This window comes from Prevotella sp. P5-64 (assembly GCF_002251285.1).
Classification (GTDB): Bacteria; Bacteroidota; Bacteroidia; order Bacteroidales; family Bacteroidaceae; genus Prevotella.
Window position 1 is genome coordinate 1 of record NZ_NPJK01000003.1, and the last position, 50,294, is coordinate 50,294.

The 50,294-nt window shown below is 56.9% G+C and carries 45 protein-coding genes and 1 tRNA gene; 11 read left to right on the plus strand and 35 right to left on the minus strand.

Features of this window, described 5'->3' with window-relative positions:
* From CIK87_RS00225 to CIK87_RS00245, 5 genes are all read right to left on the minus strand, one after another.
* A partial coding sequence (locus tag CIK87_RS00225) for an N-acetylmuramoyl-L-alanine amidase (protein WP_144008044.1) occupies nt 1-1,039 on the minus strand: 1,039 nt, incomplete at its 3' end.
* Between the two features lie 118 nt (nt 1,040-1,157).
* The gene (locus tag CIK87_RS00230) at nt 1,158-2,117 is read right to left on the minus strand and encodes an SUMF1/EgtB/PvdO family nonheme iron enzyme (protein ID WP_094384460.1); all 960 of its coding nucleotides are present in this window, start codon (nt 2,115-2,117) and stop codon (nt 1,158-1,160) included.
* Nucleotides 2,118-2,361: 244 nt separating this feature from the next.
* Entirely contained in the window at nt 2,362-3,297 is a 936-nt protein-coding gene (locus tag CIK87_RS00235) for an SUMF1/EgtB/PvdO family nonheme iron enzyme (protein ID WP_094384463.1), read from the minus strand.
* Nucleotides 3,298-3,409: 112 nt separating this feature from the next.
* On the minus strand, nt 3,410-3,787 hold the full coding sequence (gene folB, locus CIK87_RS00240) for a dihydroneopterin aldolase (RefSeq protein WP_094384465.1): 378 nt from the start codon (nt 3,785-3,787) through the stop codon (nt 3,410-3,412).
* 52 nt (nt 3,788-3,839) lie between these two features.
* Nucleotides 3,840-6,407 carry an adenosylcobalamin-dependent ribonucleoside-diphosphate reductase gene (locus tag CIK87_RS00245; protein WP_094384467.1) on the minus strand — a complete coding sequence of 856 codons (2,568 nt, stop codon included), beginning with the start codon at nt 6,405-6,407 and terminating at the stop codon, nt 3,840-3,842.
* A gap of 162 nt (nt 6,408-6,569) precedes the next feature.
* Here CIK87_RS00245 and CIK87_RS00250 point away from each other — a divergent pair, with 162 nt between their 5' ends.
* A complete protein-coding gene (locus CIK87_RS00250; RefSeq protein ID WP_094384469.1) occupies nt 6,570-7,322 on the plus strand; it encodes a nitroreductase family protein in 753 nt (250 codons plus the stop codon).
* 552 nt (nt 7,323-7,874) lie between these two features.
* Here the strand turns inward: CIK87_RS00250 and CIK87_RS00255 are convergent.
* The 3 genes from CIK87_RS00255 to mutY form a co-directional block, all read right to left on the minus strand.
* Entirely contained in the window at nt 7,875-10,715 is a 2,841-nt protein-coding gene (locus tag CIK87_RS00255) for a bifunctional fucokinase/fucose-1-phosphate guanylyltransferase (RefSeq protein ID WP_094384471.1), read from the minus strand.
* Between the two features lie 13 nt (nt 10,716-10,728).
* Nucleotides 10,729-13,230 carry a YfhO family protein gene (locus CIK87_RS00260; protein WP_094384473.1) on the minus strand — a complete coding sequence of 834 codons (2,502 nt, stop codon included), beginning with the start codon at nt 13,228-13,230 and terminating at the stop codon, nt 10,729-10,731.
* A 197-nt stretch (nt 13,231-13,427) separates the two neighbouring features.
* Nucleotides 13,428-14,450, minus strand: coding sequence for an A/G-specific adenine glycosylase (gene mutY / locus CIK87_RS00265; protein WP_094384475.1), 1,023 nt, complete (start codon nt 14,448-14,450; stop codon nt 13,428-13,430).
* Nucleotides 14,451-14,547: 97 nt separating this feature from the next.
* Here mutY and CIK87_RS00270 point away from each other — a divergent pair, with 97 nt between their 5' ends.
* From CIK87_RS00270 to CIK87_RS00290, 5 genes are all read left to right on the plus strand, one after another.
* Nucleotides 14,548-15,165, plus strand: a complete 618-nt coding sequence (locus tag CIK87_RS00270; protein ID WP_094384477.1) for a hypothetical protein — start codon at nt 14,548-14,550, stop codon at nt 15,163-15,165.
* A gap of 15 nt (nt 15,166-15,180) precedes the next feature.
* Complete coding sequence (locus CIK87_RS13815) at nt 15,181-15,360, plus strand: hypothetical protein (protein ID WP_144007831.1); 180 nt, start codon at nt 15,181-15,183, stop codon at nt 15,358-15,360.
* A 471-nt stretch (nt 15,361-15,831) separates the two neighbouring features.
* A complete protein-coding gene (locus tag CIK87_RS00280; RefSeq protein WP_094384481.1) occupies nt 15,832-16,131 on the plus strand; it encodes a hypothetical protein in 300 nt (99 codons plus the stop codon).
* A gap of 66 nt (nt 16,132-16,197) precedes the next feature.
* On the plus strand, nt 16,198-16,890 hold the full coding sequence (locus CIK87_RS00285) for a 5'-methylthioadenosine/adenosylhomocysteine nucleosidase (RefSeq protein ID WP_022309792.1): 693 nt from the start codon (nt 16,198-16,200) through the stop codon (nt 16,888-16,890).
* A 17-nt stretch (nt 16,891-16,907) separates the two neighbouring features.
* Nucleotides 16,908-17,390, plus strand: coding sequence for an S-ribosylhomocysteine lyase (locus CIK87_RS00290; RefSeq protein WP_094384483.1), 483 nt, complete (start codon nt 16,908-16,910; stop codon nt 17,388-17,390).
* A 155-nt stretch (nt 17,391-17,545) separates the two neighbouring features.
* Here CIK87_RS00290 and CIK87_RS00295 read toward each other — a convergent pair whose 3' ends face one another.
* The 6 genes from CIK87_RS00295 to CIK87_RS00320 all read right to left on the minus strand — a co-directional run bounded on the left by CIK87_RS00295 (nt 17,546) and on the right by CIK87_RS00320 (nt 22,755).
* Complete coding sequence (locus CIK87_RS00295) at nt 17,546-18,301, minus strand: exodeoxyribonuclease III (RefSeq protein ID WP_094384529.1); 756 nt, start codon at nt 18,299-18,301, stop codon at nt 17,546-17,548.
* A 20-nt stretch (nt 18,302-18,321) separates the two neighbouring features.
* Nucleotides 18,322-18,915, minus strand: coding sequence for a GTP cyclohydrolase I FolE (gene folE, locus CIK87_RS00300; protein WP_022309795.1), 594 nt, complete (start codon nt 18,913-18,915; stop codon nt 18,322-18,324).
* Nucleotides 18,916-18,934: 19 nt separating this feature from the next.
* Complete coding sequence (locus tag CIK87_RS00305) at nt 18,935-19,567, minus strand: SPOR domain-containing protein (RefSeq protein ID WP_022309796.1); 633 nt, start codon at nt 19,565-19,567, stop codon at nt 18,935-18,937.
* Nucleotides 19,568-19,650: 83 nt separating this feature from the next.
* On the minus strand, nt 19,651-21,723 hold the full coding sequence (locus CIK87_RS00310) for a BT_3928 family protein (protein ID WP_094384485.1): 2,073 nt from the start codon (nt 21,721-21,723) through the stop codon (nt 19,651-19,653).
* Nucleotides 21,710-22,261, minus strand: coding sequence for a DUF1599 domain-containing protein (locus tag CIK87_RS00315; RefSeq protein WP_094384487.1), 552 nt, complete (start codon nt 22,259-22,261; stop codon nt 21,710-21,712). The genes CIK87_RS00310 and CIK87_RS00315 overlap by 14 nt, the downstream gene beginning before the upstream one ends.
* 80 nt (nt 22,262-22,341) lie before the next feature.
* Entirely contained in the window at nt 22,342-22,755 is a 414-nt protein-coding gene (locus CIK87_RS00320; protein ID WP_173823463.1) for a hypothetical protein, read from the minus strand.
* Between the two features lie 291 nt (nt 22,756-23,046).
* Here CIK87_RS00320 and CIK87_RS00325 point away from each other — a divergent pair, with 291 nt between their 5' ends.
* Nucleotides 23,047-24,471: a CCA tRNA nucleotidyltransferase gene (locus CIK87_RS00325; protein WP_022309800.1), complete on the plus strand. Its 1,425-nt coding sequence runs from the start codon at nt 23,047-23,049 to the stop codon at nt 24,469-24,471.
* Nucleotides 24,472-24,667: 196 nt separating this feature from the next.
* Here CIK87_RS00325 and CIK87_RS00330 read toward each other — a convergent pair whose 3' ends face one another.
* From CIK87_RS00330 to era, 3 genes are all read right to left on the minus strand, one after another.
* Nucleotides 24,668-25,063 (minus strand): hypothetical protein, encoded by a 396-nt coding sequence (locus CIK87_RS00330; RefSeq protein ID WP_094384533.1) that lies wholly within the window; start codon nt 25,061-25,063, stop codon nt 24,668-24,670.
* A gap of 54 nt (nt 25,064-25,117) precedes the next feature.
* Entirely contained in the window at nt 25,118-26,431 is a 1,314-nt protein-coding gene (gene der / locus CIK87_RS00335) for a ribosome biogenesis GTPase Der (RefSeq protein WP_094384490.1), read from the minus strand.
* Between the two features lie 98 nt (nt 26,432-26,529).
* Nucleotides 26,530-27,411: a GTPase Era gene (gene era, locus CIK87_RS00340; protein ID WP_022309803.1), complete on the minus strand. Its 882-nt coding sequence runs from the start codon at nt 27,409-27,411 to the stop codon at nt 26,530-26,532.
* 243 nt (nt 27,412-27,654) lie between these two features.
* Here era and CIK87_RS00345 point away from each other — a divergent pair, with 243 nt between their 5' ends.
* The 3 genes from CIK87_RS00345 to CIK87_RS00355 are packed head-to-tail and all read left to right on the plus strand — an operon-like array spanning nt 27,655 to nt 30,302.
* Nucleotides 27,655-28,779: a glycosyltransferase family 4 protein gene (locus CIK87_RS00345; protein WP_094384492.1), complete on the plus strand. Its 1,125-nt coding sequence runs from the start codon at nt 27,655-27,657 to the stop codon at nt 28,777-28,779.
* Nucleotides 28,770-29,894 carry a glycosyltransferase family 4 protein gene (locus CIK87_RS00350; protein WP_216822750.1) on the plus strand — a complete coding sequence of 375 codons (1,125 nt, stop codon included), beginning with the start codon at nt 28,770-28,772 and terminating at the stop codon, nt 29,892-29,894. Before CIK87_RS00345 ends, CIK87_RS00350 begins: the two co-directional genes overlap by 10 nt.
* Before the next feature lie 27 nt (nt 29,895-29,921).
* Nucleotides 29,922-30,302 carry an MmcQ/YjbR family DNA-binding protein gene (locus CIK87_RS00355; protein ID WP_094384496.1) on the plus strand — a complete coding sequence of 127 codons (381 nt, stop codon included), beginning with the start codon at nt 29,922-29,924 and terminating at the stop codon, nt 30,300-30,302.
* Between the two features lie 747 nt (nt 30,303-31,049).
* On the opposite strand, the gene CIK87_RS00360 is transcribed toward CIK87_RS00355, so the two are convergent.
* The 16 genes from CIK87_RS00360 to CIK87_RS00435 all read right to left on the minus strand — a co-directional run bounded on the left by CIK87_RS00360 (nt 31,050) and on the right by CIK87_RS00435 (nt 48,490).
* Nucleotides 31,050-32,066, minus strand: a complete 1,017-nt coding sequence (locus CIK87_RS00360; protein WP_094384498.1) for a beta-ketoacyl-ACP synthase III — start codon at nt 32,064-32,066, stop codon at nt 31,050-31,052.
* Nucleotides 32,066-32,251, minus strand: a complete 186-nt coding sequence (rpmF, locus tag CIK87_RS00365) for a 50S ribosomal protein L32 (RefSeq protein ID WP_022309808.1) — start codon at nt 32,249-32,251, stop codon at nt 32,066-32,068. The genes CIK87_RS00360 and rpmF overlap by 1 nt, the downstream gene beginning before the upstream one ends.
* Nucleotides 32,252-32,269: 18 nt before the next feature.
* Nucleotides 32,270-32,797 (minus strand): DUF177 domain-containing protein, encoded by a 528-nt coding sequence (locus CIK87_RS00370; protein WP_094384500.1) that lies wholly within the window; start codon nt 32,795-32,797, stop codon nt 32,270-32,272.
* 141 nt (nt 32,798-32,938) lie between these two features.
* On the minus strand, nt 32,939-34,351 hold the full coding sequence (locus CIK87_RS00375; protein WP_094384502.1) for a DUF6080 domain-containing protein: 1,413 nt from the start codon (nt 34,349-34,351) through the stop codon (nt 32,939-32,941).
* 2 nt (nt 34,352-34,353) lie between these two features.
* Nucleotides 34,354-35,760, minus strand: coding sequence for a DUF6080 domain-containing protein (locus tag CIK87_RS00380; RefSeq protein ID WP_094384504.1), 1,407 nt, complete (start codon nt 35,758-35,760; stop codon nt 34,354-34,356).
* A 25-nt stretch (nt 35,761-35,785) separates the two neighbouring features.
* A complete protein-coding gene (locus CIK87_RS00385) occupies nt 35,786-36,190 on the minus strand; it encodes a GtrA family protein (protein ID WP_094384506.1) in 405 nt (134 codons plus the stop codon).
* On the minus strand, nt 36,156-36,758 hold the full coding sequence (locus CIK87_RS00390; RefSeq protein WP_094384508.1) for an HAD family hydrolase: 603 nt from the start codon (nt 36,756-36,758) through the stop codon (nt 36,156-36,158). Before CIK87_RS00390 ends, CIK87_RS00385 begins: the two co-directional genes overlap by 35 nt.
* A gap of 3 nt (nt 36,759-36,761) precedes the next feature.
* Nucleotides 36,762-37,646, minus strand: coding sequence for a decaprenyl-phosphate phosphoribosyltransferase (locus CIK87_RS00395; protein ID WP_094384510.1), 885 nt, complete (start codon nt 37,644-37,646; stop codon nt 36,762-36,764).
* Nucleotides 37,643-38,644 (minus strand): acyltransferase, encoded by a 1,002-nt coding sequence (locus CIK87_RS00400; protein WP_094384512.1) that lies wholly within the window; start codon nt 38,642-38,644, stop codon nt 37,643-37,645. Before CIK87_RS00400 ends, CIK87_RS00395 begins: the two co-directional genes overlap by 4 nt.
* A gap of 3 nt (nt 38,645-38,647) precedes the next feature.
* Nucleotides 38,648-39,760, minus strand: a complete 1,113-nt coding sequence (locus CIK87_RS00405; protein WP_094384514.1) for an acyltransferase — start codon at nt 39,758-39,760, stop codon at nt 38,648-38,650.
* A 9-nt stretch (nt 39,761-39,769) separates the two neighbouring features.
* The gene (locus tag CIK87_RS00410; RefSeq protein ID WP_173823464.1) at nt 39,770-41,617 is read right to left on the minus strand and encodes a phosphoethanolamine transferase; all 1,848 of its coding nucleotides are present in this window, start codon (nt 41,615-41,617) and stop codon (nt 39,770-39,772) included.
* 95 nt (nt 41,618-41,712) lie between these two features.
* Nucleotides 41,713-42,621, minus strand: a complete 909-nt coding sequence (locus CIK87_RS00415; protein WP_094384516.1) for a glycosyltransferase — start codon at nt 42,619-42,621, stop codon at nt 41,713-41,715.
* The gene (locus CIK87_RS14590; protein WP_254046476.1) at nt 42,621-44,378 is read right to left on the minus strand and encodes a glycosyltransferase; all 1,758 of its coding nucleotides are present in this window, start codon (nt 44,376-44,378) and stop codon (nt 42,621-42,623) included. Before CIK87_RS14590 ends, CIK87_RS00415 begins: the two co-directional genes overlap by 1 nt.
* Entirely contained in the window at nt 44,375-45,364 is a 990-nt protein-coding gene (locus tag CIK87_RS00425) for a glycosyltransferase (RefSeq protein ID WP_094384518.1), read from the minus strand. Before CIK87_RS00425 ends, CIK87_RS14590 begins: the two co-directional genes overlap by 4 nt.
* A complete protein-coding gene (locus CIK87_RS00430) occupies nt 45,361-46,803 on the minus strand; it encodes a lipopolysaccharide biosynthesis protein (protein WP_094384520.1) in 1,443 nt (480 codons plus the stop codon). Before CIK87_RS00430 ends, CIK87_RS00425 begins: the two co-directional genes overlap by 4 nt.
* Nucleotides 46,804-46,834: 31 nt before the next feature.
* Nucleotides 46,835-48,490, minus strand: coding sequence for a S41 family peptidase (locus tag CIK87_RS00435; protein ID WP_094384522.1), 1,656 nt, complete (start codon nt 48,488-48,490; stop codon nt 46,835-46,837).
* A gap of 155 nt (nt 48,491-48,645) precedes the next feature.
* On the opposite strand from CIK87_RS00435, the gene CIK87_RS00440 reads away from it, so the two are divergent.
* Nucleotides 48,646-48,719, plus strand: a tRNA-Asn gene (locus tag CIK87_RS00440).
* 141 nt (nt 48,720-48,860) lie between these two features.
* Here the strand turns inward: CIK87_RS00440 and CIK87_RS00445 are convergent.
* The gene (locus CIK87_RS00445) at nt 48,861-49,364 is read right to left on the minus strand and encodes a hypothetical protein (RefSeq protein WP_144008045.1); all 504 of its coding nucleotides are present in this window, start codon (nt 49,362-49,364) and stop codon (nt 48,861-48,863) included.
* A 495-nt stretch (nt 49,365-49,859) separates the two neighbouring features.
* Nucleotides 49,860-50,081, minus strand: a complete 222-nt coding sequence (locus CIK87_RS00455; RefSeq protein WP_094384527.1) for a YbbC/YhhH family protein — start codon at nt 50,079-50,081, stop codon at nt 49,860-49,862.
* Nucleotides 50,082-50,294 lie beyond the last annotated feature (213 nt).

Sequence of the window (50,294 nt, forward strand, 5' to 3'; positions counted from 1 at the left end):
CTACAGGCGCGGGCGCTGTGGGAGCAGGGGCGGAAGTCTTGGCTTTGGCCTTCGGAGCGGGGGTAGTCTGGGCGGTGTCGGGGGTGGCTGCCTGGCGCTGGGCATCTACAGTGGCTGCCTGGCGCGTCACCGCTATCTGGGACTGCGAGGTGGCTGCGGGTGCCGGGGCAGCAGGCTGCTGCTTGCGATACTCGTCGGGTACTATCTGCGGCAACGCCCTCGGGGTGTTGTCGTCTGACTTGTAAGGTACGGTAATCTTGTCTGCAAATCGCATCTTGTACTGCAAGAAGGCGTTGAAGATGCCTTGGGTGTAGAGGGTGAGCGCTGCATCGGAGTTGAGGAAACGCTCCTCGTCGGGGGTGGATATGAAGCCGAGTTCCAGGAGGCAGCTGGGCATTGACGAGAGACGCAGCACGGCAAGGTTGTTCTGGTGGGCGCCGGCATTGATACGTCCGGTGGCGCGGCACACCTCTCGCTGCATGAGTTTGGCAAGCTCCACACTGCGCTCGCGGTTCTTGTCGGCGATAAACTCAAACATGATGTCGCTCTCGGCAGAGTTCTGGTCTATGCCTTTATACACCTGCTTGTAGTCTTTCTCCATCAAGATTACGGAGTTCTCTCGCTTGGCGACATCGAGGTTTTCCATGATGCCCTTGTTGCCGGTGCTGGCTCCACGGCCCAACGTCCAGGTCTGGAAACCACGTGCCGAGCGGCTGCCTTCGACGGCGTTGATATGGAATGACATGAAGAGGTCGGCCTTGTTGCGGTTGGCGATTTCGGCACGGTCTATCAACTTGATAAACACATCACGCTTACGGGTATAGATGACTCGCACATCGGGGCAACGCTCCTCGACCATTCGGCCGAAGGCGAGGGCATAACGCAGGGTAAGCGTCTTCTCATTGGTTACGGCTCCGGGTGCACCAAAGTCGTGACCGCCGTGGCCGGCGTCGATGACCAGGGTAAATCGGCGCCCGTCGGCCATCATCGGGATGGTAAGGAGCGCCAGCAAGAGAGCCAAGACTGTTCGCTTAATCATATCTACATGAATAACAGTGCAAAATTAACAAATATTCATCATAAAACCGCCAGCGGCTGTCAAGTTTTATCATTTATTAAGTGTCTTCGGCGCCGTTACCATAAACCCGACGGAGCCATTAGTTTACAGACATGGCCAAACGCAGCCCGAGATGGCCATATTTTTCCTCTGGGGGCATCCCACCACGAGGGCGATGATATACTTTCAACTCGTCATACTTATCATCATCCCAGACCGAGCCACCTCTCAGGCAACGGTTATCTTTGGATGTACTCCTATCCGGTCCTTGGGGATTAATGGCAGGACTATGGCGATAATAATCATCGCTATGCTTGTCATGGCACCATTCCCTCACATTTCCAGTCATGTCATAAAGGCCCAATTCATTGGGCTTTTTGGTTCCCACTTCTTTCTTGTCACCCAATGAACTCCAAGAATACCGCTTGGCATTACCTGCATGCCATCCTATTTCATCAAGAGCGTAGCTTCCGCTATATCTATAACCACGACTGCGCTTGCCGCCACGTGCAGCATACTCCCATTCGGCCTCTGTAGGCAGACGGAAGTGGCGTCCGGTCAATTCGCTTAGCTTCTCTACGAAGTTCTGGCAGTCATACCAGTTTACTTGTTCAACCGGATAGTTGTCTCCCAGTTTATGATATGACGGATTACTGCCCATCACAGCGGTCCAAAGCGCCTCGGTGACCTCATACTTGCAGATATAAAACGAGCTGAGGGTAACTTCATGTGGCACATCTTCAGCGTACTCGTCATTCCTATCCCTATCTGGATTACCCATCATATACGTACCGCCCTCTACCAGCACCATATCGGCCATGAGTTTCTTGAGGTGGATACGCAGAGGCTCTGCCAGCGAGTTGATGGGGTCTACCTTCTTCGGATGGGCAGGCTTGGGCCTTACGGCACTTCTGCCGCGACTCTGGGGTTTCCTTACTGTGGGCTTGGGTTTGGTTGCTGTTGGCTTGGGTTTAGTTGCTGCCGGTCTGCGGATAATTCCCTGCGCAGAGACTGTCACTGCGACCAGACACGACATGAGCATAATGATAATCGATTTCATAGATAAAAGTATTAGTTTGACTTACATGAGAGTGGAAATAACAGATGGCGTGGGCGCGCCGTGGCCCATGACCGCCCGGGGCATCCCCGCCGCAGAGGGTCTGCTCTCGGCGCTAAGCATGGTCATCACGCATGCAGACACAGATGACTCGCACATCGGGGCAACGCTCCTCGACCATTCGGCCGAAGGCGAGGGCATAACGCAGGGTAAGCGTCTTCTCGTTACCATAAACCCGACGGAGCCATTAGTTTACAGACATGGCCAAACGCAGCCCGAGATGGCCATATTTTTCCTCTGGGGGCATCCCAGTATTGCGTGTATATACTTTCAACTCGTCATACTTCTCCTCATCACAGAACGAGCCACCTCTAAAGCAACGGTTATCTTTGTATGTACTTCTATCCGGCCCCTGGGGATTAATGGATGGACTATGATGATAATATTCGATGTCTAATTTGTCCTGGCACCATTCACTCACATTTCCAGTCATGTCATAAAGGCCCAGTTCATTGGGCTTTTTGGTTCCTACTTCCCTCTTGTAGTAATGTGCATTACCTACATGCCATCCTATTTCATCAAGAGCGTAGCTTCCGCTATATCTATAACCACGACTGCGCTTGCCACCACGTGCAGCATACTCCCATTCGGCCTCTGTAGGCAGACGGAAGTGGCGTCCGGTCAATTCGCTTAGCTTCTCTACGAAGTCCTGACAGTCATACCAGTTTACTCGTTCAACCGGATAGTTGTCTCCCAACTTATCTCTTGACGGATTACTGCCCATCACAGCGGTCCAAAGCGCCTCGGTGACCTCATACTTGCAGATATAAAACGAGCTGAGGGTAACTTCATGTGGCACATCTTTAGCGTACTCGTCATTCCTATCCCTATCTGGATTACCCATCATATACGTACCGCCCTCTACCAGCACCATATCGGCCATGAGTTTCTTGAGGTGGGAGCGCAGAGGCTCTGCCAGCGAGTTGATGGGGTCTTCCTTCTTCGGATGGGCAGGCTTGGGCCTTACGGCACTACTGCCGCGACTCTGGGGTTTCCTTACTGTTGGCTTGGGTTTAGTTGCTGTTGGCTTGGGTTTAGTTGCTGCCGGTCTGCGGATAATTCCCTGCGCAGAGACTGTCACTGCGACCAGACACGACATGAGTATAATGACAATCGATTTCATAGATAAAAGTTTTAGTTTGACTTATATGAGAGTGGAAATGAAAGATGGCGTAGGCGCACCGTAGTCCATGACCGCTTGGGGCACCCCCGCCACAGAGGCTCTGCTCCCGGCGCTAAGCATGGTCATTGTCAAAGTGGAGTTCCACACCGGCGCCACCCATATTGGTACCCATAGGCGGGTTGAGCTTGGTGAGCCTGATGTCGAGGCTCTTGATAAAGGCGAAGCGACGGAAGATGCGGTCGGCAATGCGGTAAGCCACGCGCTCGAGCAGATTGCTGGGCACCTGCATCTCCTGTTCGAGCACACGGTAGACATCGGCATAGTTGACGGTGTCGAGCACATTGTCGCTGAGCATAGCTTGGTCGACAGGATATTGCAGGCGCACGTCCATCAGATAGTCGTTGCCCACAATACGCTCCTGCGCCTCCACACCGTGATAGGCGTGAAAGCGCAGGTCTTGCAGATAAATATAACTGGAGTTGAGTTTCATCTTAGTGATTGCTATTATTATATATAAGGTGTCAACGATTATATATAAGGCATCAACCGCAACGGCTGGCACCGCAGTTGGTGCAGATGAGGCAGCCCTCCTGGTAGACAAGGGTTTCCTGACCACAGGCAGGGCACATCTGTCCCTTGGCCTGAGTACCGTCGGCGATGTACTTCTTGAGTGCGCGCTCCACGCCGTTCTTCCAAGTGTTAATGCTTTCATCATTAAGCTGGAGCGAACCTACAAGTTTGATGACGTGGTCGATAGGCATACGGTAGCGCAGCACACCCGAGATGAGCTTGGCATAGTTCCAATACTCGGGGTTGAACTTCTGAGACAAGCCCTCGACAGTAGTCTTGTAGCCGCGCTTGTTTTCAAACTGGAAGTCATAGCGATGGCTGCCGTCCTCATTGGTCTGCTTGATTATCTTGCCACGAGTGACGGTCTTGGGCAGCACGATACCTTCCTCGTCGTCCTGCAGACCAGTGAAGATTTCATAGGGATAGCCGTCGAGCAGTCCTACAAAAGCCACCCACTTCTCGCGGTTGTTCTGGAAGCGCACCACATCGCACACGAGTTCCTTGGGACGGGTCTCGGTGACAGCCGGACGCTGGCAGGGCGAAGCCGCAGCCTCGGCCTGATGGTTCTTCTCCTTCTTCTTGTCCTTCTTGCTTACCGACATCATCACGCCCGAGCGGCTGCCGTCGCGATAGATGGTACAGCCCTTGCACCCGGAGCGCCAGGCTTCGACGTAGAGACGGTTGACGAGAGCCTCGTCGACCTCGTTGGGCAGATTGACGGTCACGGAGATAGAGTGGTCTACCCACTTCTGGATGGCGCCCTGCATCTTGACCTTCATGAGCCAGTCCACATCATTGGCAGTAGCCTTGTAGTAAGGCGAGCGAGCTACCAGCTGGTCTATCTCTTCCTGCGAGTAACGCTTGTGGATATCCATGCCGTTGACCTCCATCCAGGTGAGGAACTTGCGGTGGTAGACGATATACTCCTCGAAGCTGTCGCCTACCTCGTCTACATAGTCCACATGCACATCGGCGTCATTGGGGTTGACCTTGCGGCGACGCTTGTAGACGGGCATGAATACGGGCTCGATACCCGATGTGGTCTGCGTCATGAGCGACGTGGTGCCTGTCGGCGCGATGGTGAGACAGGCTATATTGCGACGGCCATACTTGACCATATCGGCATAGAGCTCGGGGTCGGCCTCACGGATGCGGCCGATGAAGGGGTTGGCTTCCTCGCGGTGAGCATCATAGATGGCAAAGGCGCCACGCTCGCGAGCCATATCGACCGAGGCACGATAGACGCCAAGGGCGAGGGTACGGTGTACCTCGACGCTGAAGTCGGTAGCCTCCTGGGTGCCGTAGCGCAGGCCCATGGCAGCGAGCATATCGCCCTCGGCGGTGATGCCCACACCGATGCGACGGCCCTGACCGCTCTTGTGGCGTATCTTCTCCCAGAGATGATACTCGGCCTCCTTGACCTCATCGCTCTGGGGATCGTGCTTAATCTTGTCCATTATCTGGTCTATCTTCTCCATCTCCAGGTCTACGATGTCGTCCATGATGCGTTGGGCAGCGCGGGCATGACGACGGAAGAGGTCGAAGTCGAAACGGGCTTCGGGGGTGAAGGGGTTGACCACGTAGCTGTAGAGGTTGACACACAGCAGTCGACAGCTGTCGTAGGGACAGAGAGGTATCTCGCCACAGGGATTGGTACTCACTGTGCGGAAGCCGAGGTCGGCATAGCAGTCGGGGATGCTCTCGCGGAGAATGGTATCCCAAAAGAGCACACCTGGCTCGGCGCTCTGCCATGCGTTGTGTACTATCTTCTCCCACAACTGGCGGGCATTGATGGTCTTTGTCATCATCGGCTGGTCGCTGTCGATGGGGAACTGCTGTACATAGTCGCTCCCGTCGACGGCTGCCTGCATGAAGGCGTCATCAAGTTTCACGCTCACATTGGCGCCAGTCACCTTGCCCTCGGTCATCTTGGCGTCGATAAACGCCTCAGAGTCCGGGTGCTTGATACTCACCGAGAGCATCAGCGCTCCACGGCGTCCATCCTGAGCCACCTCACGTGTAGAGTTGGAGAATCGCTCCATAAAGGGCACCAGTCCGGTAGAGGTGAGGGCAGAGTTGTTGACGGGCGAACCCTTGGGGCGCAGCTGGCTCAGATCGTGACCCACGCCGCCGCGGCGCTTCATGAGCTGCACCTGTTCCTCATCGATACGCATGATGGCGCCATAAGAGTCGGCGTCACCGTCGAGGCCTATCACAAAGCAGTTGCTCAGCGAGGCCACCTGATGGTTGTTGCCGATACCCGTCATGGGGCTTCCGGCAGGCACTATGTATCTGAAATGGTCAATCACATCGAACACCTCCTGGGCGCTCATCGGATTGTCATAGTTGTTCTCTATTCGCGCGATCTCATTGGCTATTCGCCAGTGCATATCTGTGGGCGTCTGCTCATAGATGTTGCCCGCGCTGTCTTTCATGGCATACTTGTTGACCCATACTCGGGCTGCCAGCTCATCGCCGTCAAAATAGGCGAGCGTGGCACGGTATGCTTCGTCGTAAGAATATGTTTTCAGTTCGCTCATAACAAGTTGGATAATTATTATAATATGTCGGACTACAAAGCTACTACATTTTTTCAACATGAGCGAGCGTTTTCATGGAATTTTTCATAAAAGAAATCGATTATTTGTTTTCCGTTTTGGAAAACTTTAGATAACTTTGTCGCAGAAAAATTTTCCAAAAAGATGACACAGTTTACTTCCAGGCGTTCCATACGCCGCTATACCCAGCAGCCCATTGACGAGGCGCTGCTCCATCGGCTGCTCAGCGATGCCGAACGTACCCAGACGATGGGCAACCTGCAACTATATTCGGTCGTAGTGACCCGCAGCGACGAGATGAAGGCGCGGCTCGCTCCCGCCCATTTCTCCCAGCCTATGGTGACCCAAGCCCCCGTGGTGCTCACCTTCTGTGCCGACTACAGGCGCACCACCCTGTGGGCAGAGCAGCGACAGGGCCATCCCGGATACGACAACCTGCTGAGTTTCATCAATGCCGCCACCGACGCACTGCTCTACTGCCAGACCTTCTGCAACATGGCAGAGGCCGAGGGGCTGGGGCTCTGCTTCCTGGGTACCACCGTCTACTGCCCCGAGGCCATCATCGACACCCTGCAGCTGCCCCCGCTGGTATTCCCCGTCGCCACCATCACTCTGGGTTGGCCCGACGAGCATCCGGCGCAGACCGACCGTCTGCCGTTGAGCGCCATCGTGCACGAGGAGACCTACGCCGACTATACGCCCGAACGCATCGACGCCGCCTATGCCGAGAAGGAAGCCACCGAGGAGAACCGCCACTTCGTGGAAATCAACAACGTGCAGACCCTCGCCCAGATATTCACCGACATCCGCTACACGCGCAAGGACAACGAAGCCATGTCGGCCACGCTCATCAAGGCGCTGCGCCGACAGGGATTTCTCGACGACAGCCAGCCATAACCCACACTCCGCACCCCACCCCACAAGACACGGGCAAGCCTCTATCCACAGAGACTTGCCCGTGTCTGCTGTTATAGGGAACAGCAGCAGGCGGCAAGGCTGCCAAGGCTGACGGCTATCCATGCATAGTCTTACGCCAAGCCATATCGGTCGAGCCCGAAGCCCATCGGCTCACGCCCGAAGCCCATTGACTCGCGCCCGAGAGCTCTTGGCTGGCTCGTATCAGAAGGCACGAGGCCACGTAACGAAAGGCACGGACTCACGTTTCAAACGACACGAGCCCTCGTTTCAATCGATACGAGCCGCCAGAGTTACCCTCCAGCTCAGCCGAGACAATCTCCAGACCGCCGGAGATAATCTCTGTACTCAAGTGATGACCTTGTGGAAGGAGGAGTATACTTACGGGAATGGCGGAAGCAAATCGGGGCCCTTCTGCCGAGGCCCTCCGCGCAGCCAGACATACGGGATAAAACGCAGAACGCAAATGCCGTGGGGGTGGGCATTTGCGTTCTGACTGTTATAGTAAGTTCTGATTCTACATATGTCGTGGCCTCAACTGCGGCTGATCTGAAGACCCTTGTCGCTGAGCGACATATCGACGAAGCGGGCATTGGCGTTGAGACGGTTCTCACGGAGAATCTGCTTGATGCGGGCTGCAGCCTCGGGGTCTTTAGCCACCATGTAGAGGTAACCACCTCCACCGGCTCCGGGCAGCTTGTAACCGAGGCAGAGGTCATCGATGAGCGAGGTAAGGCGAGCCACCTCGGCTGGGTTGGTACCGCTGTCGAGCAGCTGGTTCTGCTGCCAAGTCTTGCGGACCAGCCGGCCCATCTCGTCGAAGTTCTCGCGCTGGATGGCTTCAAACATATCGATGGTATGCTGCTTCATCTCGCGGAGCAACGCCAGTTCGTCGTGCTGGTTGAGGAACATGCGGCGCACAATCTCTGCCAGTATCTTCTTGGCGGTGCGGGTGATGCCCGTATAGTAGAGCAGATGACACGCGCGGTACTCGGGCTGGGTGTAGAGAGATGACGGCAACCAGCGCACTACTGGGTTCTGGTCAAAGCCCTTGCCCGTCTGCAGCAGCTTGATGCCCTGGAGCAGACCGCCAAACTGGTCTTGCCATCCGCCGCCGGTGGTAAGGAGCTGTTCGAGCACAAGGGTGCGACGGCCAATCTCGTTCTTGTCCCACATGAGACCACAGAAGTCGTTGATGGCGCCAAGTACGGTCGAAGCCAAGAGGCTGCTCGTGCCCAAGCCCGACCCTGCGGGAATAGCAGAGAGCAGCGTCACCTCGATACCACAGCCGAAGGCGGCAAGTTGCTGCGCCAACGACTGATACTGCTCAGCCGAATACTCGGGCAGGAAGCCCGCCAGCGCCAGTGCTGCTTTGGGTATGGAGAACGGACTGCCCACATGGTGGAAGTCGCGCAGCTCTTCAAAAGTGGTGATGACCTCAGAAGCGCCGAGGTCGATACTGCGCAGGATGATATGATGGTCGCGGCAGGGCTTGACATAAGTCTGCAGAGGCGGCTGACCATTGAGCTCGATGGCGAGGTTGATGACGTTGCCGCCCTCCATAAGGCAGAAGGGAGGGGTGTCGGTCCAGCCACCGGCGATGTCGATGCGGACAGGGCTGCGACCCCATACTATCTGGTCGGAGTAGACCGAGAGACGGGGATGCTGCTTCTGGGCGAGCACGGTCTGGGTGAGGCCTTCGCGCAGCAGACTGAAGGCGCGGCCCTCGCTCTCGGAGCCGTCCTTACCATTGAGTCGCTGCAACTCGGAGCGGAACATGGCATCGTGGATGCGGGTGAGCAGAGGCTCGTCGGCAGGCAGGGGTGTGGGCTCGGCTATGTGGTTGGCGGCAAACTCATGGGCGGCATCGTCGAGGTCTACCTGATAGAACACGCTGTGGGCGTAGTTGTGGGAGAGGAACGACCAGTTCTGCGCACGGTTTTCCCTGCGCTGCTCGACGAGACGACGCAGATTGGCCTGGGCCGAAATCTCGTCGGCGCTGAGACGCTGGGCCTCGTTCCATACCACGCGGCCACCCTGCTGATAAGGCTCGTTGAGCATCCATCTCAGTACAAGGCCGGCGTCGTTGATATTGTCGACCACGGGGAAGATGCGGGCCGACTGCAGGTCGTCCTTGCCCTCGATGGCGGCGGCATCGATGCCGCGCTCTTCGGTCCAACGGGTGAAAGGTTCACCCAAGTATTCGGTCACACCATCGGTGATGTCGCCGCGGAACTTGTCGTTGAAGCCATAGGGGCGTATGGCGTAGCTCTCGTCGCCGATGGGCACGATGTCGACACACTGGCCGGGACGGAGTTCTATCTTCCACTGATTGCGGGGCACACCAGTGATGATATTCTCATGGGCTATGGTCCACTGGGCGCTCACACAGCTGTTTTCAATCCAGAGGTTCTGGTTGTGTTCGGTAATCTTAATCTCCACTTCAGAGTTCTGGGTGAACATGGAGGGATGGGGCTTGAGCGAGTGGTGCATGATCTCGCGCTGGTCGTTGACGATATTCTGGATGTCGACCATAGACGAGACTATCTCGTGCGACGTACCGAAGTGATAGAACTCTCCGCCGGGCAGAGGCAGTATGGCCACCTTGAGGTCGTTGACCTCGGGGTCGTCGATGGTGGGGTCGGTGCCGAGACAGCAGCCAAAATCGCCGTACATGTCATAGTTGGTCACCTCGCCGTCGCGCATAGAGCGGCGCATGAGCACCTTGACGGCGCGGTCGGACAACAGCCACACGCCGATGTCGGTCAGATAGAAATGCTCTTTCTGCAGCTGACCCAGCGTCTGCATCGATGGCTTCTGAAGCATACACTTGAGCTGGGTGGGAGTCTGGTGGGAAGAGACAAAGACGCCGTGGTCCTTGGCTATTTCGGGTCCGAGCCACAGGCCATAGCACACCACGTCAGCATCGGGGATGGGCTGGAGCGCCTGGGTAGCGCGGATGTAGACATCGCCGCTGACAATCATCGTGCGCAGCCCCTCGGGCGCCTGGTTCATGATGCGCTGATAGAGGGGCACCTGCAGGGAGAGCAGGTCTTGAGACAGGCGCTGGCCGCGCTCCCATCTGAACACGGGAATGGGCGTGAGTATCTTGCCCGAAGGGGCGTATGAGGGCAGTCTTCGGCTCTGTCCGCCGGCATGGAGCAGCAGACGACGGTCGGCAGCGAGCCACTCGTCGAAGCTACGGCCATTGCCATGGGCTTCGTAGCACGCCTGGAGCAGCCAGGTGGTGCCGCCACCCGAGCCGAGCTTGCGGCCCACGGGGTCGTTGGTGCAGAACCATTCGGTATCAGACAGACCGGTTATGTCATGGAAACATCCCACCAGATTGGGGGGCAGGGAGAGCAGTTTCTTCATATCTTATAGAGTATTAATGTGTCGTTTGATTATTCTTCTTGCGGCGCCAGGTGTCGTAGAGTCCGCCCACGATGATGAGCAGCAGCACCACATAAGCCACATAGGCTATGGTCTCAGTGGTATCGACGCTCTTGGGGAAGAAGGCGAGCTTGACCTGATGCTTGCCGGCAGGCACGCGGAGCGCGCGCAGGATGTAGTTGACGCGGCCCAGCTCGGCAGGCTGTCCGTCGATGGTGGCGGTCCATCCGGGATAGTAGACCTCGGAGAAGACGAGCACGCCGCCCTTGTCAGAGCTTACCTCGTAGGTCAGCTGGTTGGGCTCATAGGCGAGGAGTTTGGCCACAGAGTTCTTGTCTTGCGCCACAGCCTCGCCCAGCACGTCGGCAAAGCGCTTGTCGGCCACAGCCTCGTGGCGCAGGTCAATCTGGCCTATGCGCTCTATCTCCTGGTTGGCGTTGTCGGCAAAGGTGAGCCGGTCTACAAACCATGCGTTGCCGTAGGCATAAGGATTGAGCAGAGGCACGGTCTGTCCGCCCTGCAGGGGGACGATGATATACTTGGTGTTGAGCATATTGAGCACGGGGAAGAGCGAGTCGCCGTTGACGCGGGTCATGTCGCCGTCGCTGTCGGCCACTGCCTTCATGATACGCGACATCTGGGGATTGATGTAAGCCTCTATCATCTCCTGGTAGCGGCGCAGCTTGGCGGCATGATAGCCTCCGATGCTCTTGTGGTAGTAAGAGGTCTCGTTCTCGTTGAAGGTATTGGTGGCGAGATTGAGCACACGATAGTCCAGACCCTTGTCCTTGAGGATGAGCTGGTCGGTGTGGCTCATGGGCTGGGGTGCCTCGCGCACGCTCTTCTCTACAAACATGCCGTCATTGAGGTAGCGCTTGTTGACCTGCCACATATCTACCAGGCAGAGCACGCCCACGCCGGCAATCATATAGGCAGCCTTGAGCTTGTTGATGCGGTAGAGCAGCAGCATCACCACGCCCACGGTAACAATCCAGAACGAGCGCCAGCAGTCGGCGGTCATCACGGCCTGACGCATCTCGGTGAGATTGGCCATAAGGGCGTGACGATACTCGTCGGGTACCTGGCCGAGCGCCACACGCTCGGACGAAGAGATGAAGTCGTTGAAGAAGAAGCCGGGCATGAGGGCGAAGAGCAGAGCCACGCCGGCGGTGAGGCCGAAGCTCACGTAGACCCAGCGCATATTGCGGGTGAGCACCTGCGGGTCTTCCACGATGCGGCGCAGCGCCATCATGGCAAGCAGAGGGATGGTAAACTCGGCTATCACAAGGATAGACGCCACGGTGCGGAACTTGGCGTAGAGGGGCACGTAGTCGAGGAAGAAATCGGTAAAGGGCATGAAGTTGCGACCCCACGAGAGGAGTACACTCAGCACGGTGGCTGCGAGCAGAGCCCACTTCATGGGCCCCTTGACGATGAAGAGACCGAGGACGAAGAGCATGAGCACAAAGGCACCCACGTAGACGGGGCCGCTGGTACCGGGCTGTTCGCCCCAGTACTGTCCTATCTGCTGGTAGATAGGGTAGAACTCAGGGTTGGCCTTCTCCATAGCGGTCTCATTGGCTGCGAGGGGCACAGAGGCGCCTCCCTTGACATTGGGGATGAGCAGCGTCCATGTCTCGTCGATGCCGTAGCTCCACTGGGTGATGTAGTCGCGGTCCAGTCCACTGCTGGTCTGGTTGGCGGCGTTCTTCTTGACCAGCTCGCTCTTTCCGCGCATGCTCTCCTGGCCATACTGCCAGGTGTGGTAAAGGTTGCTCAGATTGATGCAGATGCCCAGCGCGGCGCCCACGAAGCAGACGGCGGTGGCTTTGGCAAAGCGGTCGAGGCGGTGGCTGCGGATGGCCTCAACGAGGAAGGCTATCACCATGAAGAGGATGATGAACAGATAGTAGTAGGTCATCTGCACGTGGTTGGCCTTGACCTCAAAAGCGGTGAAGATGGCTGTGAGCAGCAAGCCGCTCAGGTAGCGACCGCGATAGGCCAGCACCACGCCGGCAATCATGGGCGGAAGATAGGCCAGCGCCATCACCTTCCAGATGTGGCCCGCGGCGATGATGATGAAGAAGTACGACGAGAACGCCCAGATGATGGATCCCAGCACAGCCAGCTCCTTGCGGAAGTCGAAGGCGCGCAGCAGGATGTAGAAGCCCAAGAGGTAGGCAAAGACGTACCACACATTCTCGGGAAGCCACAGATGGTAGGCGTCCATGACCTTCTGCAGACCGTTGGTACTCGAATACGACGGCGCAGTCTGATAGGTGGGCATGCCGCTGAATGTGGCGTTGGTCCAGCGCGACACTTCGCCGGTGCGGGCGTGATATTCCGACTGCTCCTGACCAGCTCCGCGACCCGCCGACGAGTCGTGGCGGTAGAGGATGCGGCCGTCAAGGTCGGCAGGCATGAAATAGACAAACGCTATCAGCGCAAACAAAACTACTGCGGCTGCATCGAGCCAGTATTTCTTCAGTATATTCATTGTTGTTGGTATTGTTTACTCCTCGCCCGTTAAGGGCTGTAAGTATTAATGTATTATAAATCGCTGCAAAGATAATGAAAATATGAGAATAAGCCAACATAATCGGCAATTAACGTGACTTTTGCCCTTCTGCCGGCGGCCTGGCGAGCATCCGCTGCCACCGTCGGCGTGGCGGCAGGGGCGACGGGCGGCGACGGCTACCTGTCGGCGAGCAGTTTGTCCATCAGCCGTGGCATGGCGTAGCCCTCGCGCTCGTCGGGGGTGGCCCAGCGATATTCCTTCAGCAGCTGCGCTATCGGCGGGAGGCCATAGGGCAGCGGCTCATGGTCTGTCAGACGGGTAGCGTCGATACGGATGAGCTGGGCATAGATGGTCTGGTGGGTGAGCACATGCTTGACCACGCGCCCGGCATCGTCGAGCGACGCGGCGTCGCCCTCTACGAGCACAGGTTCCCACAGCGATCGCCAGATGTCATCGGTGCCGCGGCGGTGGAAGAGCACCTCGTGCGCGCGCGTAATATAATAATAGGTGAAGTAGCGGTCGCGGTGCTTCACACGGCCCTCCTTGACGGGGAAGGAGGCCGTCTGCCCGAGGCGGCGAGCCTCACACATGTCGGCAAATGGGCAGCTGCCGCAACCGGGACCTTTGGGTTTGCACTGCAGGGCGCCAAAGTCCATCATGGCCTGGTTCCAGTAGCCTGCCTCGTCGGTCGGGCAGAGCGCGTCGGCCAACTGCTGAAACTCGTGCTTGCCCTGGGTAGAGTCGATGGGGGTAGAGATGGCGAAGATGCGGGCAAGGATGCGATAGACATTGCCGTCGACGGCGGCATGGGGCAGCCCGAAAGCCATCGAGGCGATGGCGGCAGCGGTGTAGTCGCCCACTCCCTTGAGGCGACGTATCTCCTGGTAGGTATCGGGGAAGGCTCCGCGCTCCACTATCTGCCGCGCTGCGGCGTGGAGATTGCGCGCCCGCGAGTAGTAACCCAGTCCTTGCCACAGCTTGAGCACCTCGTCTTCGCTGGCGGCCGCCAGGTCTGCCACGGTGGGATAGGCGTGCATGAACCGCAACCAGTACTTCGTGCCCTGGCTGATGCGTGTCTGCTGGAGGATAATCTCGGAAAGCCAGATGGCATAGGGGTCGCCGCATCCGCGCCAAGGGAGTTCGCGCCAGTGGCGATGAGCCCACTTGAAGAGAGCGGCCGAAAATGCTTTATTGTCCATAATCGTCACAAAATTACGCATTTTTTTCACCTTACTGGCGGCTTTCTCGCTTTTTCTGCCTATCTTCGCAGCAAATAATCAGAAAACCATCAAGCGTATGACCACCACCCTCTTCTCGCGCCCGCTATGGGCCATAACCCTCATGTCGGCTCTCGTGCTGATTGGTTGCAAACCCAAGACTTCGGCTGCCGACGCCACACCGCAGGAGAAGCGGGCGGCAGCGGCTCTGGCCCAGCCTGCCACGGAGCAGGAAATCAAGACGCGCTGTATCTCGATAGAGCGCGCCATAGACATAGCCGACCTCATAGAGACGAGCGGCACGGCGGTGAAGGGACTGCGCGAGGCTGGGAAGGTGGACGAGATGATGGGCGAGATGGGCTATGTGCGCAGCGCCATCAACGAAATCTACCAGGTGGGACGCGCCACCATCTACACCCAGGGCTGCGACGCCGACGAGATGGGGAGCATGGTCAACGTAAGTAGCGACAAGGCCACGCTCATAGCCATAGCCGGTGCAGGTCAACCTGCCACGGCTCCGCTCGTGAGTATTTCGATGACCGACGAAGAGGTGTGGAACAAGCTGCGCCACGAGATGGGCGCGCTGGGGTTCCAGGGTCCTGAAGGCGAGTTGTCCAACGGCCACGGCTACAAGATTTTCGCCGACCGCTTCTTGAGCGGCAACGGTTTTGTCATCCACTTGAGCAGAGAGCAGTGAGCCGATGACAGAAGCATGAGTAGCCCATCGTGGACGCTACGCACCCCCGGCAACTCTGTAGGAGTTGCGCTTCCCCAGCCCAGGGTTGAGGCGTGCAGCGCCTCTACCCATGACGGCGGTATTATTAGCCCATCGTGGACGCTACGCACCCCCGGCAACTCTGTAGGAATTGCTGCTTCCCCAGCCCAGGGTTGAGGCGTGCAACGCCTCTACCCATGACGGCGGTATTATTAGCCCATTGTGGACGGTACGCACCCCCAGCAACTCTGTAGGAGTTGCGCTTCCCCAGCCCAGGGTTGAGGCGTGCAGCGCCTCTACCCTGGGTATTGATACAAAAAAGGATAGCAACGCTGTAAGTGTTGCGCTTAGCCGAAGGCGTTATACTCAATCCAATAATCTCCTCCACCAAATAGCAGCCCATTATCCTGCTGCGAGTAACGCCTACGGCTAATCGCAACTCCTTCAGAGTTGCTACATTACTTAGGCTGTTACCCAGGGTAGCGGACTTCGCCCGCAACCCTGGGCTATGAAATCGCAACTCCTACAGAGTTGCTACTGCTTGTGGAGGTTCCGAGTAGGAGCCCCTCCCCTGCCCCTGTATGGGAGTCCATTCTTGCTGTGTTTATGGTGATTGTATGAAACTCCTTCGCCTTGGGAACGGCTGGGATGGGGCCTCTTATTGGCTTCTTCCCCTTGGGATTTTCTGGAATGGAGCTTGCCAACGGACGCTACGCATCCAACGACAACTCTGCCGGGCATGCAAACAAATGGAAGGCGAAGCATGAAATGGGAAATGCAAACTCGGAAATAGTGATATCGGTGCATGAAACCGTGAAATCAAACCACAAAATGAGCGCTGAGGGCATGGGCAGGACTTTCTGCCCTACCCCGAAGATGGCGACAGCCGTGGCGGACCATCCCGACATGGTCAATATGGGTGCGGAGGCGGCGGTTAGGGTTATTTAACTATTATTTAGGCCCACATATAGGCTTATTGGCGTAATTTTGCAGAACAAATTAAAGACAGAGATTATGAAGATAGCAATAATCGTGGCTATGGACAAGGAGTTTGCCCAACTGGCAAAACTGCTGGACCACGCCACGACCACAGAGCATCACGGCAGAACCGTGGTGACGGGAGAGATGGGGCGCCACACACTCATACTGCAACAGAGCGGCATAGGCAAGGTCAACGCTGCCATCTGCACGGTGGAGATGATAAACCGCTACAAGCCCGAACTGGTGATATCGACCGGCGTGGCTGGCGGCGCCGACCCCACACTCGACGTGCAGAACGTGGTGGTGGGCACCGAGTATGCCTATCACGACGTGTACTGCGGCGACGACAACGACTACGGTCAGGTGCAGGGCATGCCGACACGCTATAGTGCCGCTGCATGTGTGGCAGAAGCCATAGACCGCACCATGGCAGAGAGCGAGGTGACGCTGCGCAAGGGCCTCATCGTGAGCGGAGACTGGTTTGTGAACAGCCGCGAGAAGATGCGCGAAATCATGGGCCACTTCCCCGAAGCCCAGGCTGTGGATATGGAAAGCTGCGGCATCGCCCAGACCTGCCACATCTATGGCGTGCCCTTTGTCTCGATGCGCATCATCAGCGATGTGCCGCTGCGCGACGACAAGGCTGCCATGTACGTGGATTTCTGGGACCGTCTGGCCGACAACTCATTCGGCGTGACGCGCCGCTTCCTCGACAACATAAGATAAACCACAACAAGAGAAATATGGAGAAGATACCAAGTTTTACGATAGACCACGAGCAGCTGCTGCGTGGCATCTATGTGAGCCGCAAGGACCAGGTGGGCGGCGAGGTGGTCACCACCTTTGACATACGCATGAAGGAACCCAACCGCGAACCGGCTCTGCACGTGGGCGCCATCCACACGATAGAGCATCTGGCTGCCACCTATCTGCGCAACGATGAAGAATGGCGCGACCGCGTCATCTACTGGGGCCCTATGGGTTGTCTTACAGGGTGTTATCTGCTGTTGAGAGGCGACCTGAAGAGCAGCGATATCGTGGGGCTGATGAAGCGCACGTTTGAGTTCGTGGCCAACTTTGAAGGCGAGATACCCGGCGCTGCACCGAGAGACTGTGGCAACTATCTGCTGCACGACCTGCCGATGGCCAAATGGGAGTCGCGCAAGTATGTGGATGAGGTGCTGACAGACATCAAGCCCGAAAACATGACTTACCCTAACAAGTAAGCCGACAGAGACCACTCCTGACGACCGCTACGCCAGCCGCGCCTTGGCCGGAGGCTGAGAGAGGGTCGGAAAAGAAATATCCGCAATGCCCAAAAGGGAGGCATTGCGGATATTATCGTATAGGGCGAGGCTGTAGAGACCTCGGGAGCGTCGGGTCAGCCCAAGTCGAGGTCTACCTCTACGGGGCAGTGGTCGCTACCCATAATCTGGGTGTGTATCTTGGCTTCTGCCACCTGGGGGGCGAGGCTCTCGGAGACGAGGAAGTAGTCGATGCGCCACCCGGTGTTCTTCTCACGGGCACGGAATCGGTAGGACCACCAGCTGTAGGTCACCTCGTCGGGATGCAGACGGCGGAAGGTGTCGACAAAGCCGCTGTCGAGCAGACGGGTCATGGCCTCGCGCTCCTCGTCGGTAAATCCGGCGTTGCGGCGGTTGGTCTTGGGATTTTTGAGGTCTATCTCCTCGTGGGCCACATTCATGTCGCCACAGACGACGACGGGCTTGTGGGCGTTGAGGCGGAGCAGATAGTCCTGGAAGTCGCGCTCCCACTGCATGCGGTAGTCCAAACGGCGCAGCTCGTCCTGTGAATTGGGCGTATAGACGGTGACGAGATAGAACTGGGGCATCTCGAGCGTGATGACGCGACCCTCATGGTCGTGCTCGTCGATGCCTATGCCATAGGCGACGCTCAACGGCTCGTGGCGGGTGTAGATGGCTGTGCCGGAGTAGCCCTTCTTGTCGGCATAGTTCCAGAAGGAGTGGTAGCCGTCAAACTGGAGGTCGAGCTGGCCGGCCTGCATCTTGGTCTCCTGCAAGCAGAAGAAATCGGCGTCCAACTCGCGGAAGATATCTTCAAAGCCCTTGCCCACACAGGCACGCAGGCCATTGACATTCCATGAGATAAATCGTATCATAACGTAGTGTTTGAGGGTTAGAAACGGCGGCTCTCGCCACGGAGAAGGTTCATAAACTCTTCGCGGGTCTTGGCCTGGTTGAAGGCGCCACTGAAGTCGCTCGTGGTGGTGATGGAGTTCTGCTTCTCCACGCCGCGCATCTGCATACACATGTGCTTGGCCTCGACCACGACCATCACGCCCAGCGGGTGTAGGGTCTCGTCGATGCACTCCTTAATCTGCTGGGTGAGCCGCTCCTGCACCTGCAGTCGGTGGGAGAAGATATCGACCACCCGGGCTATCTTGCTCAGTCCGGTAATGTAGCCATTGGGGATGTAGGCTACATGAGCCTTGCCGTAGAAGGGCAACATGTGGTGCTCGCACATAGAGAAAAAGTCGATATCCTTGACGATTACCATCTGGCTGTACTCTTCCTTGAAGAGGGCATCGGTCAGTACCTTCTTGGGGTCCTGCTGGTAACCTCGGGTGAGCACCTGCATGGCTTTGGCCACACGCATGGGAGTCTTCTGGAGCCCCTCGCGCTGTGGGTCTTCGCCCAGAAGGGCAAGGATATCATGATAATGGGAAGCCAGCTCGTCGAGCCCGGGCCGGTATTCTGGTTCTATTGTCATTGTAGTTGTCTGTTAGCAATCAGTATTGGACGGTGATTTTTCCCTTGACGATGGTGGCCGACTTGTAACCCATCTTCTTGAGTTGTCCGAGCATCCACGCCGCTTCCTCATAGTTGCGGTAGTTGCCCACACGGCAAATCCATCGGGGCGAATAGAAATGAACGTAGACGGGTTGGTTAGGGAATTTCATCTTTATGGCGTTGCGGACACGCTCAGCCGCGATGCGGTCTTGCCGGGTGTTACCTCCAGCGTAGGCCTGTACACGGTAACCGTTAATCTTGTAACCGTTGCGCATGACCTTCTTGCTCATATCCACGGCAGGTGTCTCTTCTTCGTTTTCGTTGTGATTGGCGGATGGGCTGTGGGGCGCATCCTTGTGGGGCTTGTCGCCGTGGGCAGCCACGGGCTTGTCGCCGGGCTTACGGGCGTCGGCAGATGTTGTGGGGTGATTGGTCTTGGTCTGAGTCTTGGCGTCGGCAGCTGGCGTCTGAACCTTGCCATTGACGAGCCTGTCTATCTCCTCACTCTGGGTCACGGTGACAGTACCTTTGCCCGCCTCGGTCTTGCGGATATGTTGCATGAAATTCTGCGCGCGGGCAGAAGTCAGCGAGCCGATGATGGCGACGAGAATGATGGCAAGTAATCTACTCATTTATCTAAGGATTAAGTAAAAGGGCATCGGGCTTCCCCCGACCCGTAGGTCATGAAGCCAGATGCCCTGTAATGGTTTAGCGATTATTTCTTCCAAGCGTCGATGATGCCCTTGAAGTCAGCAGCCTTCAGAGAAGCGCCACCGATAAGACCACCGTCGATGTCGGGCTTGGCGAAGAGCTCAGGAGCGTTGGAAGCCTTGCAGCTACCGCCGTAGAGGATTGATGTCTCGTCGGCAACTTCCTGACCGTACTTCTCGGCAACGATAGAACGGATGTAAGCCAGCATCTCCTGAGCCTGGTCAGAAGTAGCAGTCTTGCCGGTACCGATAGCCCAGATGGGTTCGTAAGCCAGGATGATGTTCTTCCACTCCTCAGCAGTGAGGTTGAATACAGAACCGTCGAGCTCGGCCTTTACAACCTCGTTCTGACGCTCTGCCTCGCGCTCCTCGAGAGTCTCACCGCAGCAGAAGATAACCTTCAGGCCGTTGGCGAGGGCGAGCTGTACCTTCTCCTTCAGCATCTCAGCGGTCTCGCCGTAATACTCGCGACGCTCTGAGTGGCCGAGGATAACATACTGAGCTCCGGTAGACTTAACCATAGCGGCAGAAACCTCACCGGTGTATGCACCTTTCTCCTTGTCGGCGCAGTTCTCAGCACCCAGACCCACTACGTTGGCGTCGAGCACCTGGGCTACGCTTGCCAAGTGGATGAAAGGAGTACAGATTATTACATCGCAGTTAGGCTTGTCCTGTACCAAAGCCTCGTTAATCTCCTTTGCGAGAGCTACGCCCTCCTGCAGGTTCAGATTCATCTTCCAGTTACCTGCTACAATTTTCTTTCTCATTTTCTTGTTGTTTTTATTGAAGTTAAAGTATCTCATTTTTGATTCCTTGTTCCTCACCCAGCGGCTCCAGGCCCACAGTCGGTCTCCAATGACGAGCAGCATGAGGGGCAGGACAAACCAGGAGAGGATGGAGGCTATCTTGCGCGCCACGCTGACATCGTCCATCTGGCCTATCTCTATCTGGGCGAGCGGGCCGTTGAGTTCTTCCGACTTGGGCAGCCCGTTGTGGCTCCACTTGCGTATCACGGTGCCGTCCTTGATGAGCACCAGACCCGGATTGCTGCGTATGACGGTCTTCAGCGTGGTCTCGTCGCTCATACAGAAGGGGTACTCGGCTCCGGTGATGTCGCGCCAGTGCTGGATGGCATCCTCGCCACTCGCCGTGAGGCAATAGAACGGGACTCCTTGCGCCTGACAGTACTCGTAGAGTTGGTCTATGTCGCCGAAATTGGTATCATCGGCACTCTCGAGATGGGGCGAGACGAGCAGGAAAGTATATCCCTTGTCGTCGAGTATCTGCTGGGTGATGTCGTCACCGGTAGCATTGTCGGTAATGGTAAAGTCGTGGATGGGAGGCACGTAGCCTTCTTCCACGAGTTCACTCTTGCGCTCTACGAATGTCCATGTGGAGTCGGGATAGTTGTCGAGGGTAAACTCGCGACGCTCCCCGTTTTTCTCCATCACAAAGGTATTCTCGTAGCGGGGCATCTTGGCGCCCTCGGGTATCTCCATACCCTCGCGGATGTTGGCTCCCACATGATAGGGGCGGAAATCGAAGCGCGGCAGCAGGTACAGGCTGTAGATGCTGGTGGCTACGATATAGATGACGGTATAGTTGACGACTATCCACTGGTTGTTCTCCGACACGAAGCGGAACATACGCTCGCGGCAGCGGCACACCACTACGGCACAGGCCGTGAGCACCACGTTCTTGAGCAGTGTCTGCACATTGGTGAGGGTGATGGCGTCGCCGAAGCAGCCACAGTCGCTCACGGGGTTGGCTATCGCTATCCACACCGTGATGAGGGTCATCACCGCCATAAACGCCAGTATCACCCGGGTGGTAAACCGGCGGCGTATGGCGAAGAGGATGAAGATGCCCAACGCAAACTCGAGAGATGCCAACGCCACCGACGAACCCAGCGTGAGCCAGTCGGGCACGTAGTCGCCAATCGAAAGCGCCGTGAGATAATCGCGTATCTTGTACTGGGTACCCAGAGGGTCGATGGCCTTGACATATCCCGAGAAGATGAATGTCACTGCCAGCACCGCACGGCAGATATTGGTCGCTATGGTCTTAAGCCTGTTCACTCTCTTTCAACTTGATGGCACCAAATACGGCATAGTTGATTACATCCATATAGTTGGCGTCTATGCCTTCAGACACGAGCACCTGGCCATGCAGATCCTCGATTTCCTTGATACGTTCTATCTTGGTGAGAATAAGGTCGGTATAGCTACTCACACGCATAGAACGCCACGCCTCATCGTAGTCGTGGTTCTTGCGTATCATGAGTTCCAGGACTTCAGCGGCATAGTGGTCGTAGAGACCGAGAGCCTCGGCGGGGGTGATATCCACGCTGTCGGCAAAACCTCGCGCAAGCTGGATAAGACCTATAATGCCATAATTGATAAGGGCGATAAACTCCGGACGGATGCCCTCGCCTACCAGCGACTCTTTCTTGATCTCGAGAGAGCGTATGCGCTTGGCCTTGATGTACAACTGGTCGGTAAGCGATGATGGACGCAATATGCGCCATGATGCTCCGTAGTCGTGGAGTTTCTTTTCAAAAAGCGAGCGACACTCGCTGACCGTATCCTTAAACTGGTCTTCTGTATTTACTGCCATATATATATAATAGGTAGTGCAAAGTTACTGATTTATCAAGAAACAGCAAAACTTTGCCGACACGATTTGCCGTGCCCGTATTATTTTTCCTGTTGGCGGCGGTGTATCACGCGCACCGTACCCACAAGCACATCATAGCGCACCTGCAGCGAGTCGCGGCGTATGCCGATGAAGTTGCGCTCGCGGATGGTCTTAGCAGCCGCCATCTCGGCGATGGTCGCCTGGAGAGCCGAGTCGGTGCGGGCGATGTCGGCCTGGGCGATGCGCAACGACGCATCCTGCCAGATGGGGAGCACACGGCGACGGGCCTCAACCTCCTTGGGATAACGCTGGCGCAGCGAGGTGATAGAGTCAAGCACCGTCTGATACTTGCCATCGGCATAGAGCTGCTCTATCTGGGCCACAAGCGCTGCGGCATTGTCACTCTCTGTGGGGCCACACGACAGCAGCATCAAAGCAGCTACTGCCGTCAAAAAGAATACCTTTGCTTTCATACGTGCAAACTTACACAATTTTTCTGAGGTAGGGAAACAAATGGCGTAAAAGTTTTCGGGCTGACAGCCAAACCAGACCTGGCCGCGCCCAGACCATTCTGCCGACCCGCACGGCTACACCTACGCCGACTCCACCCCACCCGGCACAGTCTGTGACCGCAACCAGGACGCCCGCAAGCCAGCAGGGGTGAGATTTTCAGCCATCCACTTGCGAGGACGGCTTAAAATGAGTAACTTTGCAGTAACCTATCGGCGACGCCAGGTAACGGCGCGCCTCAGCAGACATAGATTATGAGAAATTATACTGACGCTGAGCTGGCTCAGCTACTTGACAAGGATATATTCAAGACCATCGGCCGCGTGGCAGACCACCTGCACATGGAGTGCTATGTGGTGGGCGGATACGTGCGCGACCTGTTTCTGGAGCGGGCTTCCAATGACATCGACGTGGTGGTCGTGGGAAGCGGCATCCGTGTGGCCGAAGAACTCAAGGGCCAACTGGGACGAAAGGCGCATCTGTCGGTATTCCGCAACTTCGGCACCGCACAGGTGAAGTACCGCGACCTCGAGGTAGAATTTGTGGGTGCGCGCAAGGAAAGCTACAGCCACGACAGCCGCAAGCCTCATGTCGAGGACGGAACGCTGGAAGACGACCAGAACAGACGCGACTTCACCATCAACGCCCTTGCCATCTGCCTCAACCACGACCGCTTCGGCGAGCTCGTAGACCCCTTTGACGGCGTGTACGATATGGAGGACGGCATCATACGCACCCCCCTCGACCCCGACATCACCTTCTCTGACGACCCGTTGCGCATGCTGCGCTGCATCAGGTTTGCCACCCAGCTCAACTTCTACATCGAAGACGAGACCTTCGACGCCCTGGGCCGCAATGCCGAGCGCATCAAGATTATCAGCGGCGAGCGCGTCATGGAGGAGCTCAACAAGATTATGGCCACGCCCACCCCGAGCAAGGGATTTGTAGACCTGCACCGCTGCGGCCTGCTCCAGATACTCATGCCCGAACTTACCAATCTCGACATTGTGGAGACACGCAACGGCAAGAAGCACAAGAACAATTTCTACCACACTCTCGAGGTTCTGGACAATGTGGCGCGCCACTCCGACAACATCTGGCTGCGCTGGGCAGCCTTGCTCCACGACATAGGCAAGACCAAGTCGAAGCGCTGGGACCCTCTGCAGGGATGGACATTCCACAACCACAACTTCATAGGCGCCAAGATGGTGCCCCCGCTCTTCCGCAGACTCAAGCTGCCTATGGACGCCAAGATGAAGTATGTCCAGAAGATGGTGGACCTGCACATGCGCCCCATCGTGATAGCCGACGAAGAGGTGACCGACAGCGCCGTGAGACGACTCATCAATGACGCTGGCGACGACATCGACGACCTGATGATACTCTGCGAGGCCGACATCACCAGCAAGAACCATGAGCGCAAGCAGCGCTTCCTCGACAACTTCGCCGCCGTGCGCGTGAAGCTCGCCGACCTCAAGGAGCGCGACTACAAGCGCTTGCTGCAGCCTGTCATCGACGGCAACGAGATTATGGAGATGTTTCATCTGCAGCCCAGCCGCGAGGTAGGCACCCTCAAGCAGACGCTGAAAGACGCCGTGCTCGACAACCGCGTGCCCAACGAGCGCGAACCGCTCATGGCGCTACTCATGGAGAAGGCCCGCAGCATGGGCATCGTCTGACTGGGCCACAGCCCATATATAATAAGGTATAGGAGAACAACAATGCCTCTGCCCGCTTTGGAGCAGGGCTATAGAAAAGACAAGAGGAAACGGACTGCCGTTTCCTCTTGCTTGTTTATACGGGTGATGACAGATGCCGTCGGCACCTCACGCCCCTCACGCAGCCCAAGTCTGCCCGAGACTCGCCCGAGACCGCTTAGCGCATATACCACACCCCATTGTGGTACACCATTGGCACCACAATCTCCTCGCGGGTGCTGTCGGCGAAGGTGAGCATCACAAAGGCGTTGCCCTGATGGCGCGCAGTGTCGACCAGAGCGCCTACGGCAGCGACGTCACAGATGCCGCCACGCTCCTTCTGCTGCTGGGCCACATACATACGGGCATTGGCGATGAGCTGTTCGCGATAGCTGTCGGGAATACTGTCGGGGCGGTAAGTGCCGTCGACAAAGTGGTCATACCGGCCATGGAGCAGATGGTCGTAATAGACCTTGGCGGTCTGCGCCACCACGTCGTCGGACTTGGGCTCAGGGCCACAAGCCACGAAGAGCACGGCCACTACAGCCGCGAGTGTGAATATCAGTTTGCGCACGTTGACGGTGATTGCATCTTCCCCCGACACAAGGCCGGGGGCAGACTATGGTTATTATTTCTGGCGTATGAACACGTTGATGGGGCATCCGTGCATAGACCAGTTTTCGCGTATCTTGTTCTCGAGGAAGCGACGGTAAGGCTCCTTGATATACTGGGGCAGATTGGCATAGAACACAAACGAAGGGATTTGCGTGTTGGGCAACTGCGTACAGTACTTGATTTTGATATACTTGCCTTTGGTCGATGGGGGGGGCGTAGCCTCGATGATAGGCAGCATCACCTCGTTGAGCTTGGATGTTCCGACGTGGGCCTTGCGGTTCTGGTAGACCTCCTTGGCGGTCTCGAGCACGCGGAAGATGCGCTGCTTGGTAAGGGCCGAAGCAAAGATGATGGGGAAATCGACAAAGGGAGCCATGCGGTTGCGTATGGCGTTGGTGAAGGTATCGATGACCTTCTGGTCCTTGTTGGCCACGAGGTCCCACTTATTGACCACCACCACGAGCGACTTGTTGTTCTTCTGGATGAGCTGGAAGATGTTCATATCCTGCGCCTCGATGCCTCGGGTGGCGTCAATCATCAGGATGCAGACATCGCTGTGCTCGATGGCACGGATGGAGCGCATCACGGAGTAGAACTCCAGGTCCTCAGACACCTTGTTCTTGCGGCGTATACCGGCGGTATCGACGAGATAGAAGTCAAAGCCAAACTTGTCAAACCGTGTGTAGATACTGTCGCGGGTGGTGCCGGCAATCTCGGTGACGATGTTGCGGTCTTCGCCGATGAAGGCATTGATGATGCTGCTCTTGCCGGCATTGGGTCGGCCTACGACGGCAAAGCGGGGGATGTCGTCTTCCACATCCTCCTTGGCCTCCAAGGGCAGACGGTCGAGGATGGTGTCGAGCAGGTCGCCCGTACCGCCACCGGTGGCGGCGCTGATGCAGAAGGGATCGCCCAGACCGAGGCTGTAGAACTCGGCAGCCTCATAGTATTCGGCACTGTTGTCTACCTTGTTAGCCACAAGGATTACGGGCAGCTTGGCACGGCGCAGGATGAGCGCCACATCCTCGTCCCAGTCGGTGAGACCGGTCTCGACATCTACCAGGAAGAGCACCAGGTCGGCCTCTTCGGTGGCGACGAGCACCTGCTTGCGGATGGCGTCCTCGAAGACGTCGTCAGAGTTGACTACCCATCCACCGGTATCGACTACCGAAAATTCTTTTCCATTCCATGAACATTTGCCATACTGGCGGTCACGCGTAGTACCAGCCGTGTCGCTCACTATGGCGTGCCGACTCTGCGTGAGTCGGTTGAAGAGAGTAGATTTGCCCACGTTGGGGCGACCTACGATAGCTACTAAATTTGCCATTTCTGTGTTTGTTTGTTTTGCTGAAGTTTAACATTCTCCGGCCCTCGCCCTTGGTCGGCGAGAGTACCCCCTACGTCTCATCAGGGGGGAGTGATATATTATTCGGGGTTGTACCCGAAGTTGTTCAGTTCGCGCTGGGAGTTGCGCCAGTCCTTGTCGACCTTGACAAAGACCTCGAGGAAGATTTTCTTGTCGAAGAACTTCTCCAGGGCCTTGCGCGCCTCGCTGCTTACCTTCTTGAGCGCCACGCCCTGATGCCCGATTACGATGCCTTTCTGTGAGTCGCGCTCCACATAGATGACAGCGTTGATATGTATATTGGTGTCGGTCTCCTTGAAGCGTTCCACTGCGACCTCTACTGAGTAGGGTATCTCCTTGTCATAATACAGGAGAATCTTCTCGCGGATGATTTCGGAGACAAAGAAGCGGGCGGGCTTGTCGGTGAGCTGGTCTTTGCCGAAATAGGCGGGCGACTCGGGCAGCAGTTCTTTGATGCGCTTCATCAGCGGGGCGGTGCCAAACTTGTTTTTGGCCGACACGGGCAGTATCTCTGCATTGGGCAGCAGCGCGTGCCAGCGCTCCACGATGTCGCCGAGGGTCTTCTGGTCGCTCTGGTCTATCTTGTTGATGAGCAGCAGCACGGGTATGGTCATCTTGGCCACCTTGGCGAGGAAGTCGGCGTTCTTCTCGGGATTTTCCACCACGTCGGTGACATAGAGCAGTACGTCGGCATCGGCAAGGGCCGACTCCGAGAAGGCCAGCATCATCTCCTGCATCTTGTAGTTGGGCTTGAGCACTCCGGGAGTATCAGAGAAGACTATCTGGCAGTCGTCGTCGTTGACGATGCCCATGATGCGGTGACGGGTGGTCTGGGCCTTGAAAGTGGCGATGCTGATGCGCTCGCCTACGAGCTGGTTCATCAGCGTAGATTTACCCACGTTGGGGTTGCCTACGATATTTACAAATCCTGCTTTGTGCATAGTTACATCCAAAATAGGCTGCAAAATTAACCATAAATCCTGAGATAGAGGCACTGAGAGGCAAAAAAGTAGTCTGCAAGGGGTCAAAAAAGTGCTTGCCGACGCCTTTGCCCCATCCCTCTGCGCGTCGGGCTCACCCATAGGCGGGCAGAGAAATATCGCCGCCCACGACAAAATAGTCGGGGAGATGCTTGGCAGAGAGGGAGAAAAAAGATAACTTTGCTTGCAGACAACAGAGTGATTATGCAACCTAAGATATGTTTTGTCACCACGGGCGACATACGCGTCAACGCCACCGCCAAGCGCGCGCTGGGCATGGCGCGTCCGCTCGATGGACTGGGATGGAAGGTGGCGGTAGTCCTGGAAGACACCGCCGAGAACCGCCACCGCGCGGCATTGGAGTGTGGTGACGCCACAGAACTGGTGTTCTTCCGCCAGCACTCGGCGACAGACGAGATAAGGACCAAGAGCGCCATCGTAGCCCGGCTGCATCCCGACGTGCTCTACATCAGCGCGCCGGTGGTGCGCAACATGGTAGCCGCGCCGCGGGGCTGCCGACGGGTGGTGGAGCACTCGGAGCTGGCGTCTCACAATGCCGACGTACACGGACTGATGTGGCTCAAGGTGATGGCTATGGAGCTGTGGTCGATAGTCCAGGCCGACGCGCTGGTCTGCGCCAGCCGCTATCTGATGGACATCTTCGGGCGCCGGGCGCACCGCATGCTGTGCCGCACGCACCGGCTCTACCTGCCCTACGCCTACAACACCGCCGTGTGCCACCCCATGGTTATAGACCGCACCACGGTGGCCGACGGGCGCTATGCCGGGCGATGGATATGCTGCTACATGGGCAGCCTCACCGACAACTATGGCGCGCTGACCATGACCGACGCCATAGACCGTCTGCGCAGCAGCCACCCCGAGGTGCTGCTCATCCTCATGGGTCGCGGCGACGCCGAGGACGAGGTGCGCAGGAGAATACGGGAGCGGGGCATGGAGCGCCACATCATGCTCACGGGATACGTGAGCGAAGAGGAGATAGACTTCTACTTCTCGCTCGCCGACGCCTTTATCTCGCCGATGCACGACACGCCTCAAGACTGGGCGCGGTGTCCCAGCAAGCTCTATATGTATCTGCCCTACGACCACCCCATCGTCACCTGCCGTGTGGGAGAGCCGCTCGCCACGCTGGGCGACAAGGGCGTATACTACCAGCCTGGCGACGCCGACGACATGGCGCATCAGATAGGGAAGCTGATAGACTCTGGCACGACCCGACTGGGCATCGACGCCAGCCGCCACACATGGCAGGCGCGCGCAGAGGTGTTTGACCGATGGATAAGAAAGGAGACAGGATTATGCGAATAGTGTTCTGGCAAAACTGTATAAGCCCCCACCAGATGCCGTTTATCACCAGGCTCGCCGACGACCCTCGCGTAGACGAGGTGGTGGTGGTGGCAGAGGTCGACGTGCCCCCCGAGCGCCGGCAGATGGGGTGGGACTCGCTCTACGACGCCAACAACCGCACGTGCCGCATCTATCTGCATCCCGGCGACGACGACATACGCCGGCTGCTGGACCAGAGGGCGGCGGAGAGCTGGCATATATTCATGGGCATCAGAGCCTTCGGCTACGTGTTCCATTGCCTCCGGCTGAGCATAGTCTACCCCGTGAGGCGTGCCATGATGTCTGAGCGCCCCAACACCTACGCCCTGGGGCTGGCCAACGGCAAGCCGCTGTGGCTGCACCGCCTGCGCTTCATGCTGCGCGACAGGAGATACGCCGGACATATAGAGCGCGTGTTTGCGATAGGCGCGATGGCGGCCGACTATTTCGGCTCGGTCAGCAAGCACTGGCAGGTGAGCCGGTTTGCCTACTGCACCGAGACGCCCGTCATCGCCACGCCCCCACCCCATGACCAGCGGCTGCGGCTGCTGTTTGCGGGCTCGCTGGAGTGGTACAAGGCTCCGCTCACGCTGCTCAAGAGTCTGCTGATGACCAGAGATGGCGACGCCGCAGTGGCTTTCCATCTCGACATCATAGGCAACGGCAGTCAGCGGCGCAGCTTGCAGCAGTTTATCGCTACCCACTGTCTCGCCAACCGCATCGACATGGTGGGCACGGTGGCCCACAACCGCATGGCAGAGTGGATGGGCAAGAGCGACGTGCTGGTGCTGCCGAGCGTCTACGACGGCTGGGGAGCGGTGGTCAACGAGGCGCTGCTTGCTGGCAGCTATGTCATCGTGAGCGATGCCTGTGGCGCTGCCGACCTGCTGGGCGACAGCAGGTTGGGCAGGGTCTTTCATGCCGGCGACGCCAAAAGACTGGCGCGCATCATCGCCAACTGCCACTGCCGCCTCGACAGCATACGCGCCGACCGTCAATGGCGCCGCCAATGGGCTATTGAGCACGTCAGCGGCCCACGCATTGCCCGATACTTCATCGACTGTCTCTGCGGCGATGACATCGAACCGCTATATTAACTCTTATCACACAAGCAACTGTATATCATGGACATCGAACAACTACGCGACTATTGTCTCTCGCTGCCTCTGGTGACCGAAGACATGCCCTTCGGCGACACCACGCTGGTCTTCCGCGTGAGGGGTAGGATATTTGCGCTCACCGACCTGGAGCGCCCCACGCTGGTGAGCCTCAAGTGCGACCCCGAACTGGCCATAGCCCTGCGCGAACGCCATGAGGGCATAGCCGGCGCCTACCACATGAACAAGAAGCACTGGAACCAGGTGGCGCTCGACGCCCTCCTCCCCGACACGATGATAGAGAGCATGGTGCGCCACAGCTACGGCGAAGTGGTCAAGAAGCTCACGCGCCGCGAGCGCACCGACTACCCCGAGCTGACGAGCATAGACACGAGGGTGGTCGATTAGACTAAGCCCAAAGCCACGCTGATAGCCCCCGCCTATGCACCGACCATCACCGCCACCACTTTGCTCGCACCCACCATACCACAGAAATTTCTACTCAGCGCACCGACCCTCCCCGCCACCACATTGCTCGCACCCACCATACCACAGAAATTTTTACTCAGCGCACCGACCCTCCCCGCCATAATCCTCAAAAGAGTAAAGTGCATGACTGCCAACGCCGTCACCACGTTGACGGGCTCGTATCGGACGACGCGGAAGCTCGTATCGGACGAAACGGATGCTCGTATCGGACGGTGCGGATGCTCGTGCCTTCCGACACGAGCCGCCAAAGGTGGTCTCGGCGCTCGCCGGGATGGTCATAAATTCTGCAGAGATGGTCACGAGACTGACAAAGGTCATCTGGAGTATCGCAAAGACCATCGGCGTGCTACGCTGCGGCTATCCGTGTACTCAGTACGGGCAGCAGAAGACTGCGCATTGTCATCGGCAGGCAGCGTATTGCCATCGGCAGGCAGCGCATTGCCATCAGCAGGCAGCGCATTGCCATCGCCAGGCAGCGCATTGCCATCGGGGTACTACGCTGCGGCCATCCACTTGGTTGTGAAAAGCTATGGGGAAATCGGGAAGAAGATGAGGGAACGGGTGCCGCAGGCGGCGGCGCTTGGGAACAAAAAAAGCGTGTCGACATTGCCGGTTGGCTTTGTCTACACGCTTTTATGATTGACCACAAAAAGAGTGGTATGCTGTTTACTTCTTTGCTACATCCGAGCCGTTGTAAGCCCACTTGTAGTATGAGGCTCCATGAACGAAGCCGGCACCAAAGGCGGTGAACACAATCTTGTCGCCCTTCTTGAGCAGATGCTCATTGTCCCAAAGGGCCAATGGAATGGTGGCGGCACTGGTGTTGCCATAATGGTCGATATTGATCATCACGCGGTCGAGATTGAGCTCGGCACGCTTGGCTACAGCCTCGATGATGCGGAGGTTGGCCTCGTGAGGTACAACCCAATCGACATCCTCGCCCTTGAGGTTGTTGCGCTTGAGTATCTCCAGCACGTCGTCGCTCATGTTGGTTACCGCATAGCGGAACACGGTGCGGCCCTCCTGATAGAGGTAGTGCAGACGATGATCGACGGTGAAATGAGATGCAGGACAAACCGAGCCACCTGCCTTCATGTGAAGGAAGGGAAGGCCCTTGCCATCAGTGCGCAGATAGGAGTTCTGCACACCCACACCTTCCTCTGTAGTAGCCTCGACCAGTACTGCGCCAGCGCCATCGCCGAAGAGCACGCATGTCTGGCGGTCGGTATAATCAATCAGTGAAGACATCTTGTCGGCACCGATAACGATTATCTTCTTGTAGCGACCACTCTGAATCATCGATGCAGCTACATCGAGCGAGTAGAGGAATCCGCAACAAGCAGCCTCAAAGTCGAAGGCGAAAGCGTTCTTCAGCCCCAACTTGCCTACCACAATCGACGCGGTAGAAGGGAACTTGTAGTCAGGAGTGGTGGTGGTAACGATAAGTGCGTCGATGGTATCAGGATCAACGCCTGTCTTGGCGATAAGCTGCTTGGCTGCCTTGCGAGCCAGATAGCTGGTGCCAAGACCTTCCTCGGTGAGGATGCGGCGCTCCTTGATGCCAACGCGAGTCATTATCCATTCATCGCTGGTATCGACCATGCGCGACAACTCCTCATTGGTGAGGATATAGTCGGGCACGTAACCACCAATGCCTGTGATAATTGCGTTTATTTTCTCCATTATTCAGCTGTTTCCTTAACAACAGCTACTTTACCACGATAGTAACCGCAAGTACTGCAAACGGTATGATATACATAGTAAGCGCCACAGTTAGGACATACGGCGAGTGTAGGAGCTACTGCCTTGTCATGAGTTCTTCTCTTAAGTGTACGAGTCTTCGACTGTCTTCTTTTAGGATGTGCCATTGTTGTGTAATTTTTAATTTAATCTTTAATATTCAGTTGCCTAAGGGCCTCCCAACGAGGGTCTACGTTATGCTCTTCATCCTCTTCACCACTTCGGGAGGTGGAAAGTTCATCAAGAACCTTCATCATGGCAGGGTTGCATTTTCCAGGTGCATGCACATGCCTGATAGGGATATTCAGAACGATAAATTCGTAGACAAACCATGCGACATCGAGTATTCCTTCGTCCTCGTTGACAGTCACAAGGTCATCGTCTTCGGAGTATTCGTCCCCAAATTTGACTACGAGCCTCTCGTCACAGGCGACAGGCTGAAGCATGTCGTCGAGACACAGGTCGCAAGGTACTATAACCTGACCTTTTATATCAAACATCAACTCAAAGAAGCTCTCATTCCGGCTGACAGTCAATCGCAAATCAAGCTGACCACGCTTAATATCCGGGGCCTCAATGGCCTCAAAAAAAGCGTCGTCAAGTTTGATGTCGACGGTGGTCAAACCTTCTTGCAAACCTTTCAAGTCGATTTTCAAAGGTGCCAAATTGTACATTTCGGCTGCAAAGTTACTAAAATTCAGATAAACAGCAAAGGAATTGTCAGTTTATTTTACGCTCCCATTCAGCACTTTAGCATATTCGGCGATGGTCGGCAGCCCGCCATACTATACCTTATTATATATAGGGGGCATGGTTCAGGTGAGGTAGCCCACGATGAGACTGCCATTGTAAACCCACAGCCAAAGGGCGAGCATGATGGTGACAGCGCGCACCGCCACGCCCATGCGGCCATGGGCAGAACGGAGCAGGTAGGCCATGGCGAGCGGGATGATGAAGGCCCACTGGGCGGTCATGATATACACCTCGTTGATGCCGAAGCCCAAGACGATATGGACAAACATGTCGAAGGCGAACCAGGAGAATGCCATCCAGAAGAAACGGCTGCGGCGCGACGCCCAGATGCCCGCTGCAAAGAGCAGGGCGACAAGAGCCTCGACGCAGTAGTAGCCCCAGTGATCGTAGGGGACTATCATAGGACGGTTGTCCTTGAGGATATCCTGGAGGAGGACATTGCGGTGGAGCTGGATGGACTCGCCAAAGAGGTTTTCGACAATGCTCGCCCAGCGGTCGGTACTGCGGTCGGTCCAGGCCATAAATCCCTTCTTGGACATGGGGTCGCCAATCTTGGGATTGGCATGGTTGCGGCGGTATTTCTCCTGAGCCAGACGGCGGAGTATCTTGTTGACTCCCTGCTGGATAAGTCGGGGGTCGTGGGTAGTGGCTGTGTCGGCATAAGCCCTATAGAGGCTGTCGCGGAACGCCTTGTCCTGTGCCTTGAGCTTGGCCTTGGCGGCTATCTCTAAAGGCTCTGCCCAAGTGTGGTGTTCCAACTTGGCGACGCCCCATATCAGCGCCGACGGCAGGGCTATGGCGAGCAGCATGTAGCGCCACCGGAAGAGACGGCGGCCGTTGACGAAGAGCGCCGAGAGAAAGACCTTGACGCCATTGTTGAGCGACACGCCCGCCATGAGGAAGAACATCACCACCGTCTGCCATATCTTCATCGCGGCGCCCGTCTGCAACTGTCGGCCAGCCACATAGAGCACCACCATCATCATGCAGAGGGTGAGGTTGAAATGGTCGGGCACCATCACGGTGAGCATGATATACGCCATCGAGTAGAAGAAGGCCATGAGGAGCCACGCATCGGAGCGGGTGAGCCCCACGATTTCGCGCATGATGCGGAAGAAGAACACGGTGCCGTAGAACCCGAAGAACACCTCGACCACTGCCACCACGATGACGGCACAGTTGACGCCCGTGAGCCAGATGAGGGCCTGGTTGATAAGGTATGGCACGTACATGAAGATGGCAAGCAGCGGGTGGCGTATGATATTATACTGCCAACCGCTCCACTCGGACACCACGGAGTAGCTCCACGCGTCGAAACCTGACATGTGGAACGTGTCGCGAGCCATGTCGTGATAGTTGACACCAAGGGCAGACAACTGCGGGAAATACTGGACGACGACGAGGGCATTGAGCGTCGCTATCACCACGAAAGCCACCACGGCGACGAGCCGCTCGGTGGGTTTTATCTTGAACATTTTCAGCATAGCATGTATTTGACGATGTGATAACCATTATAGGCATAGAGCCAGAGGGTAAGTGCCACGATGACACCACGGCAGAGGGGACGCCAGCGGGTGGGTCGGGCCAGCAGCGCAGCCATCGCCACGGGGATGACGAATATCCAGTGGGCAGTCATGATATATATCTCGTTGAGCCCAAAGCCTATCCCGACATGGAGCAGCACATCGAGGCCGAACCACGACAGACAGAGCCACAGCAGACGGTTGCGCCGACCCATCCAGATGCCTGCCAGAAAGAGCGCGGCGATGATGGCCTCGACGACGTAGTTGACCGCCCAGCGATACTCGATAATCATGGGGCGGAAGCGGCTTTGGTCCTGAAGCAAATAGTCGGGGTGCAGCTGGATGGACTCGCCGAAGAGATTTTCCACGACCGACGCCACGCGCGGCGAGGTCTTGTCGCTCCACCGCATAAACTCACCCTGCATGAACGGCTTGCCTTTCTTGGGCTGGCGCTTGGATTTGGGCTTGGCTGCCGCTGGGCTTGGCTGTGCAGGAGACGGCTGCTGCGCCTTGAGCTGTGCCTCCCGCTTCTGCTCGGCACGCTTTTGGGCTATAGCCGCATGGCGGGCATTCTCGCCGGGAGCCACGAGGTAGTGATACTCATAGCGTGCGCCGACCCAGATGACCAAGGCGGGAACCACCACAGCAAGCAGCAGGAACTTGGGGCGGAAGAAGCGGCGTCCGTTGACCACGAGGCCAGAGAGGAAGACCTTTAGCCCGTTGTTGAGGGATATGCCGGCAGTGACCACAAACAGCACTATCGCCGCTGGCAATGACATCTGCAGGCGCCTCGTGATAAGTAAGCCCGAATAATAGAGGACAATAAGCAGCACGCAAAGGGACAGCACGAAGTGGTCGGGCACCATGGCGGTGACCATGACGAAGGCAAAGGAATAGAGGAAGAACGACAGCAGACGGGCATCGGTGTGCGCGAGTCCCATCACCTCGACCAGCAGACGGTAGAGGAACAGGAAGGCATACCACGCCGCCGCCACCTGGATGGCAGTCATGATGAAGAGCGCACAGTTGATGCCGGTCATCCACATCAGCGCCTGGTTGAGCAGATAAGGTACCCACATCATAAACGCCAACAACGGATGGCGGTACACATTGTATCGCGCGTCCCAGTTGGAGACGACATAATAGGATATAGGGTCAAAGCCCGAGATGTGGAAATTACCAACAAAGAGATTCCAGTAATGGTCGGTAATCGGGGTGAAGACTCCGTAGTAATGGATGATGGTGAGGGCGTTGAGCGCCACCAGCAGCAGCGCCACAGCCAGCATCATCCACCGCTCGTCGCGGCGCAGCCGAAACAGGTGGCTCAGAGATATGAGTGTAGAGATAGGATTGTGGGTCATAGACAGTAACGTAAATCTGTGGGCATTACCTCTTGAGAAAAAATCTCACCAGGATAAAGTTGACGGGGACGCAGATGGCAAACATGGGGATAGGTGCCCAACTCTCGTCGACACCGAGCCATATCGCCACATTGAGCACGGCTATCTGCAGGAGATAGTTGACGGCATGGGAGAGGGCGAAGCCGGCGCCATGGCTCACACTGGCCTTGACGCGGAAGGTGTAGCGGGTGGAGGCGGTGAAGTTGAACGCGAAGCTGATGGCATAGGCGATGGTCATGGCCAACGAGGGCGCCAGCCTGGGCAACAAGAGCCAATAGACACCATACTGTATGGCGGTGGCGATGATGCCCACGATGCCAAAGCGTACAATCTCGCCCACCGTCTGGCGTCGGCGGTTATCTGAAGGGCTTGTAGTATCCTTGGTCTGCATAGTCTAACATTTCTTTGTCGCCCCGGCTGTCGCCGAAGGCTGTCAGATGATAATTGTCGCGGTCGGGAAAGACCTCTCTGATACGGCGCACCTTCTCGGGACCATAGCAGTTGGGCGTGGCAAAGCGTCCGGTGAGTCTGCCATCGCGGGTCTCGACCTTGGTGCCCAACACGACAGGCCGGCGGTGGGTTCCGGCGACCTCGTCGAAGAACGGCGCCACCCAGTTGTCGATGCTGGCGCTCACGATGGCCACCTCGGCGCCCTCTGTCAGTGCCCTACCCAACTCGCGGAGTCCCTCTTGGCGCAGCAGATGGCGATAGCTGCGGGCGAAATCGCGGCAGGCGGCATCGAAGCGTGCCTCTTCCCACCCGCCGAAGAAGTGGGCAAAGAGCCTCTGCTTGGCTTTGTAGTTGGGATAGAGGTGCATGAGCATCAGTACAATCCATGGCGAGCAGAGCGCAAAGCCCCACAACATCGCCCATCGGCCACAGGCGTGGCGGATAAAGGCTATCAGCGTGTCGCTATGGGTAAGCGTGCCGTCGAAATCGAAGACAAAGACTTGGCGCATGGGTCAGATATAGATGATGAAGAGGAACGCCAGGAACCACGCAGCCACGATGAGCTGGGTCGAACGGTCTTTGAGTATCACCTTGGTAGGGTCGCCGCTCTTCTTGTCTACCACCGCTATCTGTATATACCTCAACAGACCGAGCAAAACGAAGACACTGGTGAGGTAGAGATAGTCGTTATGGAAATGGGCGAGGGTCTCGGGCGACACGGTGTACATGATATAGCATACCAGCATCACCGAGCCGGTGATGGTGATGGCCTGGTTGATGAAGGTGAGGTTGTAGCGGATGGTATTCTTGCGCGGCGCCACTCCCGTGGCCTCCATACGCAGCACATCGTCGCGCCGCTTGGCAAAGCTCAGGAAGAGGGTGAGCAGGAAGGTCATCAGCACAATCCACTTGCTCAGCACGATGTCGGTGGCGAAACCTCCGGCAAGGATGCGCAGCACAAATCCGAACGCCACGATACACACGTCGATGATGGCCTTGTCCTTGAGGCGTATGCAGTAGAGCACGTTGAGCACCAGGTAGAACACCACTATTCCGCCCACTGCCTTCCACTCGGTGAGCAGCGACAGCATGGCCATAGACAGTGCCACCATCACTCCCATCATGAGGTATGCCTCGCCCACCGATATCGCGCCCGAAGCTATGGGGCGATTACACTTGACGGGATGGGCTCGGTCGGCCTCAACGTCGATGATGTCGTTGAGACAGTAGATGGCCGACGCCGCAAAGCAGAACGCCATCCACGTGACGGCACCTGCGCCGAGCTGGTCGACATCGAAGATGGCTCCACCGAAGAAGATGGGGATGAAGACGAAGAAGTTTTTGACCCAATGGCGTACACGTATGACGCGCAGGGCACCGATAATTTTAGCTCTCATAGCCTAAGGAGTTTGATTACTACATTCAACAACTGATGTATCAGCCACGCCAGGGGTATGGTGATGGCCAAACAGAGAAGGGCGGTAGGCCAGTAGCCCAGCGCCAGCGGTTCTATGTACTTCAAGATGAAGTGGCAGTGCAGGAGGTATATCTCCAGACTTATTCCTCCTACGAATGTCAGCGCCGCAGCTACCCTCTGGGGCAGGCAGTGCAGGTAATGGCACAGCCAGAGTGTGGCTGCAAGGGTAAGAGGGATGTATAGCATGCGTTCGAGGAAGATGGGGAAGCGCCCATGTGCCGTCTGCTCGAGCGCGATGCAGAGTGCCAGCGTGAGCAGGGCGGTGACAGCCACCACGGGCAGGGCGGCGCGGGGCAGGGCATACTGCTCCTTGACCCACTGACCGGCTACGATGCCGATAAAGAAGATGGGCACGCGGCTCCAGAATATCTCGATATGTCCCACGGCATGATGTACGGGCGGCAGATACTGCACCGCCACACACCAGGCCATCATCAGCACGGGCAGGAGGCTCCACCAGCGGTTGCGCATGACCAGCCTCATGAACCAGGGTGCCCACAGATAGAGCATCAGTGTGGCGGGGATGTACCAGAACGTCAGTTCGTCGTGTATCCAGAAGTCCCAGTTGACGGTAATGTCGCCTATCAGGTCGGGTAATGACGACGAGAACCGCCGCGGTCCGAGATAGTCGGGCAGATAGAACGCCGTCGATGCGAGCAGCCATGCCGGCAGTATGCGCAGCAGGCGGCGACGGTAGAAATGGAGCAATTCGGGACGCTTGGTCCATGCGAACCACAAGCCGATACCGCTCAGGAAAAAGAAGATGTCCACTCCCATGTTGCCCATGCGCTTCAGCCCGAAGAAGGCGCTGCTCCGCGGCAGTGCCACGTGGAAGAGCACAATCATAATGATGGCAATGCCCATCAGCACTCCGCGGTAGCGCGACAGGCTGGCCCACTCTATTCGTCTCGCGTCCATCGTTCAGAGTTTAGGGTTAGGTATCTTGTTCATCAGCAGGCGGAAGAGCCATGCCAGACATATCGAGGCTATCAGGTAGAGCAACAACCCGGTGTAGATGTCGCCGTGGCGACTTATGGGGATAAGCATCTTGCGCACTATGGGGTGACATACGAAGAGTGCTGCTGATATCTGGCCCATCCATTCGAGCCCGTAAAGCACGGGGTGGCCCACTCTCTGCCACCAGCCGGCTATCCACTTGACCATACAGATGGCTCCGACGCAGATGATGGCGGGAGCCACTGCCCACAGGCTGAACAACAGGCTGCAGGCATAGGTGAGCAGACACGACAGGATGAAGCCTGCGCCCCACAATGATGGCGACCAGCGTTCCTGTCGCAGCCCTTCGCCATAGCGGGCATAGAGCAGACCGAGGCCGAAGGGCAGCATACCGCCCATGAAGTTGTAACGGTAACGGTTGATGGCATCTCCCTCGGGACTCATCATCAACTGCAGTCCCACGCAGACCACCATCAGCGCCACGGTCACGCCCCAGTGACGGCGGCAGAGCACCAGACGATAGACGATATACAGCTGCAGCATCAGTCCGAAGAACCAGTAGGGTCCGGGCCATATCTGATGGTCGGGGTCGGGCAGCAGGTTGTTGACCATAACCAGCTGGGCCAGCACCTGGGTGACGGTGTAATGCCAGCTGCCGGGGGTGACGGCGTCGACCAGGACAAACGCCACGAAGCCCACGATCATCATCTTCAGCAGTTTCAGGTAATGATAGCGCACAAACTGCCATCTACCGGGCACTCGGGAGCCATCTCCGGGAATGGCGGGAGCCTCATACTTCTTCACCAGACCGTAGGCACTGAGGAAGAGGAACACCGGGACGCCGTAGTGACCGAAGAACGACAGCAGATGCACAGGGAGATAGATGTCGGGATGGCTCAGTACCTGGTTGAGCACATCCACATTGTGGCGCACGAAGGTGTATTCGTTCTCCTTGACAATGGGGCTGAGCCAGTGGCAGAAGTTGTGGAGGAAAATGCCAATGATGGCCACACCTCTCAGTACATTGCACTCGGCGCGGGTGAGCAGCAGGGGCTGGGCTGAAGTATTGGATGTCATAATTATCGGTTATTTGAATGGGGTGGAAACAGTGTTGGCTGGTTTCGCAGGCGGCACCAGCTTGTCATAGTCGGTCTTTCCCTTGAGCAGACGGGGGCGCGAGGCGTCGTAGTCATCGCTCAGGATATTGTAGCGGGAGCAGTAATCGGGCGTGGAGATGCCGGCGAGATAGAGCAGCAGATGTGGCAGCGCGTCGGTCATGTATGGACGCTTGCGTGCTTCTACTATCTGCTTGAATATCTGTGGATGACGCACGGCATAACGATGGGTGCAGTAAATCCAGAAGGGGATCTCAAACTCATACTTGGCCAGTCCGTAGTCGATTTTGGCTGAATGGTTGCGGCAGATGATGCCACGGTTTTCCTCGTAGCACTCTTCGCCGTGGTCGGGCATATAGATGACGATGGCATCCTGGTTGTCAAAGCGGTGGCAGATAGCGTCGACGATGGAGTCGTTATAGAGCACGGCATTGTCATAGTAGCTCACCATCTTGCGCTGCTTGGCAGAGAGCTCCGGACGCCGTTCCTCATAGTCCGACGCATAGAAGTGGGTGCGCTTGTGGGGATAGCGGTCGCGATAGGCCACATGCTGACCCAAGAGGTGGAAGATATAGAGGTTGCCACGGTTCTTGGCGGTCGAGTCGGCTATCTGGTCATAGTCCGAGAGCAGTCCGTCGTCATACTTGTGCACCTCGGTGTTGCGGGTGTCAAACTGGGCGGCACTCAGCGTGGGATTGTTCAGGAAGAAGCCGCCGCTGAAGTCATAGACTGCCTCCTTGGCTTTGGGCAGGAATTGGTTGGTGAGGAAGGAGACATGATACCCGGCGCTGCGGAATACCTCGGGGAAGAGGGGATAGTCGCACCACTCGCCCGGCTGTCCCATGACGTGCAGGGAGAAGGTGTTCTTGAACACAAAGCTGGTGAGGTTCCACGGCGACACCACGTCGGTAAACTTCACCAGTCGTCCGCGGCGCTCGCGAGCCGACTGCCGTGGCGTCGTAGGCAGCTCATAGCCATACTGCTGGGAGTGGTGCTTGCCGTAGCTTTCACCGATAATCAGCACGATGGTAGGTGAGCGAAAAGAGCAGGTGTCTACCTGTATTTTATCCACGTTCTGCACCAGACGGTTTATCTGCTGTGCGGCGAGCGAGTTGGCATACACGCTGAAGGTGAGCCTCCACAGGGGCGTATAGAGCACGGCGTGCTGCGGGTCGGTGAGCGTATGTTCCACCTCGCCTATCGTACGGGCTGAGAGGAGCTTCGCCAGCGCCGTCTTGTTGTGCCAGCTCGACACCGTGGCCCACACGCCAGCCACCACGACCAGTCCTCCCAACACGGGAGCATACTTCTCGGCTACAGGCAACAGCCGCTGCTTCAACCAATGGCGCTTCCACACCGCGAGGGCATGAACTCCGATGAGCAGGAACACCCATCCCACCGGACTGAACACCACCTCGGGCGAGAGGTAGGAGCGCAGAAACTCGCCCGCCTCCCTCGAGTCGGTCTCGTCGACGAGCAGCAGCATCGTGGGGGTTATCGTCGACCGGAATTTCCAGAAGCAATAGATGTCCACGATGGCCACACTGTATACTATTATATATATAAGGCGACGAACCCACATCCTTACCTTGCCGGGAAGGAGCATAAGCAGGGCGCAGACGACATAGATGTCGATGAAGAGTTCGAGATAGAGATTGCCATAGAGGTGTATGCCCTTGATGTTGGGCAGCGTGAGCCACTCGCCCACCACCCCAAGCAGGTACATGGTGACAAAGAATAGGGTGTTGGCCTTGATGGGGGCAAACAGGAGGGTCAACAGTCTGTCAATGACATGCAATGTCTTCGTTTTTTCTACCATAGATTGCAAACTTACTGAAAAAAAGCCAAACCACGACGGTTATTGCAGAGAAAATTGCTACTTCCGCCGGCTTTATGGCGCTTTCGGGGCATGGCTCAGGCTCCGAAGTCGCCGTGGAGGGTACGGATGATGCGGCGGCGTGCCTTTGCCCAGAACGAGTTGGTGCGGGCATAATAGCGTTCAAACTCTCTACGCGCCTCGAGGTTTTCCTCGATGGGCTCAATCTTCTCCACAGCGAGACGGTGGGGATAGAGCAGCGAGTCGTAGAGTCCTCCGCCACCACAGTTGGTGCCGCTGCCGTCAAAGCCTTCGTTGGCGACGAGCGAGCGACCCACGTTGAGCGACAGGATGTCGGCGAGGAAGAGCGTGGCATTCCAGCGGATGGCCCACGAGTCATTGATACCCTGGGTCTGACGGCGCAGCATACGCGTAAAGCCATACTTGCCGTTGAAATCAAATCTCCGCGTGAGCCCGCGGGCACGCAGCTCGGCGAGCAGTGCCTTGCCGTCGGGGTTGAAGTGGCGCCAGGCGCGCTTCCAGGTAGCCCAACCCCAGCTGCCGGTCCACTTGATGAGAAAGGTATCGGGCAGAGGGGCGTGGGTGAAGTCGCAGGCCTGGATATGGCCCACGCGCTCTTCGTCCTTGTAGGTCTCGAGGGCGTCGTTCATAAACCTCAGGAAGTAAGGAGCCACCACCAGGTCGTCTTCGACCACGATGACGCGTCCGTAGGCGTTGACCACCTGCGTCACACTGTCTATCACGTTGGCGGCGAGGCCGTAGTTGCGCTCACGCATCACGAGATGCACCTCTCTGAAGCCCTCTACGCTGCGGGCTATCTCCCTCACGCGTTCCACCGGTGCCGGGTCGGTGCCTGGCTTGGCTCCGTCGCAGTAGATGTAGAGGTCCGACTGCGCCGCCTCGGCATTGTGGAGAAGCGAAGCCACCGCCCGCTCCACGTGTTCTGGCCGGTTGTAAGCCAGGAGTATGATTGGGGCTGTTTCCATTATCTGTAATTGTTGATGTCTACGTTGCACGACTCGCTGCGAGTCTTCTCTATCTCGCCCTGCAGGTCTTTGAGCTGGCGCCATATCCTGACAAAACGGCCCAGACGCCACCACTGCAGGGTAATGATGGCCATGAGTTCCTTCTTCCACAGTGCCAGATGGTTTATCCGGTGTATATGCTTGTACTTCTCATTGGGATTGGTCTCCTGCGAGAGGTGATAGACAAACTCGGAATGGATGAAGGCGTCGTGGGTCACCTTGCGCTCTTCGCGGGCATGACTGCCATAGACGCGGGGCAGAAATCCGATGCGGTAGTGATGGTATGCCATGCGGTTGGCCAGGTCTTTGTCTTCGCCGTAGTGCTTGTAGATGGGCGCGAAGAGTCCCACACGCTTCAGGGCAGCCACGGGCATATACCAGATGGCTGCATCGATGAAGGGCACCTGCACCAGCGGAGCCTCGGGCTGGCTGTCCTTGCTCTGCACACCACTGTAGACCGCGAAACCATGCTCTATCTTGTCGCCGCTGCCGGTGAGGTGGATGGGCGAGAGTATGCCGTAACGAGGATGACGACGGCTCGCCTCAGCCAGTCTGCCTAAGGCGTCGGCGTCTATCCATGCGTCCTGGTTCAGCAGCAGCACGGCGTCGTAGCCATGGTCTATGGCGTAGCACATACCGATATTGTTGGCACGGCCGAAGCCCAGGTTCTCGCTGTTTCTCACGAGCATCACCTGGGGATAGCGTCGCTCTATCTCTGCCACGGTCTCGTCCTTGGAGCAGTTGTCTATCACCATGATGTCGGTGGGAGTCTGCGAGTGGATGAGCGACCCCAGACAGCGGTCTATCCACGGCATGAAGTTGTAGGACACGATGATGGTCAGTATCTTCGTCGCCACGGGGGCAGAGGGCTCCAACTTGTCGGCGGTCGATGCGTCGGTCGCCTCGTAAGGTATCCTGCCAATACATGCCGACGCTGCCGAGAAGGTAGAACGGTGCGAACCGAAGATGCGGCAGGTACGCGAGAGCACATACATCTCGACTACAGCGTTGCGTATGCCGTCGGCGGTAGAGCGGCATGCCTCGGCGTCCATACTGATGATGCGGTCGCCAAACTCACCACGCATCAGGTTTTTTATCTCTTCCTCGTCGGTGGCGAGATAGAAGCGGGTGTTGGCTTGCTGCAGTTCCATACACTCCAGGAAGTCCTCGGTCTTGCTGCCCTGGATAGAGCCGGCATTGTCGGTACGGCGCACGTGCACTCCCACGGTATTGTCGCCGAAGTCGCGGGCTATCCGGTCTATCTCGGCCTGTATCTCGGCCTTGGGATGGAAGATGTCGTAGGCGTCGACGGGCACGTGGTCCTTGTCGGGGAAGTAGACGCAGCTCGAAATCCACACGTTGTGCGTCTTGCCATCGGCAAAGCAGCGGTCTATCTCGTCCTCGCTCTGCACATTGGCAAACATCCTGACGCCGTGGCTGAGCATGTAGAGGTAGGGGCGGTAGAAGTTCTTGCGGCGGGGACGGTCCCATCGCTTGAGGTCGTCGGCGGTGGCCTCGATGAGTCTCACGCCGTCGGTGTCGATGGGCAGGAAGAGCTGGTCGAAACGGCACGCCAGTCCGTTGTCCACGACCCAGTAGATGTCGATGTCGCTATGGGTCTGGCGCGCCAGCCTTATGCCGGCGCTGATGGCCTTGAGCCGGTTGCCCAGTCCGCCAAAGGGCACCAGGGTGATATGTGAACGGGGTTTCTGTGTCATCGTATTCGTGGTAATGGGATAAACTTGGAGACAAAGGCGCGGCAGGCGGTGAGCAGACGGCGCATGGGGCGTGGGCGCTGGCTCTTGACCATGTTGTGGCGGTACCTGTAGATCTCGGCAGGGCTCCAGTCGGACTTGTATTGGCTCACCATCTGCAGATAGGTGCCTGCCTCTTCGTGCTTGCCACAGTCGTCCATGCTGTTGGCCATGTCGATGCAGTTGAGGGCGTTGGCGCGACGCAGAATGTCACACACCTCGGGATTGCGGTCGGCGAAGTAGCCGATGAGCAAGTCGCGGTTCTTGCGCGAGATTTCAGCGCGGCGGGCCTTGTCGCCTCCGGTCCAGATGCTGGTGGCCAACTTGCGATAGACAGCCATCACGCGGTGCATGTAGTATACCTTGCCATACTGCAGGGTGAGCAGATGCATCACCAGGTCATAGCTTGTCACGCGGTCCATCCACTCCGGCAGTTCGCCGAAGACGCCGCGACGGTAGCACACCGACACGTTGGTGATGGGGTTGCACAGGGCAATATCGTTGATGGTCATCTCGTGACGCTGGCCGCCATTGCTCAGACTCTTGGTGCCGTTGGCCTCGTAGTAGTTGACCACCCGGTGGAAGCACATGGCATACTCGGGGTGGCTGTCGAGGAAGTCGGCCTGAATCTGCAGCTTGTGGCGGTCGGTCCAGAAGTCGTCGGCCTCGCAGATGGCGATGTAGCGGCCGGTGGCTTCACGGTAGGTGCGCACGAAGTTGCGCGCCAGACCCACATTGTCGCTATGGTCGAGCAGCCTTATGCGGTCGAGATAGCGCTGCTGCCACTCGCGGCAACGCTCGGCGGTGGCATCGCTGCTGCCATCATCGCCGATGATGAGTTCGTAATCGAAGTCGGCCTCTTGGAGCACCACACTGCGTATGGCCTCATCGACATATTGTTGCTGGTTGTAGGCGAGCATCAGCACGCTCACCTTGACGTCTCTGTTCATAATGTTTCTTTCTTAAGCAGTAAACGGATGGCATCTTTGAGTATCTTGCTGCCGGTGGCATAGGCCAGCAGGGTATATACCGCCGCGCCCGCCACTATCTGCAGAGGCAGCAGCAGCCAGGGCTTGTCGACCACCAGACCCACACTCCACACGGCGGCAGCCATTACCATGGCCAGCAGCAGATAGGGAACCGTGTCGCAGAGTTGCGCCCACATGCCATAGCCGGTGTAGCGTTGGGTGTAATATATATTAATAAGGTGTACCACGCCTCTTACCGCCATCAGACCAGCCACCATAGCCAGCACGCTCTCGCGGGCAAGCAGGGCTATCGACACGGCGGTGAGTGCCATCTTGATAATCTCTATGCGCAGTATGCCCGAAGAGCGCCCGCTCACCTTGATGAAGTTGTTGTTGATGGCGGTGAGCACGGTGAAGCAGCCGCCCATGCACAGCAGCTGGAAGAAGGGTATGGCATCCCACCACTCGCTCTTGAAGAGCAGACGGAAGAGCGCCGGCGCCACCATCACGCCGCCGATGAGCAGCGGGAAGGTGAGGAATGAGGTGAAGCGTATCGACTTACGGTAGGCGTTGATGAGCCTGTCGTGCTGGTTCTGTATGTTGCTGAAGATGGGGTATGTGGCGTTCTGTATGCTGCCGTACACCAGACTCACTATGGGGTCGCATATCTTGTTGCCCTGGGTAAACAGGCCCAGTTCGCGCTTGGGGTAGAGTCGCGGGATGACAAGCGAGTAGACATTGATGAAGACCACGTTGAGCAAGCCCGAGAGCAGCAGACTCGACGCGAAGCCGAAGAGGTCGCGGATAATCGCCATGCTGAAGTAGCACTGGGGCCGCCAGCGGTTGGTGGTCCAGAGCAGCCCACTCTTCACGCCGGCGAGTATCACGGGCTGCCACGCCAGGGTCCACACGCCACAGCCGCAGAACGCCATCACGATGGCAGCCAGTGACGACACGAGCATCGCCGCCAGATTGACCTTGGCAAGGTGGCGGAACCGTATCTGCTTGTTGAGCAGGGTGGTCTGGATGAGCATGGTGGCGTTGAGGGGCAGACTCAGGAAGACTACCGCCGAGAGTGCCACCAACTGGGGCTCGCCAAAGTATGCCGCTATCCAGGGCGAACAGCCCAAGAGCAGCAGATAGAGGGCGCTGCTCATCGCGAGATTGAACCAGAAGACCGATGAGTAGTGACGGTCGTCGGCATCGTGACGCTGGATGAGGGCGGCGCCAAAGCCGCTCTCGACCACCAGATTGCCCACGGCGGTGAAGATGGCAAGCATGGCCACGAGGGCATAGTCGTCGGGGCAGAGGATGTTGGCTACCACGATGACCATGGCCATCTGCAGGACCTGCTGACCGCCACGGTCGAGCAGGTTCCATATTATGGCTCCTATGGTTTTCTGTTTCAGCGTCTGTGCCATGCTTCAGCGGTGAAGGGAGATTGGACTCCTGCTATTTCTTGGGGTTGAGTATCTTGGCATAGCGCTCGCCGTCGGTGATGAGCTTCATCGCCTCGTCCATCTGCTTGTCGTGGCGCAGCGAGTTCTGGGTGGCACCGCGCTGGAAGTAGTAGGCAGCCATCAGGTCATTGTTGATGATGTTCTTGATGGCCTGCTTGTTGTATTCGAGGTCCTTGGCGACGTTGTGGCTGAGCTTCTTCTTGAGCGCCTCGAACTCGGGCTTGGCGTCGTCATAGTATCCCTCAAAGCGGGTGAGCTGTTCGAGGTCTTTCAGGAACTTCTCGCTGGTGCGGTCATAGGTGAAGCCCGAGTCGAGCACACGCTTCTTGAACTCGGCATAGTCTTCGTCGGAGAGTTCAAAGTCGGCAGGCTGAGCCACCGTTGGGTGCTTGGCGATATAGTCTACTTCGTAGTTGAGCAGCACCTCGTTGGAGTCGCGCGCAGCCGCCAGATAGTAGGCGATGTTGGGCAGCGAGTCGCCCTCGACCACCACGTCGGGCGTGATGCCACCGGCATCGAGCACCTCGCGGCCGTTGAGGGTATAGAACTTGCGCTTGGTAGAGTCGGCTATCACCTCCGACGAGCCGCCGTCATTGTGACGATACTTGCGTGCCTGTATGCAGCGGCCGCTGGGTATGTAGTAACGGCTGGTGGTCACCTTCATCTCGCTGTTGTAAGGCAGGTCGATGGGCATCTGCACCAGACCCTTGCCGTAGGTCTTGGTACCGAGCACCACGGCGCGGTCCATGTCCTGCAGGGCACCGGTGACAATCTCTGCCGACGAGGCAGAGTTGCCGTTGACCATCACCACAATGGGTATCACGGTGTCTATGGGCTCGCTGGTGGTCTTGTAGTCGTGGTTGGCACGCTTCAGCTTGCCACGGTTGGACACTACGGTCACGCCCTTGGGCACAAAGAGGTTTACCAGATTGGCTGCCTCGAGTTCCGAACCGCCGCCATTGTTGCGCAGGTCAAGGATAAGTCCCTTAATCTGCTGGTGGCGCATATCGATGAATGCGTTGCGCACAATCTTGGCGCTGTTCTCTGTAAATTCATTGAGCTTGATATACCCTATTCCACCCTGCTGCACGCCGTAATAGGGCACTGCGGGCATCTGGATGGACCGACGCGTAATCTTGAACCGCATCTCCTTGCCTGTAGAGGGTCGGCGTATCTTGAGTTCGAAGGTGGTACCGGCGTCGCCACGCAGATGGTCGCTCACGTAGGCGTTGTCCTTGCCCTTCATTGACTCGCCGTCGATGCTGAGTATCACGTCGCCCTTGCGCAGACCGGCTTCGGCGGCAGGCATGCCCTCATAGGGCTCCTCGATGACCGAGTTGCTGATTTGCGAGTTCCACCTTATTATACTGCCTATGCCCGCATACTTGCCCGTGAGCATGGTGCGCAACTCGTTGGTCTTGTCTTCCGAGTAGTACACCGTGTAGGGGTCCAGACTGCGCAACATGCCGTTGATGGCATTGCCCACCACCTCCTTGGCGTTGAGGGTATCGACATAAAGCAAGTCGAGATGCTTGTATATGGAGTTGAAAACTTCCAAGTTTTTGGCCACTTCAAGATTGTGGTCTTTGTTCTGGGCGTGGACAGAGATGCCCATCGCCAGAAGTATTACTATAAATACCTTTCTCATAATATGCAAAAGTACGAATAACACGGCACATTAGGGCATGAAATGAGCGAAAAAATATTTTTTTTTGATGTTTTTGAAAAAAATATGGAGAAATGTTTGGAGGTTTGGGAAAAACCCTGTACCTTTGCACTCGCAATTCAGAAATGATGCACACTGCTTCAATAGCTCAGTTGGTTAGAGCACCTGACTGTTAATCAGGGGGTCGTTGGTTCAAGCCCATCTTGAAGCGCTGAAAGTCCTAAGGAGTTCCTTAGGACTTTTTTGTTATTGGCAGTTCCCGTATCTTCCCCACCGTCCCACTTGCCGGCGCCACCACAGCGCCCACCCGATAAACCAAGGCTCACCCGATAAACCATGGGGATAATTCTGGTCACGGGGCGTGGTGGCGGGCACCGTGGGTGCGGTCGAGTTCTTTGCCTATGTATTTGTAGGGTTGGGTGGTGGCATTGCGGCTGTCGCCCATGAGCGCGCCATAGGGGTAGTAGTGGTTCACCTCCTCCACGTTTCCGTGTGCGTCGGCCACTATGCGGTTGTTGCCCAAGTAGTCCTTGATGTAATAATGGTATGTGGGTTCTCCACTGTCGCCGAAGGACACATATCCACCGTCGAAGAGCAGGCGGCTGAGCACGCCATTCTCATAGACCCTGTTGCCTGCATACTCGCGCCACGTGTGCACCAGCTGGCTGCTGTCGCAGGCTATGCCGAACTCCTCGCCGTCGGGCACGGCCGGGGTGTAGGGATTGAGATAGTAATCTACCCTCAGCTTCTCCCCGTCGGCCGAGTAGGCGTAGTCTATGTGGCTGCCGTCGTCGAAATCTATGCGGCGCGGCAGGCCGTCGCTGCGTGACACGCGTGAGCCGTGCCTGTGCGTCATAACTGTATGCGTACTCCTCCGTGTGCGCATCGCTGCCTGCCCCCATCGCCGTCACCGTCCTGCGCCCCATACGGCCATCGAGGGTGTAGGCGGTCTCCTCCACCACAGCCCTTCCACCGTAGAAGGCCTGCGTGAGCGCCACGCGTCCCTCGGCATCGTAACCCAGCTGTGTCACCCTGCCCCCTGCCGCCCACGGTGCTCACCGAGCCCGTGGCCAGCCCCCTCACGCAGAGCGTATCGGGGATGACAGCCATGCCGTCCGGACACAGCGCCTCCAAGAACCCGTATCCGTCGTAATACGAGGCCGTGAGCGCCGGGCGGCCGTAGTAGACGTATGCCGCTATATCGATTGCCATGTGTGCTAGATTTTCATCAATTTTTTTATGATAGTATGAAAAACCATTTTTTATAAGGTGGTGTCATAACTATTTGAATTGTAGTTTTCCAGTTACAAACTCTTCTATATTACTTTTTTATTAACCCGAATTTGGGTTATTATTTATCATGATATATGGTCTGTATTTGCCCGTCATCTTTTTTCAATACAATATGAGCAACACCTCCTTTGGCACTTTTTAGGGTTCCTGTGATTACCCAAAACCTCCCACCCAAAAGGGTTATGCTATAAGGCTTCTCATCATCCATCTCTTTCCTCCCATATTTGGCTGCGAGGATACAATCTGCTATGGTGTATGCCATTTCAGGCGATTCAATCATACCTTTAGTTTGATTATACACGCCTAAGGGATCATAGTCTTTGACATAACTTATGTCTTTGATATTACCCCTGAAATTGATGATATCCTTAATTCCGCAACACTATAATTTAACTTTATTTATAAGTTCCTGAGCAACAAAAAGTTGCCCAGGATTTTGCCATGTCAGAATTTTCACTTATCTTAGTGTTGCAAAAAGAAAACAAGCAAAACT

What these genes read in the sequence shown, in the direction of transcription:
- CIK87_RS00425 (WP_094384518.1), bottom strand. Translation starts at nt 45,364, where the DNA reads ATGAACAGAGACGTCAAGGTGAGCGTGCTGATGCTCGCCTACAACCAG.
- der (WP_094384490.1), bottom strand. Translation starts at nt 26,431, where the DNA reads ATGGCAAATTTAGTAGCTATCGTAGGTCGCCCCAACGTGGGCAAATCT.
- rpmF (WP_022309808.1), bottom strand. Translation starts at nt 32,251, where the DNA reads ATGGCACATCCTAAAAGAAGACAGTCGAAGACTCGTACACTTAAGAGA.
- CIK87_RS00350 (WP_216822750.1), top strand. Translation starts at nt 28,770, where the DNA reads ATGCGAATAGTGTTCTGGCAAAACTGTATAAGCCCCCACCAGATGCCG.
- CIK87_RS00360 (WP_094384498.1), bottom strand. Translation starts at nt 32,066, where the DNA reads ATGGAGAAAATAAACGCAATTATCACAGGCATTGGTGGTTACGTGCCC.
- CIK87_RS00430 (WP_094384520.1), bottom strand. Translation starts at nt 46,803, where the DNA reads ATGGCACAGACGCTGAAACAGAAAACCATAGGAGCCATAATATGGAAC.
- CIK87_RS00405 (WP_094384514.1), bottom strand. Translation starts at nt 39,760, where the DNA reads ATGACATCCAATACTTCAGCCCAGCCCCTGCTGCTCACCCGCGCCGAG.
- CIK87_RS00445 (WP_144008045.1), bottom strand. Translation starts at nt 49,364, where the DNA reads ATGACGCACAGGCACGGCTCACGCGTGTCACGCAGCGACGGCCTGCCG.
- CIK87_RS00320 (WP_173823463.1), bottom strand. Translation starts at nt 22,755, where the DNA reads ATGAAAGCAAAGGTATTCTTTTTGACGGCAGTAGCTGCTTTGATGCTG.
- CIK87_RS00290 (WP_094384483.1), top strand. Translation starts at nt 16,908, where the DNA reads ATGGAGAAGATACCAAGTTTTACGATAGACCACGAGCAGCTGCTGCGT.
- CIK87_RS00370 (WP_094384500.1), bottom strand. Translation starts at nt 32,797, where the DNA reads ATGTACAATTTGGCACCTTTGAAAATCGACTTGAAAGGTTTGCAAGAA.
- CIK87_RS00410 (WP_173823464.1), bottom strand. Translation starts at nt 41,617, where the DNA reads ATGGTAGAAAAAACGAAGACATTGCATGTCATTGACAGACTGTTGACC.
- era (WP_022309803.1), bottom strand. Translation starts at nt 27,411, where the DNA reads ATGCACAAAGCAGGATTTGTAAATATCGTAGGCAACCCCAACGTGGGT.
- CIK87_RS00270 (WP_094384477.1), top strand. Translation starts at nt 14,548, where the DNA reads ATGACCACCACCCTCTTCTCGCGCCCGCTATGGGCCATAACCCTCATG.
- CIK87_RS00235 (WP_094384463.1), bottom strand. Translation starts at nt 3,297, where the DNA reads ATGAAATCGATTGTCATTATACTCATGTCGTGTCTGGTCGCAGTGACA.
- CIK87_RS00325 (WP_022309800.1), top strand. Translation starts at nt 23,047, where the DNA reads ATGAGAAATTATACTGACGCTGAGCTGGCTCAGCTACTTGACAAGGAT.
- CIK87_RS00250 (WP_094384469.1), top strand. Translation starts at nt 6,570, where the DNA reads ATGACACAGTTTACTTCCAGGCGTTCCATACGCCGCTATACCCAGCAG.
- folB (WP_094384465.1), bottom strand. Translation starts at nt 3,787, where the DNA reads ATGAAACTCAACTCCAGTTATATTTATCTGCAAGACCTGCGCTTTCAC.
- folE (WP_022309795.1), bottom strand. Translation starts at nt 18,915, where the DNA reads ATGACAATAGAACCAGAATACCGGCCCGGGCTCGACGAGCTGGCTTCC.
- CIK87_RS00400 (WP_094384512.1), bottom strand. Translation starts at nt 38,644, where the DNA reads ATGGACGCGAGACGAATAGAGTGGGCCAGCCTGTCGCGCTACCGCGGA.
- CIK87_RS00280 (WP_094384481.1), top strand. Translation starts at nt 15,832, where the DNA reads ATGGGGCCTCTTATTGGCTTCTTCCCCTTGGGATTTTCTGGAATGGAG.
- CIK87_RS00345 (WP_094384492.1), top strand. Translation starts at nt 27,655, where the DNA reads ATGCAACCTAAGATATGTTTTGTCACCACGGGCGACATACGCGTCAAC.
- CIK87_RS14590 (WP_254046476.1), bottom strand. Translation starts at nt 44,378, where the DNA reads ATGACACAGAAACCCCGTTCACATATCACCCTGGTGCCCTTTGGCGGA.
- CIK87_RS00455 (WP_094384527.1), bottom strand. Translation starts at nt 50,081, where the DNA reads ATGATTGAATCGCCTGAAATGGCATACACCATAGCAGATTGTATCCTC.
- CIK87_RS00385 (WP_094384506.1), bottom strand. Translation starts at nt 36,190, where the DNA reads ATGCAGACCAAGGATACTACAAGCCCTTCAGATAACCGCCGACGCCAG.
- CIK87_RS00255 (WP_094384471.1), bottom strand. Translation starts at nt 10,715, where the DNA reads ATGAAGAAACTGCTCTCCCTGCCCCCCAATCTGGTGGGATGTTTCCAT.
- CIK87_RS13815 (WP_144007831.1), top strand. Translation starts at nt 15,181, where the DNA reads ATGAGTAGCCCATCGTGGACGCTACGCACCCCCGGCAACTCTGTAGGA.
- CIK87_RS00315 (WP_094384487.1), bottom strand. Translation starts at nt 22,261, where the DNA reads ATGGCAGTAAATACAGAAGACCAGTTTAAGGATACGGTCAGCGAGTGT.
- CIK87_RS00285 (WP_022309792.1), top strand. Translation starts at nt 16,198, where the DNA reads ATGAAGATAGCAATAATCGTGGCTATGGACAAGGAGTTTGCCCAACTG.
- CIK87_RS00415 (WP_094384516.1), bottom strand. Translation starts at nt 42,621, where the DNA reads ATGGAAACAGCCCCAATCATACTCCTGGCTTACAACCGGCCAGAACAC.
- mutY (WP_094384475.1), bottom strand. Translation starts at nt 14,450, where the DNA reads ATGGACAATAAAGCATTTTCGGCCGCTCTCTTCAAGTGGGCTCATCGC.
- CIK87_RS00230 (WP_094384460.1), bottom strand. Translation starts at nt 2,117, where the DNA reads ATGAAATCGATTATCATTATGCTCATGTCGTGTCTGGTCGCAGTGACA.
- CIK87_RS00260 (WP_094384473.1), bottom strand. Translation starts at nt 13,230, where the DNA reads ATGAATATACTGAAGAAATACTGGCTCGATGCAGCCGCAGTAGTTTTG.
- CIK87_RS00305 (WP_022309796.1), bottom strand. Translation starts at nt 19,567, where the DNA reads ATGAGTAGATTACTTGCCATCATTCTCGTCGCCATCATCGGCTCGCTG.
- CIK87_RS00375 (WP_094384502.1), bottom strand. Translation starts at nt 34,351, where the DNA reads ATGTTCAAGATAAAACCCACCGAGCGGCTCGTCGCCGTGGTGGCTTTC.
- CIK87_RS00245 (WP_094384467.1), bottom strand. Translation starts at nt 6,407, where the DNA reads ATGAGCGAACTGAAAACATATTCTTACGACGAAGCATACCGTGCCACG.
- CIK87_RS00435 (WP_094384522.1), bottom strand. Translation starts at nt 48,490, where the DNA reads ATGAGAAAGGTATTTATAGTAATACTTCTGGCGATGGGCATCTCTGTC.
- CIK87_RS00355 (WP_094384496.1), top strand. Translation starts at nt 29,922, where the DNA reads ATGGACATCGAACAACTACGCGACTATTGTCTCTCGCTGCCTCTGGTG.
- CIK87_RS00380 (WP_094384504.1), bottom strand. Translation starts at nt 35,760, where the DNA reads ATGACCCACAATCCTATCTCTACACTCATATCTCTGAGCCACCTGTTT.
- CIK87_RS00390 (WP_094384508.1), bottom strand. Translation starts at nt 36,758, where the DNA reads ATGCGCCAAGTCTTTGTCTTCGATTTCGACGGCACGCTTACCCATAGC.
- CIK87_RS00395 (WP_094384510.1), bottom strand. Translation starts at nt 37,646, where the DNA reads ATGAGAGCTAAAATTATCGGTGCCCTGCGCGTCATACGTGTACGCCAT.